Consider the following 53,828-nt stretch of genomic DNA (forward strand, 5'->3'; position numbering starts at 1 on the left):
GGAGTAGGCGGGACGGGGATCAAGGGCGATGTCGGTCATGCCCGCCAGTCAATCCGCCCCAGATGCCAGTTCCTGACCTCAATACGCCGCGACGTCAGGCCGCGGGCCAGTGGTGGCCGTTCCAGTTGGCGAGCCGCTCGGTGGGGCCGGCGCCCTCGCGCGGCTCGACGACGGGGCCGAAGGGCACGTCGCCGCCGCGGTAGTCCGCGGGGAGCACGCTCGTGACGACCGCGAGCACGCCCTCCGGCAGCGCCGGCTCGGGGAACTCGGCGGCCTGGCCGGTGGCGACCGCGAGGTCCCAGCCGTGCACGAGGGTCTCGTTGACGTACATGCCGAGCGCCGCGAAGCCCGGCACGACGCCCCAGGGGACGGTGACCTCGCGCTCGAGCGGGGCGACGTCCCACGCCGCGAGCGCCTTCTCGCGGATCGCGCCGTACGTGGCGGCGTCGTGCTCGTCGGCGCGGAAGGGCTGCCCCTCGACCGTGGCGACGGTCGCCAGCGCCTCGGCGCGCATCACGACGGCGATGAGGTGTTCGCCGAGGGCGCGGACGTCGAACTCGTCGCACGGCGTCGGCAGCGCGAGCTGCTCCTCGGTGACAGTGGCGAGCAGGGACTGCACCCAGGCGGTGGCGGCGGCGTAGGAGGGGCGGGGATCAGTGGCTGTGTTGGTCATGGGAGCGATTGAACCGGCCTAACATGACACCTTCTGTCATGTTCTCCTGGCATTCTGAGATCCATGCGCGCCGACCGCCTCCTGTCCGTCCTCATGCTGCTGCGGCACCGCGGCACCATGACGGCCGCGCAGATCGCCGCGGAGCTCGAGGTCTCCACCCGCACCGTGCTGCGCGACGTCGAGGCGCTCGGGGTCGCGGGCGTCCCCGTCTACACCGATCGCGGGCGCGGCGGCGGCATCCGCCTGCTCCCCGGCTACCGCACCGACCTCACGGGCCTCACCCTCGACGAGGCGAAAGCCCTGCTCGCCGGGGCGCCCGACTCCCCCGCCTTCGCGGGCGCCATGCGGAAGGTGGCGGCGGCGCTGCCGGAGGCGCACCGTCGGGAAGCGGCGGCGGCCGCGCAGCGGATCCACGTGCGCCCCGACGGTTTCGCCCGCGCGCCCGAGCCCGACCCGCACCTCGGCGAGCTGCAGCGCGCCGTCATCGACGGGCTGCGGGTGCGGGCGACGTACCGGCCGCGCGGGGGCGACGCCGCCGAGCGGACGCTCGACCCCGTCGGGCTGATCCACGCGGGTCAGGCCTGGTACCTGATGGCCCTGCGGAACGGCGAGCGGCGCACCTACCGCACCTCGCGGTTCTGCGCGGTGGCGGTGCTCGACGAGGCCGCGCACCGCCCGGAGACGGTGGACCTCGCGGCCGAGTTCGAGGACTCGCGCGCGTCCTTCCGCTCCGGGCACGACGCGGTGGTCGTCGAGGTGCGCGCCGACGAGTACGGCTGGACCAAGCTGTCCGGGTTCGGGACGGTGGTCACGCCGCCCGGGCCCGACGGTGCCGGCACGCTCGGCTTCAGCGACTTCGGGCGCGCGGTGTGGACGCTCTGGGGCGCGCTGCCGCACATCGAGGTGACGGGCCCGCCCGCGGTCCGCGCCGCGCTGGCGTCCCGGCTCGCCGAGGCGGCCGCGGCGCTCGGAACCGGCTAGGACGCGTCGTCGGCCATCGCCCGCCGGATCCAGCCCTCGACGCCCGCGATGTGCACCGTCGCGCACGCGCAGGCGACGTCGGCCTGCCCGGCGACCAGGGCCTCGTAGATCTGCCGGTGCTCCGCGATGGTGCGGGCGCGCGCGTCCTCCTGCTCGGTGCCGCGCCAGATCCGGGCGCGCAGGGTGGGCGCCGAGAGACCCGCGATGAGCGCCCGCAGCACGGGATTCCCGGACGCCTCCGCGATGGTCTGGTGGAACAGGATGTCCTGCTGCACCAGCGTTTCCACGGAGGCGTCGGGCCCGCCGAGCGACAGCGTCTCCTCCAGGATCGCGAGCCCCTCGGGGGTGATGCGGTGCGTCGCCATCGCGGTGGCCGCCGGCTCGAGGATGCGGCGCACCTCGAAGAAGTGCAGCACCGAATCCTCCTGCTGGAAGTCGACGACGAAGCCCATCGTGTCGAGCAGCAGGGTGGGTTCGAGGCTCGTGACGTAGGTGCCGTCGCCCTGGCGGACGTCGAGGATCCGCAGCATCGCGAGCGCGCGGATCGCCTCGCGGAGGGAGTTGCGGGAGAGCCCGAGTCGCGCCGCGAGGTCGACCTCGCGCGGCAGCCGGCTCCCGGCGGGCAGCTCCCCGTCGGTGATCATCGCCTTGAGCTTGAGGATCGCGTCGTCCGTCCGCGAGATCCGCCCGGCACCCTCGTTGGTCGGCATCGGTCAATCCTAGCGGCGGGACGGTTCGGACGGCCTCACAACGCGGCCTCGAGATCGGGCCACAGCGCATCGGGGGGCGGGGCCGCCAGCAGCGCGAGGTCGGCGCGGACCTCGTCGGCGGACCGCATCCCCAGGAGCACCGTCCGCACAGCGGGGTGGCGCAGCGGGAAGTGCACCGCGGCGTGCGGCAGCGTGGTGCCGTGGGCCCGGCAGACCGCCGCGAGCCGGCGCGCCCGGTCGAGCACCGCGAGCGTGGCCGGCGCGTAGTCGTAGGTGGCCCCGGGCCGCGGATCCGCGGAGACCGTGATGCCCGAGTTGAAGACGCCGCCCGCGGCGACGGAGACATCGCGTTCCAGGCACGCCGGCAGCAGATCGTCGGCGGCGCTGCGGTCGAGCACCGTGTAGCGGCCGGCGACGAGCACCACGTCGAGATCGGTCTCCCGGACGAACCGGGTCAGCATCGCCGACCGGTTCATCCCGGCGCCGTACGACGCGATGACGCCCTGTCGGCGCAGCTCGTCCAACGCCGGGAAGGCGCCGTCCATCGCCTCCGCGAAGTGATCGTCGGGGTCGTGCACGTAGACGACGTCCACGCGGTCCCGGCCCAGCCGCTCCAGGCTCGATTCGATCGAGCGCAGCACGCCGTCGCGGCTGAAGTCCCAGACGCGCTCCACGTCGGCGGACACGGCGAAACCCTCCGCGTCGGCGCCCTCGGTGTCGACGGGCGCACCGCTGTCCGCCTTCGGCCGGTCGGAGGCGGGGCGGAGGAGGCGGCCCACTTTGGTCGAGAGCACCACGCCGGTGCGGTCGCCCAGTGCCGCACCGAGCCTGCGCTCGGAGAGGCCCAGCCCGTAGTGCGGGGCGGTGTCGAAGTAGTCGACGCCCGCGGCGGCCGCGGTACGCACGGCGGCCGTCGCCTCCGCGTCGTCGACCGCGGTGAACAGGTTCCCGATCGCCGCGGCGCCGAAGGACAATGGCGCCACCTTCAAGCCCCCGCGCCCGAACGGTCGGGCGGGAGCGAGGGACGCGTCGTCGCCGGACACGGTCACCGCCGGGGCGGTAGTCGGAGGCCGCTCATCCCGCCGTCGACGGCGAGCGAGGTGCCCGTGGTGGCGGAGGCCGCGGGGCTGAGCAGGTAGCAGATCGCGCCCGCCACTTCGGCATCCGTCACCAGACGGCCGGTGGGCTGCCGCTGCCGCAGCTGTTCGGCCTCGGCCTCCGGATCCGCGGCCGCGTCCAGCAGGCGTCGCACCCACGGGGTGTCGACGGTGCCGGGATTGACGCAGTTGAACCGGATGCCCTCGCGCACATGGTCGGCCGCCATGGCACGCGTCATCGCCTCGACCGCTCCCTTCGAGGCGCTGTAGAGCGCCCGGCCCGGCAGGCCGGCGGTAGCGGCGATCGAGCACGTGTTGACCACGGCGGGATTCGTCGAGCCGCGCAGGTGGGGCAGCGCCGCGCGGGTGACCCGCACCGTGCCGAGGACGTTGACGTCGAGAACCTTCCGCCAGTCGTCGAGCGCCCCCGCCTCGACGGTGCCCTGGGCGCCGATCCCCGCGTTGTTCACCAGGCCGTCGATCCCGCCCAGGTACTCGGCCGCGGTGGCGACGGCGGCGGCCACCGAATCGTCGTCGGCGACGTCGCACGCGATGCCGAGCGAGTCGGGCGGCGCCTCGTCGGGCTGCAGGTCGAGCACGGCGACGACCGCTCCGCGCACCATGAGTTCCTCCGTCGTCCGGCGGCCGATCCCCGAAGCGCCGCCCGTCACGATGGCTCGGAATCCGGCGAATGCGTCTGCATTGCTCATTGTGCTCCCTTCCATGCCTCCCCGTCGGGGAAGCCGAACCGCACGAGCGTCTCCGGCCGGATCTGCGCCGAGAAGCCGGGCTTCGCGGGGGCCGCGTACGCCCCGTTCACGATGCGCACCGGGTCGAGGAAGTGCTCGTGGAGATGATCGACGTACTCGATGTTCCGGTCCGCGAGGGTTCCCGAGACCGCAACGAAATCGAACATGGCGAGATGCTGCACCAGTTCGCACAGGCCGACCCCACCCGCGTGCGGGCACACGGGGATGCCGAACTTGGCCGCCAGCAACAGGATCGCGATGTTCTCGTTGACGCCGGCGACGCGGGTGGAGTCCAGCTGGACGACGTCGATCGCCTCCGCCTGGAGGAACTGCTTGACCAGCACCCGGCTGTGGGCGTGCTCGCCGGTGGCGATGCGCACCGGCGACACCCGGCGCCGGATGGCGGCGTGGGCGAGGACGTCGTCGGGGGCGGTGGGTTCCTCGACCCACCACGGATCGAACTCGCGCAGCCGCTCGATCGCCGCGACCGCGTCATCGACGTCCCACCGCTGGTTCGCATCGACGGCGATCCGCACCTCGTCGCCCACCACCGCGCGGGCGAGGGCGAACCGCCGGACGTCGTCGTCGACATCCGCGCCGACCTTGAGCTTGATCTGCGTGAAGCCCTCGGCCACCGCCTCTTTCGCGAGCCGCGTCATCTTCTCGTCCGAGTAGCCGAGCCAACCGGGCGAGGTCGTGTAGGCGGGGTAGCCGTTCGCGCGCAGCGCCACGGCGCGTTCCGCCCGGCCCGGCTCCGCCGCCGTGAGCAGGGCGAGGGCATCGTCGGGCGTGAGAGCGTCTGTGAGGTAACGGAAGTCGACGAGGTCGACGATCTCCCGTGGGCTCAGCTCGGCGAGCAGCTGCCACAGGGGCAGGCCGGCGCGCTTGGCGCGCAGGTCCCACAGCGCGTTCACCACGGCACCGATCGCCATGTGCATGACGCCCTTCTCGGGGCCGAGCCACCGCAGCTGGGCGTCGTAGACCAGTTCGCGGTAGACGCCGCCGAGGTCGCCGAGGACGGCGTCGACCCCGCGTCCGAGCACGTACGGCGTGAGGGCTTCGATCGCGGCGCGCTGGACGTCGTTGCCGCGGCCGATGGTGAAGACGAAGCCGTGCCCCTCGAGGCCGTCGCCGGCGTCGGTGCCGAGGATCAAGTAAGCGGCCGAGTAGTCGGGGTCGACGTTCATCGCGTCGGAACCGTCGAGCTCGGCCGAGGTCGGGAATCGCACGTCGAGCGTGCGGAACTCCGTGAACACACCGGACATCTCAGGCCTCCCCGAGGACGGAGCGATGACCGCCGAGCAGATCGATGTGCGTCTCGATCACGTCGCCGCGGCGCAGGTAGGGCTTGGGGTCCGGATAGCCGAAGGCCACGCCCGCGGGCGTTCCGGTGTTCACCACGTCGCCGGGCTCGAGGACCATGAAATGACTGAGGTAGCGGATGATCTCACCGACCCCGAAGATCATCTGCGCCGTGTTGGCCTCCTGGCGGACCTCGCCGTTGACGGTGAGCCGGATGTCGAGGCGCTGCGGGTCGGGTACCTCGTCGGCGGTGACCAGCTCCGGGCCGAGCGGGTTGAAGGTCTCGCAGTTCTTGCCCTTGTCCCAGGTGCCGCCGCGGTTCATCTGGAAGTCGCGTTCGGAGACGTCGTCGGAGACGGTGTAGCCGGCGACGCACGCGAGGCCCTGAGCGGCATCATCGAGATACCTTGCGGTGCTTCCGATCACGACGGCGAGCTCCACCTCGTAATCCGTCGCGACCGAGCCGCGCGGGATCAGCACCTCGTCGTGCGGGCCGACGATCGCGCCCGAGGTCTTGAGGAACATCACCGGCTCCGCGGGCTCCTCGTGCTGCGTCTCCTGCGCGTGGGCGAGGTAGTTCACGCCGATGCAGACGACCTTGCCCGGCCGGGCGACCGGCGCGCCGACCCGGAGCCCCGTGGGGTCGAACTCCGGCAGCCGGCCCGCCCCGAGGGCGTCCGCGAGCAGCCGCTGCGCGTCGCCCAGCGTGCCCGGGTGGTAGTCGGCGACGACCGACGATGCGTCGTACCACCGCCCGTCGCCCGTGGACACGATCGGACGCTCGGCGCCCGCCTCCCCGACTCGCCGCAGTCTCATCGGCTTCCTTCCGCATTCATAGCGATGGGTCCGACCGGTGTCGAACACTTCCCACGACCGCGCCGGGGCGCTGTGTCGCGAGTCACAGCTATCGACTGTAAACATCGGAGGTCTTGCGGTCAACTAGTCGCATCGTGGCCCACCGTGACCTAGACTGACCGAAGGTTCCCGAGTAGTGATCGGAGGAATGGTGCCGGAGATCATCGCCCTGCACACGCGCCTCAAGGCGGGCGCCGAGGAGGAGTACGACCGGGTGCACGCCGCGATACCCGCCGAGCTGGACGGCGCGCTCCGCGACGCCGGCGTACGCACATGGCGGATCTGGCGCGACAGGCGAGAGCTCTTCCACCTCGTCGAGGTCGACGACTACCGCGCCATGCGACAACGACTGGCCGAGCACCCGGCGAACGTGCCCTGGCAGGCGCGAATGGCGGAACTGCTGGACGTACCCGACGACTACTCCGGTGACGACCGCGGCATCCCGCTGGTGTGGGCGCTCCCCCTCGGGCCGGCATGATCGTCGACGCCCACCACCACCTGTGGGACCGCGCGCGGCACGACCACCGCTGGCTGGACACGCCCGGGTTGGAGGCGATCCGGCGGGACTTCACTGCCACCGACCTCGCCGCGGCCGGCGCGGGCGAGGTGCGAACCACGGTCGCCGTGCAGGCCCTGAACTCGTCGGCGGAGACCTACGACCTGCTCGCCGCCGCCGCACCGGTGGGCGCAGTCGTCGGATGGGTGGACCTGATCTCGTCGCGGTGCGGTACGCGCCTGGATGAGCTCGCCGCCGCCCCCGGCGGCAGCCGGCTGCGCGGCCTCCGGCATCTCGTGCAGGACGAGCCCGACCCGGGGTGGCTCGTCCGCCCGTCCGTGCTCCGCGGGCTCGCCGCCGCCGCCCCCCGTCGGATCGCCGTCGACCTCCTGGTCCGCAGCCCGCAGCGCGCCGCGGCACTCGAGGCGGCCCGCCGGCTGCCCGACGCGTCGTTCGTGATCGACCACGCGGGGAAGCCGAACATCGGTGCGGGCGAATGGGAGCCGTGGGCGGCCTGGATCACCGCCATGGCGGCGCTCCCCAACGTCGTGTGCAAGCTGTCGGGGCTGGTGACCGAGTGTCCTCCTCGGCCGTGGAGCCGTTCGCTCATCGAGCCCTACGCGCGGCACGTACTCGCTTCCTTCGGCGCGGACCGGGTGATGTTCGGCTCCGACTGGCCGGTCTGCCTGCTGCAGGCCTCGTACGCCGAGGTGCTGGGGCTCACCGTCGAACTGCTCGACGGTGCGTCGCCCGCCGAGCGCGAGGCGGTGCTCGGCGGGACCGCGCGGCGGGTGTACCGGCTGGCGTGAGCCGGCCCGTCAGGCCAGGGCGACTCGGACGACGGTGCCCTTCTCCCCACTGGTGGCGACGGCACGGCCGGTGCGGTCACCGTCGGGGAAGTGGAGCGTGAGGTCGGCGCCCTCGCCGAGGAAGTTGCGCCACCACTGCTTCTGCTCCGGCATGGCGACGCCGATGACGACCTCGTCGCCCTTGCGCTGGTACGCGACCGGCAGCGAGAAGGGCTTGCCGGACTTGCGGCCGGTGTAGCTGATGGTGACCATCGACTTGCCCAGCGCGGGCCCGACGACCGGCAGGGACAGCAGCGGCGTGAAAGCGGTGTTGAACAGCTTGGCTCCGCGTTGGAAGAGGTTCATGACACCACGGTAGCCGCGTCGGCATACTGGGGTGGTGAAGCTGATCCTCAACATCATCTGGCTGGTGCTCTGCGGGTTCTGGATGGCCGTCGGGTACGCCGTCGCCGGGATCATCTGCTGCCTTCTCATCGTGACGATCCCGTTCGGGCTGGCGTCGTTCCGCATCGCCAACTACGCGCTGTGGCCGTTCGGGCGGACCGTCGTCGATCGCCCCGGCGCCGGCGCGGCGTCGCTGGTGGGGAACATCATCTGGCTGCTCGTCGCGGGCATCTGGCTCGCGATCGGGCACATCCTGACCGGAATCGCACTGTGCCTGACCATCATCGGCATCCCGCTGGCCGTCGCGAACTTCAAGATGATCCGGCTGTCGCTGCTTCCCCTGGGCTCGGAGATCGTGCCGACCTCGTAGCCCCGGAGGCCGCGGTCAGCGGCCGAGGATCGCGCGACGCAGGTCGGGGCGGCGGAGGATCATCGCGAGCCAGATCAGCAGACCCACGTAGACGCCGGAGAGAACGAAGCCCGCGATCGGCTGCTCCGCACGCAGGTTGATCGCGACGGCGCCGCCGAGGTAGCCGGTGAGATAGATCGCGCCGATCACCGCGGTGCGCGGGATCGTCCACAGGACGACGCCTACGAGCAGGACCAGCCCGATGACCAGGATGTGCTTCTCCTGGAAGCCGAGCTTCAGCGTGCCGTCGATGACGGCCTGCGGCTTCGTCAGCTTGCCGACGACGTCGAAGACGAGGAAGGCCCAGACCAGCACGGTGATCACCATGCCCGCGATCCAGGACTTCGAGCGGCCCTGCGCGGCGGAATCTGCGGTTGCGGGTGCGACGTCGGCGGTCATGAGAGGCTCCTCGGTTCGGTGTTCACGGCGTGAACATCAACAATGTTCACACCGTACACACAACCGATCGGTTGCGTCAATAGGTCGGCGGTGCGGTGTGCGGTGTGGGAATCGGCGTCCGGTGTGGGAGAGCCGGCTCCTCGTGGGGGAATCGGCGTTCCGTTTGGGAGAGCCGGCTCCTCATGGGGGAATGGGCGCCGCGAGGGGGACGACGCCTCCCCCACCGCACGAACGGCGCCTCATGGGGGACGGAACGCAGGGGCCGCGGATCGGCGCGGAGCGGGGGACGGAATGCGGCGCGGGGGACGAACACGCCGCGCGGGGGACGACGCCTCCCCCATGGGAAGCCGGCCGTCTCATGGGGGACCGACTCTCCCCCACGCCCCGTCGACGCCGCGCGGGGGACGACGCCGCCGACACCGCTTCCCAGCGGGTTCGGCGGACGATTCGCAGGTCGCCGCCACCGAGACCGCCAACAATCGCGCCGAATTTGCGCACGCCGGAGGCACTCACTGCCGATACTCGCGAACGCTGCCGACTACCGGCAGCGCCGGCGGTCATGGGCAGCGCCGACGGTCAATCGGCGGTGTCGGGCGCCGACTGCCCAGGAGGGATGGGGTGGGAGGGGGCTGCGAACGATTCTGCAGCCCCCGAAGCGCTAGCGAAGTGGGGCGAAGCCCAGTGAGCAGCGGCCTCCCACCCCAGCCCGGCCCTGAGCAGCGACGCCCCGCCCGGCCCGGCCACCAGTCACCGTCGGACCAACGAAAACGGCCCCCGACCGCAATGGTCGGGGGCCGGATTCGGCTAGCTACTCAGTTCACCGGTAGCCGTCGGAGAAGCCGTAATCGTCGAGCGGCACCGCGGCGCCGGACGGGGCGCCGAACGCACCCTCCGGTCCGTAGTACTGGTCGTCGAAGGTCGGCACCGAGTACGCGGCCGCGCGGGCCTCCTCGGTGGGCTGCACCTGGATGTTCCGGTACTTGTTGATGCCCGTACCGGCCGGGATGAGCTTACCGATGATGACGTTCTCCTTGAGGCCCACCAGCTTGTCGGAGCGGGTGTTGATCGCGGCGTCCGTGAGCACGCGGGTGGTCTCCTGGAAGGAGGCCGCCGACAGCCACGAATCGGTCGCGAGCGAGGCCTTCGTGATGCCCATGAGCACCGGACGGCCGGCCGCGGGCTCGCCGCCCTCGGCGACGACGCGACGGTTCGCGGCCTCGAACTCGGCGCGCTCGGTGAGCGAGCCGGGCAGGAACTCCGTCGAACCCGAATCGATGATCGTCACGCGACGCAGCATCTGCCGCACGATGGTCTCGATGTGCTTGTCGTGGATGGACACACCCTGCGACCGGTACACCTCCTGGACCTCGTTGACCAGGTGCACCTGCACCTGACGCGGGCCCATGACGCGCAGTACCTCGTGCGGGTCGGCAGCGCCCTCGAGGAGCTGCTGGCCCACCTGCACGTGGTCACCGTCGGCCAGCAGGCGCTCGGAGCCGTCCTCGTGCTTGAACACGCGGAGACGCTGGCGCTTGCTGATCTTGTCGTACACGACCTCTTCGCTGCCGTCGTCCGGCGTGATGGTGATCGTGTAGAACCGGTCGTCGTCCTCCAGGCGGATGCGGCCGGAGGTCTCGGCGATCGGGGCCTTGCCCTTGGGGACACGGGCCTCGAACAGCTCGGTGACTCGCGGCAGACCGCCGGTGATGTCGTCACCGACGCCACCCTGGTGGAAGGTACGCATCGTCAGCTGGGTACCGGGCTCACCGATCGACTGCGCGGCGACGATACCGACGGCCTCGCCGATGTCGACGAGCTTGCCGGTCGCCATCGAGCGGCCGTAGCAGGTGGCGCAGACACCGGTGCCGGTGGTGCAGGTGAGCACGGAGCGCACCTTCACCTCCGCGATGCCGGCCTCGAGCAGCGCCTCGATCTGGGGGTCGCCCAGGTCGTGGCCGCGCTCGACGACGACGGTGCCGTCCTTGGCGACCGCGTCCTCGGCGAGCGTGCGGGCGTACGCCGAGGTCTCGACGTGCGCGTCGCGGATCAGCGAGCCGTCGGCCTGGACCTCCGCCAGCGGGACGACGATGCCGCGGCTGGTGCCGCAGTCGGTCTCGCGGACGATGACGTCCTGCGAGACGTCGACCAGACGACGGGTCAGGTAGCCCGAGTCGGCGGTACGCAGAGCGGTATCGGCCAGACCCTTACGAGCGCCGTGGGTGTTGATGAAGTACTCCAGCACCGTCAGGCCCTCACGGAAGGAGGACTTGATGGGACGCGGGATGAACTCACCCTTCGGGTTCGTCACCAGGCCCTTCATGCCCGCCAGGTTCCGCACCTGGGTCATGTTGCCGGTGGCGCCCGACTTCGGGATCATCGTGATCGGGTTGTCTTCGGGGTAGAAGTCATCGATCGCCTTACCGACCTCGTCGGTGGCCTGCTTCCAGATCTCCACCAGCGCGTCGCGACGCTCACCCGAGGTGAGGGCACCGCGGGCGTACTTGCGCTCGATGCCGTCGGCCCGCTCCTCGTAGCGGTCGAGGATGTCCTTCTTGCTCGGGGGAACGAGCACGTCGGACATCGAGACCGTCACGCCCGAACGCGTGGCCCAGTAGAAGCCGGCGTCCTTGAGCTTGTCGACGGTCTGCGCGACCACGATCATCGGGTACCGCTCGGCCAGGTCGTTGATGATCACGGCCTGACGCTTCTTCGGCATCTGCTCGTCGATGAACGGGTAGTTCGCCGGGAGCAGCTCGTTGAACAGCACGCGCCCCAGGGTGGTCTCGGCCGTCCAGGCCTGACCGCGGGTCCACGCACCGTCGAACAGCTCCGCCTCGACGTCGGCCGCCGGGCGCTGCTGCGTGAGCCGCACCTTGATCGGCGCCTGGATCGACAGCTCTCCCAGGTCGACGGCCATGATGGCCTCGGCCGGGGACGAGTACACGCCGGTCTCGGGCTGGTCCTTGGCGGCGGCCGTGTAGTGGCCCTTCGCCTCGGGCTTCTCCGTGGTCAGGTGGTACAGACCGGTCACCATGTCCAGACGGGGCATGGCGAGCGGGCGACCCGACGCCGGCGACAGGATGTTGTTCGAGGACAGCATCAGGATGCGGGCCTCGGCCTGCGCCTCCGCGGACAGCGGGAGGTGCACGGCCATCTGGTCACCGTCGAAGTCGGCGTTGAAGGCCTCACAGACGAGCGGGTGCAGCTGGATGGCCTTGCCCTCGACGAGCTGCGGCTCGAAGGCCTGGATACCCAGGCGGTGCAGCGTGGGGGCACGGTTGAGCAGCACGGGGTGCTCGGCGATGACCTCTTCGAGGACGTCCCACACCTGCGGGCGCTGCCGCTCGACCATCCGCTTGGCCGACTTGATGTTCTGCGCGTGGTTGAGATCCACCAGGCGCTTCATCACGAAGGGCTTGAACAGCTCGAGCGCCATCAGCTTCGGCAGACCGCACTGGTGCAGCTTGAGCTGCGGGCCCACGACGATGACCGAACGGCCCGAGTAGTCCACGCGCTTGCCGAGCAGGTTCTGGCGGAACCGGCCCTGCTTGCCCTTGAGCAGATCGGACAGCGACTTGAGCGGGCGGTTGCCCGGTCCGGTGACCGGACGGCCGCGGCGGCCGTTGTCGAACAGCGCGTCGACGGACTCCTGCAGCATCCGCTTCTCGTTGTTGACGATGATCTCGGGCGCGCCGAGGTCGATCAGTCGCTTGAGGCGGTTGTTGCGGTTGATCACGCGACGGTAGAGGTCGTTCAGGTCGGACGTGGCGAACCGGCCACCGTCGAGCTGGACCATCGGGCGCAGCTCCGGCGGGATCACCGGCACCGCGTCGAGGACCATGCCCAGCGGCGAGTTGCCCGACATCTGGAACGCCGCGACGACCTTGAGCCGCTTGAGGGCGCGGAGCTTCTTCTGCCCCTTGCCCGAGCGGATGGTCTCGCGCAGCGACTCGGCCTCGGCGTCGATGTCGAAGTTCTCGATGAGCTTCTTGATCGCCTCGGCACCCATGGCGCCCTTGAAGTACTCGCCGTAGCGGTCCTGCAGCTCACGGTAGAGCTTCTCGTCGACGATCATGTCCTTCGGCGCGAGCTTGACGAAGGTCGTCCAGATCTCGTCGAGCTCGTCGATGGCACGGCCGGCACGATCGCGGATCTGCCGCATCTCGCGCTCGCCGCCGTCCTTCACCTTGCGGCGCTGGTCGGCCTTGGCACCCTCGGCCTCGAGGACGGCCAGGTCGTCCTCCAGCTTCTTGGCGCGGTTCTCGAGATCCACGTCGCGCTGATCCGCGAGCACCTTCTTCTCGGAGGTGATCTCGGCCTCGAGCGTGGACTGCTCGTTGTGGCGCTGCTCCTCGTCGACCTCGGTGATCACGTAGGCCGCGAAGTAGATGATCTTCTCGAGATCCTTCGGCGCCAGGTCCAGCAGGTAGCCCAAGCGCGACGGGACGCCCTTGAAGTACCAGATGTGGGTGACGGGCGCGGCGAGCTCGATGTGGCCCATCCGCTCACGACGCACCTTGGCGCGAGTGACCTCGACGCCGCAGCGCTCGCAGATGATGCCCTTGAAGCGGACGCGCTTGTACTTGCCGCAGTAGCACTCCCAGTCGCGAGTCGGGCCGAAGATCTTCTCGCAGAAGAGTCCGTCCTTCTCGGGCTTGAGCGTGCGGTAGTTGATGGTCTCGGGCTTCTTGACCTCGCCGTAGCTCCAGTTACGGATGTCATCGGCGGTCGCCAGACCGATCTTCAGTTCGTCGAAGAAGTTAACGTCGAGCACTTCTCTCCTAATTCGTCCGGTTGGCGGGGGCTAGTTCGCGAGGTCTTCGGCGGAGGCGTTCTCGTTGCGCGAGAGGTTGATGCCGAGGTTGGCAGCAGCGCGCTCGAGGTCCTCGTCGTCGCCGTCGGCCATCTCGATGGCGGCACCGTCGGACGACAGCACCTCCACGTTCAGGCAGAGCGACTGGAGCTCCTTGAGGAGCACCTTGAACGACTCGGGGATGCCGGGCTCGGGGATGTTCTCGCCCTTGACGATCGCCTCGTACACCTTCACGCGGCCGACCACGTCGTCCGACTTGATGGTGAGCAGCTCCTGCAAGGTGTAGGCGGCGCCGTACGCCTGCATCGCCCAGCACTCCATCTCGCCGAAGCGCTGTCCACCGAACTGCGCCTTACCACCCAGCGGCTGCTGCGTGATCATCGAGTACGGGCCGGTGGAGCGGGCGTGGATCTTCTCGTCCACCAGGTGGTGCAGCTTCAGGATGTACATGTAGCCGATGGCCACCGGGTACGGGAAGGGCTCGCCCGAGCGGCCGTCGAACAGCGTCGCCTTGCCGTCGGCGCCGACCATGACGTCGCCGTCGCGGTTGGCCAGGGTCGAGCCCAGCAGGCCCGCCAGCTCCTCGTCGCGGGCACCGTCGAACACCGGCGTCGCGGTGTTGGTGTCCTTGGGCTGGCTGTACATCTCCTCGGGGAGCGCGGACGCCCAGTCGGGGATGTTCCCGTTCTCGTCGCGCACGTCCCAGCCGGTCTTGGCGACCCACCCGAGGTGCGTCTCCAGGATCTGGCCGATGTTCATACGACGGGGCACGCCGTGCGTGTTCAGGATGATGTCGACCGGGGTGCCGTCGGGCAGGAAGGGCATGTCCTCGGCGGGGAGGATCTTGCCGATGACGCCCTTGTTGCCGTGGCGGCCGGCCAGCTTGTCGCCGTCCTGGACCTTGCGCTTCTGGGCCACGTACACGCGGACCAGCTCGTTCACGCCGGGGGCCAGCTCGTCGTCGTCGTCGCGCGAGAACACGCGGACGCCGATGACCTTGCCGGTCTCGCCGTGGGGCACCTTGAGCGAGGTGTCGCGGACCTCGCGCGCCTTCTCACCGAAGATCGCGCGGAGCAGCCGCTCCTCCGGGGTCAGCTCGGTCTCGCCCTTCGGGGTGACCTTGCCGACCAGGATGTCGCCGTCGCGGACCTCGGCGCCGATGCGGATGATGCCGCGCTCGTCGAGATCGGCCAGCACCTCATCGGAGACGTTCGGGATGTCCCGGGTGATCTCCTCGGCGCCCAGCTTCGTGTCGCGGGCATCGATCTCGTGCTCCTCGATGTGGATGGACGTGAGCACGTCCTCCTCCACCAGGCGCTGCGAGAGGATGATCGCGTCCTCGTAGTTGTGGCCCTCCCACGGCATGATCGCCACGAGCAGGTTCTTGCCGAGCGCCATCTCACCGTTGTCGGTGCAGGGGCCGTCGGCCAGGACCTGGCCGGCCTCGACGTGCTGGCCGGCGTTGACGATCGGACGCTGGTTGGCGCAGGTGCCCTGGTTCGACCGCGCGAACTTGCGCAGCTTGTAGGTCTTGCGCGTGCCCTCGTCGGCCATGACGGTGATGAAGTCGGCGGAGACCTCCTCCACGACGCCCGGCTTCTCGGTGATGACGACGTCGCCGGCGTCGACCGCGGCGCGCAGCTCCATACCGGTGCCGACCAGCGGCGACTCGGAACGGACCAGCGGCACGGCCTGACGCTGCATGTTCGCACCCATGAGGGCACGGTTGGCGTCGTCGTGCTCGAGGAACGGGATCATCGCGGTCGCGACCGAGACCATCTGGCGCGGCGAGATGTCCATGTACTCCACGGCGGAGACGGGGACGAACTCGACCTCGGAGCCGCGCTTACGCACGAGCACCTTGTCGTCGGTCAGGCGACCGTCGGCGTCGGTGGTCGCGTTCGCCTGCGCGATGTAGTAGCGATCCTCCTCGTCGGCCGTCATGTAGACGATCTCGTCGGTGGTCTTGCCCTCCGTGACCTTGCGGTACGGGGTCTCGATGAAGCCGAACGGGTTGACCCGCGCGTACACCGACAGCGAACCGATCAGGCCGATGTTCGGGCCCTCAGGGGTCTCGATCGGGCACATGCGGCCGTAGTGCGACGGGTGGACGTCGCGGACCTCGAGGCCGGCGCGCTCACGCGACAGACCACCGGGGCCGAGCGCCGACAGGCGGCGCTTGTGGGTCAGGCCCGACAGCGGGTTGTTCTGATCCATGAACTGCGAGAGCTGCGAGGTGCCGAAGAACTCCTTGATCGCCGCCGAGACCGGGCGGATGTTGATCAGGGTCTGCGGGGTGATCGCCTCGACGTCCTGCGTGGTCATGCGCTCGCGGACGACGCGCTCCATGCGGGACAGGCCCACGCGGAGCTGGTTCTGGATCAGCTCGCCGACGGTGCGCAGGCGACGGTTGCCGAAGTGGTCGATGTCGTCGACCTCGACGGGGACCTCGACGCCGTCCGGCACGGTCATGTAGGTGAGCTGCTCCGACGGTGCCTCGTGCAGGCGCACGAGGTACTCGATCGTCGCGACGATGTCCTCCTCGGTGAGCACCAGCGGCTGCGTGCCGTCGGAGTTCGCCGGGAGACCGAGCTTCTTGTTGAGCTTGTACCGGCCGACGCGGGCCAGGTCGTAGCGCTTCTCCTTGAAGAACAGGTTCTCCAGCAGGGTCTGCGCCGACTCCTTCGTGGGCGGCTCGCCCGGGCGCAGCTTGCGGTAGATGTCGAGCAGCGCCTCATCGGTGCCGGCCGTGTTGTCCTTCTCGAGGGTGGACCGCATGATCTCCGAGAAGCCGAAGCGCTCGAGGATCTGCTCCGTGGTCCAGCCGAGCGCCTTGAGCAGCACGGTGACGGGCTGGCGGCGCTTGCGGTCGATGCGGACACCGACGGTGTCCCGCTTGTCGACGTCGAACTCGAGCCACGCACCGCGGGCCGGGATGACCTTGACGCTGTGCAGCGGCTTCTCGGTCGACTTGTCGATGTTCTCGTCGAAGTACACGCCCGGGCTACGGACGAGCTGCGAGACGACGACGCGCTCGGTGCCGTTGATGATGAACGTGCCCTTGTCCGTCATCATGGGGAAATCGCCCATGAAGACGGTCTGCGACTTGATCTCGCCGGTGTTGTTGTTGATGAACTCGGCGGTGACGAACAGCGGCGCCGCGTACGTCATGTCCTTGTCCTTGCACTCCTCGATCGAGGCCTTGACCTCGTCGAAGCGCGGATCGGAGAAGGAGAGAGACATCGAGCCCGAGAAGTCCTCGATCGGCGACAGCTCAGCGAGGATGTCCTCCAGACCGCCGGTGGGCTGTGCCTCGCCGCGCGCAGCGGCCTTCTCCCGCCAAGCGGGCGTACCGACGAGCCAGTCGAACGAGTCGATCTGCAGGTCGAGCAGGCCCGGTACGGGAAGCGGCTCGGAGATCTTCGCGAACGACACGCGCTTGGGCGCTCCGGGCACCACGGCGTCGTTCTGATCGTTCTGAGTCTGGCTGGAGACGGAGACTGCCAAGATGCGTCCTCTGCTGTGACTAGTAACGTTGCCAAAATTGTGCTGACGGCAACCCGCAGAGTACGGCCCCAATCGAGGGCGAATATTCAGATGGGCAGGAGGCAGCCAGCGCAACGTCCAACATTAACAGAGGAATGACCACCCCGCAAGGGGCAGTCCAGACTAAGCCCCGAGGGGCTTGGGCGCAAGCATGACGCGCGCCGTTCTTCGAACACCGGCATCGTCGGTCGGCTGCGCCGTCGGCCCCGGCCGCGGGCTGGCTGCCGTGCGGGCCGGAGGCACCCGAGAGATGCTCTCACGTGGACACGAGCACATCGCGTCCTGCCGATAACTGTGACCCGAATCCGCGCGGACGTCAAGCGAAACCGCCGATTTCCTTCGAATATCGGGGCCGACCCCACCCCGGAGACGCCGACACCGGCCCGGGAAGCGTTCCCGGGCCGGTGTCGGCGGTTGCTACGACGGTGCGGTCAGCGCCCGTCCTCGACCTTCGGCAGGTGGTCGGTGGGGTTCTCGTCCGCCTGCGTCACCGGGTAGGCCGACGTCGGCGCCTCGTCGCCGGCGTACTCCTTCTGGATGGAGACGGGGGCCGTCTCGGGCGCCTGCTCGTACTGCTGGGCGGCGGCCACGGGGACCGTCGCGGCGTAATCGGCCGGGTCGTCGCCGAGGTCCTTGCGGATGGCGATCTGCGCCTTCTCCGGCAGGGTCGGCAGGATCTGGCGGACGCGGGCCCGGCGGCGGGCGTCGCCCTTGCGGGGCGGCATGCCCGGCGTGGGCTGCATCTGCGGGGCGATCTCGTCCGGAACGTCGACGCCACCGTCGGAGTGGCCGCCGGCGACGCGGGCCATCTCGGCCTCCATCTGCGCCGAGTCTTTCTCCTCCGACATGCCGATCGGGCCGATCATCGAGCCGGAGAGGAACTGCTTGACCACCGGCTCCTCGGAGGTGAGCAGCACCTCACGGGGGCCGAACATCACCAGGTGCTTGAGGAAGAGCATGCCCATGTTGTCCGGCACGGTGCGGGCGATGTTGATGTTGTGCGAGACGATCAGCGTCGTGCAGTCGATCTGCGCGTTGATGTCGATCAGCAGCTGGCTGGTGTAGGTGGTACGCACCGGGTCGAGGCCGGAGTCCGGCTCGTCGACGAGCATGATCTTCGGGTCCATCACCAGCGCGCGGGCCAGGCCGGCGCGCTTACGCATACCACCCGAGATCTCACCCGGGAGCTTGTCCTCGGCGCCGATCAGACCGACCATCTCGAGCTTCTCCATCGTGATCTGACGGATCTCGCTCTCCTTCTTCTTCGTGTGCTCACGAAGCGGGAAGGCCGTGTTGTCGTACAGGTTCATCGAGCCGAACAGCGCGCCGTCCTGGAACAGCACGCCGAACATCTTGCGGATCTCGTACAGCTCCGACGACGTACAGGTGAGGATGTCCGTGCCGTCGATGATGATCTCGCCCTCCTCGGGGCGCAGCAGACCGATCAGGGACTTCAGGAACACCGACTTACCGGTACCCGACGGGCCGAGCAGAACCGAGACCTCGCCCGCGGGCAGGGTCAACGAAACGTCGGACCAGATGTTCTGGGACCCGAACGACTTCGTCAGGTTCTTGGTAGTTACTTCGACACCCACTGTCGAGACCTTTCGTCGCTTCCAGGTGTGGCTCGCGCCACAGACCGCTGGGAGCACAGTACCCCAGTACCCGCTGGTGGCGGTACCGGACCTGTTCTATTCGGACGGGGCGGCACCGTCGGAAAACGAGAACCGCCCCGTCGCACTGGGCGACGGGGCGGTTGCAGCACTGACGTGCGGTTCGGTTATTACTTGACCGAAACCGACGCGCCGGCCTCCTCGAGCTTGGCCTTGGCAGCCTCGGCGGCGTCCTTGTCGACCTTCTCCAGGATCGCCTTGGGGGCGCCCTCGACGAGGTCCTTGGCCTCCTTCAGGCCGAGGCCCGAAACCAGCTCGCGGACGACCTTGATGACCTGGATCTTCTTGTCGCCGGCGCCATCGAGGATGACGTCGAACTCGTCCTGCTCGGCAGCGGCGTCGGCGCCGCCGGCGGCGGGGGCCGCACCGGCAGCCGCGACGGCGACCGGAGCAGCGGCGGTGACCTCGAAGGTCTCCTCGAAAGCCTTCACGAACTCGGAGAGCTCGAGCAGGGTGAGCTCCTTGAACTGGTCGAGCAGCTCGTCGGTGGTGAGCTTCGCCATGGTGGCGTCCTTCCGTTAAGTCTTGCTCGCTGATCCGCGAGGCAAGGGTGGTGGTTCTCGGGTGCGGAGCACCCGAAGGGGGTTCGCTGGATCAGCGGTATTACGCGGCAGCCTCTTCGGCAGCCTTCTTCTCCTGCAGCGCGGCGGCCAGGCGGGCCACCTGCGAAGCGGGAGCGTTGAACAGGCCTGCGGCCTTCGCCAAGTTGCCCTTCATGGCACCGGCGAGCTTGGCCAGGAGCACCTCGCGCGACTCGAGATCGGCGATGCGCTCGACCTCGGCCACGGACAGCGCCTTGCCGTCCATGTAGCCGCCCTTGATGACCAGGGCCTTGTTGTCCTTGGCGAACTTCTTGATCGCCTTGGCGGCCTCGACCGGCTCACCCTCGATGAAGGCGATAGCGGTCGGACCCACGAACAGCTCGTCCAGTCCCTCGACGCCGGCGTCCTTGGCGGCGAGCTTGACCAGGGTGTTCTTGGCGACGGAGTAGGTAGCACCTTCTCCGAGCGAACGACGCAGCTCGGTGATGGAACCGACCGACAGCCCGCGGTACTCGGTGACCACGGTGGCCGTGGACTTGGAGAACTGCTCAGCGATCTCAGCGACTGCTGCGACCTTCTCGGCGTTTGCCATACTTCGCCTCCTCTCTACGTGTCATCCGTCTTTGGAGGCCTTGCCCTGAAACGACGAGAACCCCGGCGCAGGGCGCACGGGGTTCATGATGAATCCTCGTCCTCCTGCGTGGGTCGCCGGCTCGGGGCCGGACCTTCGATCAGGCTTGCGCCTGACGACCGACGGTCTTCGGTGGAACGGTCCGGTTGTCACCGGATTCCAAGGGACCAGAGTACCGACGGTGCGCGGGTTCGCCAAATCGTGGTTCGACGGTGCGCTGCGCCCGGGCCGGGTCGGTCGTCCCCCGCGCGGCGCCGAATCCCCTGCAGCCGGGACTCGGCCGCGGCGTACGCCGCCGTGTCGAATCCCCCGCTCAACGTTCCATCCCTCACCAGACACCCAATCCCCACCCCAGGATTCGGTCCCCCACCGGGCGCCGTGCGTGTGGCGGGGGCTCGGTCGTCCCCCGCGCCGCGTTCGCTCCCCCACCAGACGCCAACTCTCCCCCACTGGACGCCGTGCGTTTCGTGAGGGGTCGGTCGTCCCCCGCGCGGCGCCGAATCCCCCATGAGGCGCCGCCTCAGCCGACGGCGACGCCGGATTCGGTGTAGACGATGCGCAGCGCCAGGCCTGCTTCCGGGCCCATGACCTGGGCGGCGAGGTCGACGAAGGCGGCGGTGAACGACGGGCCGTGGGCGGCGCCGTCGGCGCCCGAGGACGCGACGACGTGGTGCGCGAGCTCGTGCAGGACGACCAGCTCGCGGAGGGCCCAGGCACCGTCGCGCCCGGCGGGGACGGCGACGACCGGGCCGGCGGGACCGCTCTCGTAGTGCGCGCCGGCGGCGCCCGCGCGGGCCCGCACCCGGACCGCGCCGGGGCCGAGGACCCGATCCACGTACGCCTGCACCGAGTCGACGGAGGCGAAGCGGGCCTCGGGCGGCAGCGTCAGCGGCACTCCCAGCACGTCAACGGTGCGCCCCGCCCCCGCGTGCTCGAACAGGCCGCGGACCAGCTCCTCCGCGCGGTAGACCGCGGCCCGCTGCGCGTCCCTAGCCAGCGGGGCTACACATCCTTGGCGACCTTGAGCTGCTCGATGATCGCCTTGCCCGTCGCGGCCATGTCGTCGCGACCGATCGGGATGACGAGCATGGCGTAGGTCTGCGGCGCGGAGGCGATCACGATGACCGTGACGTCGTCGCCCGCGACGGTGAGCTTGTCGCCCGTGACCAGGATCTTGCCGGTGACCTTCGCGGCGGGCACGCCGTCGACGGTGATCGACTCCGCCGCCGACTGCTCGACCCGCTTGGAGGTCACGCTGTTGTAGCCGGCGCCGTCCGCGATGCACTGGATCATCCGCGAGGCGGCGTCCTTCGGATCCAGCTTCGAGTTGAAGTTGGTCTGGCCGACCTCCGCACCGGCCTGCCAGGGCTGGCCGTCGCCCATCGACTTCTGCAGGCCCGCGGCGGCGATGCTCTGCGCGTACACGGTGTAGCTCTCCTGCTCCCAGCCCGGCGCGGCGGCGACGGGGAAGGACAGCGGGCCCGAGGCGACGCGGTCGGTGATCGGCGAGGCCAGCCCGGTGCCGGGCACGCCGCAGTCGCCGCCCGTGCTGGGCGTGACGGAGGTGGGGCCCGCGCTCGGCGCGGCGGTCCGGTCGCCCTCGTCGGAGCCCGAGTTCACGACCAACAGGACGGCGGCGATCGCGACCGCGATCACCAGCACCACCGCGATGCCGATCGCGGCGTACAGGCCGGTGCGGTTCGGCTTCTGCGGCGGCTGGCCCTGCCCGGGGTACTGCTGGCCGGGGTACTGGTAGCCCTGCTGCGGGTATCCCTGCTGCTGGTAGGGCTGCTGCTGCCCGTACGGATTCGTCTGCTGCCCGTATCCGTACTGGTAGCCGCCCTGCGCGTACGGGTCGGGCTGCGCGTACGGATCGGGCTGCTGTCCGTTCGGATCCTGCGGGTTGCTCATACGTCCCTCGCCACCTTGAGCTGCTCGAAGACCTGCTGGGCCACCGCCGCGAGGGCGGTGTCCCCGATCGGGGTGTCCGACTCGAAGTATGCCTGGGGCGCCGAGTCGATGACCACAACAGTAACCACGTCGCCCGGGAACGGGAGGCCGTCCCGGCCGACGAGGAGGCGTCCCGAAACCCGGACGGCCGGCACGCCGTCGACGAGGAGCGGCTCGGGGTCGGTGAGCCCCTCGAACCGCGGGCTGTAGGGGGTGTACGCGCTCTCGTCGGCCAGGCACGCCAGGATCCGCCGCGCGGCCGCCGCAGTCTCGAGCTTCGGCGCGAACGCCGTGAGCCCGACCTCGACATGGGCCTCCCAGGTCTGCGGCACCACCTCCGTCGCGAGCCCCACCACCTCCGCCCCGTGGGAGAAGGCCTGCGCCTGCTGCGGTCTCCACCCCGGGGCCGCGGCCACCGGGAAGGACACGGGCCCCGCGGTCACCCGATCGGTGATCGGCGTCGACGCCGACCGCCCCGGAATCCCGCAGTACCTGTCGGACTCCACCGCCGACGGCGACGCCCGGGCCTCGCGGGACGCGATGCTGCGCGAGAACAGCCCGGCCACCACGACCGCACCCACGCCGATCACGACCACCGTGATAGCCACGATCCACCCGTACGCGTGCCACCACCGGCGCAGGGCGCTCATACTTCCCTCGCGACCTTGAGCTGCTCGAAGACCCGCTGCGCCACCCCGGCGAGGGCGGTGTCACCGATCGGGGTGTCGGACTCGAAATAGGACTGGGGCGCCGAGCCGATGACCACCACCGTCACGACGTCGCCCGGAATCGCGAGGCCCTCGCGACTGACGAGGATGCGGCCGACGACCCGCGCGGCGGGCACCCCGTCGACGGTGATCGCCTCCGGCTCGGTCAGGCCCTCGAGCCGCGGCCGGTAGGAGTCGTACCGGCTACTCGCGACGATGCACGGAATGATCCGGCGCGCGGCCTCCGCGACCGGCACCTTGGGTGCGAAGGTGGTGAGCCCCACCTCGACGTGCGCATCCCACTTGTGCCCGGTCACCGTGGTGCGCAGCCCCGCGGCCTGTGCGCCGGGCGCGAAGAGTTGGTAGACCTGCCGAGTCCACCCCGGCGCCGCCGCCACCGGGAACGACACCGGGCCCGAGACCACGCGGTCGGTGTTCGGCGTGGTCGAGCTGGAACCCGGGAGCCCGCAGGCGCTCGCCTTCCCCGAGGCCGCCGGCGTGGAGCCCGCCGTCGTCGACGAGCCGCCGGCGCCCCGCACCATCAGCACCGCCGCGAGCGCGACGATCAGCACGACGACGACCACCACGCCCCCGATCGCCCACCACAGCCCAGCGTTCCCGCGCGACGGTGGCGGCGGTGGCGGGGCCGGCGGTGGCGGCGGGTACGGGTTCACGACCGGCCCTGCTCCAGCGCGCCGCGGCCCCCGCTCAACTCAGAGTGGGCCCCCAGGCGCGCGGACCGGCCCGCCCGATCACCCGCGCGGCGGGCACCGTCGGAGTAGCCGGCCGACGCGGAAGACCCGCGCCACCGGCCCCGCGCCGTGGACTCGCCCTGGTAGAACGAGGCGAGTTCGACCTCCTTGTCGCGCAACGCGACCGCGGTGCCCGGCTCACCCCGCTCCGTGGCCTGCGCGGTGGCCTCGGCCCGGGCCTCCGCGAGGCGCGCCCCGATCCGGGCGGCGAAGGCCGACTGGAAGTTGATCCGGGCGGTGACCCCCGAGACCGGCTTGGTCTCTACCCAGCGGCGACGGGTGCGCCGGTCCTCGTAGAGCTGCTGCACCGTCTCCGACTTGTGGGCGCCCGAGCGGAGGTAGGCGTCCGACGCGCGGACCATCTGGATCACCAGCGAGGCGTACAGCGCCTCGCACGCGTCGACGTCCTCCGCGAAGCCGTAGGCGAAGACGAAGGTGGAGTTGGAGGCCACGTCGCACCGCACGTCGTTCGACTGGGCGATCGCGACGAAGAGCTCGACGAAGGTCCGCAGGCCGCGCCGGCCCGCCTCCCCGATCCGGACGGTGCGCTGCTCGGGGACCGCGCGAGCCCGCTCCGCCCCGCGCTGGTGCGCGCGGGCGACGGCGAGGTCGATCGACGCGGCCGTGGCGAGCCGCTGCGCGGCCTCGGTGAACGTGGCGGCCTCGTGCTCGTTGTCGGTGCCCTCCGCCTGCCGCAGCAGCGCCCCGATGCGGGCGAGCAGCCTGTCGTCGTCCATGCGCGCGACGATACCGGCGCGCACCGACACGTTCCCGCGCCCGCCGCCACGAGCCGCCCGTACGTGGTTCCCGCGGGAGCCAAGCGAGCGACAAGGGACCACCATGCCCCGATGAATACCGTCGACGTCAGTCGCCCGGATCCCCGTCGAAGAGGAGACGTCAGTGTCGGTTCACCCTCCCGCACCTGGTCGGTACCAGCGGTACCCGCACTACCCGCAGTACGGTCGGGCGTTCGCCCAGCCCGGAGGGTTCCCCCAGCAGTCCTACGGCCGGCCGTACGCCCCGATCCCGCCCCAGGTGCGCCCCGCCGGCGATCCGGGCCTGATCCCCGCGGTCGTCGGCCTGGTGCTGTTCTTCGTCGTCGCGCTGCCGATCGTGGTGATCGGCATGGCGATCGACCTGAATCCCACGTTCTACCTGCCGGCGACGATGGCGACGGTGTTCCTCTCGACCCACGCGTTCTGCGTATCGAAGCGTCACGGGCACACCAACGTGATCGCCGTGATCACCATCTCCCTGTGCCTGCTGCTCCTGCTGTCCGGGCTCGCGTCCGCCCTCATCCGGCTCCTGCTCATCCTCTGAGCCCGGTCCGCCGCACGCCGTCCTTCCATGCGCTCGACTACGCTCGACGCACACCGATATCCGCAGCGACAAGGGGAGCGTTCACGATGTCGACGCCCAACGATCCGTACGGTCACGACCCGTACGGGCAGCCACCGTCGTACCCCGCCCAGCCCTACCCTGCCTACCAGCCCTACCCCGGCTACCCGCCGCCGCAGGGCCTTCAGGATCCGGACCAGGCGATGGGCATCGTCGGGCTGGTCCTGACGGTGTTCGGCTGCTACCCCGTGGGCCTGCTGGTCAGCTGGATCGCGCACCGGCAGTCGCGGGACCGCGGCTACAAGAACACGCTCGCCACGGTCGGCATGGTCATCGGCGGCGCCCTCACCGCACTGACGCTGCTCGCGCTCCTGGCCTACGGCGCCGTCTTCCTGCTTTTCTTCCTGGTCGCGAGCTCCGGCAACGCGCTGCTCTGACCCGGATACGACGAAGCCCCCGACCGCTCGAGGAGCGATCGGGGGCTTACGTCAGACCCGATGAGGTCTAGAGGCTCAGGCCTCGTCCTCGGTGAGGTTGCTCACACGACTCGGATCCACCTGGATGCCCGGTCCGGTGGTCGTCGAGACGGTGACCTTCTTCAGGTACCGACCCTTGGCCGCCGACGGCTTCGCGCGCAGGATCTCGTCCAGCGCGGCGCCGTAGTTCTCCACCAGCTGCTTGGCGTCGAAGGACGCCTTGCCGATCACGAAGTGCAGGTTCGACGCCTTGTCGACGCGGAACGTGATCTTGCCGCCCTTGATGTCGCCCACGGCCTTGGTCACGTCGGGGGTGACGGTGCCGGTCTTCGGGTTCGGCATGAGGCCACGGGGGCCGAGCACGCGAGCGATGCGACCGACCTTGGCCATCTGGTCCGGGGTGGCGATCGCGGCGTCGAACTCGAGCCAGCCGCCCTGGATCTTCTCGATCAGGTCCTCGGCGCCCACCTCGTCGGCACCCGCGGCCTTGGCCTCCTCGGCCTTGTCGCCGACGGCGAAGACGATCACGCGGGCCGTCTTACCGGTGCCGTTCGGCAGGTTGACGGTGCCGCGCACCATCTGGTCGGCCTTGCGGGGGTCGACACCGAGGCGCATCGCGACCTCGACGGTGGCGTCCTGCTTGGTGGAGGAGGTCTCCTTGGCCAGCGTGACAGCATCCAGCGGGCTGTACAGCTTGTCCTTGTCGACCTTCTCGGCAGCGGCCTTGTAGGCCTTGCTGTTCTTGCTCATGAAAACTCTTTCGTTTCTTGCCCGGCTAGTGGGCAGTGAGTGGTTCTGCGGGCCGAGCGGGCCCTCCCACGGGACGCACGAGGCGTCCCGGCGACTTACTCGACGGTGATGCCCATCGAGCGAGCAGTACCGGCGATGATCTTCGCGGCCTGATCGATGTCGTTCGCGTTCAGATCTTCCTTCTTGGTCTCAGCGATCTCGCGCACCTGATCCCAGGTCACCTTGGCGACCTTGGTCTTGTGCGGCTCGCCCGAGCCCTTCTGCACGCCGGCTGCCTTGAGCAGCAGCTTGGCGGCCGGAGGAGTCTTCAGCTTGAAGTCGAAAGAACGGTCCTCGTAGACCGTGATCTCGACGGGGATGACGTTGCCACGCTGCGACTCGGTCGCGGCGTTGTACGCCTTGCAGAACTCCATGATGTTGACGCCGTGCTGACCAAGCGCGGGACCCACGGGCGGAGCAGGGTTGGCCTGCCCGGCCTGGATCTGCAGCTTGATGAGCCCGGCGACCTTCTTCTTCTTCGGGGGCATCCTCAGTTTCCTTTTTCATCACCCCACGCCCTTGCAGCGGGCGCGGGAAGTCTTCACGCGGCGAACCGCGTCAGCTGATCTTCTCGACCTGGTTGAAGGCGAGCTCGACGGGCGTCTCACGCCCGAAGATCGACACCAGCACCTTGAGCTTGCGCTGCTCGGCGTTGATCTCGCTGATGGACGCGGGCAGGGTCGCGAACGGGCCGTCCATGACGGTGACCGACTCTCCGACCTCGAAGTCGACCTCGACCGCGGGGCCCTGCGAGGCCGCGCCACCGGAACCGGCGGCACCGTCGGACGCGGCACCGGCCTTGTCCTTGGCGGGCTTGGTGCGCGCGCTCTCGGGGAGCAGGAACTTCACGACCTCGTTCATCGTGAGCGGCGAGGGCTTGCTGGTCAGGCCGACGAAGCCGGTGACGCCGGGGGTGTTGCGCACCGCGCCCCAGGACTCGTCGTTGAGGTCCATGCGCACCAGGATGTAGCCCGGCAGCACCTTGCGGTTGACCCGCTTCTGCTGACCGTTCTTGATCTCGGTGACCTCTTCGGTGGGGACCTCCACCTGGAAGATGTAGTCGCCGACGTCGAGGTTCTGGACACGGGTCTCGAGGTTGGCCTTGACCTTGTTCTCGTAACCCGCGTAGGTGTGGATCACGTACCAGTCGCCGGGGGCCGTGCGCAGCTGCGCCTTGAGCTCCTCGACCGGGTCGATCTCCTCGGGCTCCTCCTCGGCGACGATCTCAGCGCCGTCGCCGGGCTCGTCCTCGCCGAGGACGCTCTCCTCGACCTCGATCAGGGCCTCGTCGTCGGCCTGCTCGGCGGCGTCCTCGGCCTGCTCGGCGGCGTCCTCGGCCTGCTCGACCTCGGTCGCCGCGGCAGCGTCGTCGACCAGGACGTCCTCAACGGCGTCCAGTTCTGCCTCGTTGTGCTCCGGGGTGCTCACAGCGCCGAAGTTCCTTCCGTCTCGTCTACTCGTGTGGTCCGGCTACTTGCCGAACGCCCACAACATCAGCTTCGCGAAGCCGAGGTCGAGGAGGCTGATCATCGCGGTGAGGACCACCACGAAGACCAGCACGATGATCGTGTAGTTGATCATCTGGGACCGGGTCGGCCAGATGACCTTCCGCAGCTCCGCGACGACCTGGCGGATGAACAGCCAGATGGCGGCGAGCGGATTGCGCGACTTCTTCTCGGCCGCGGACTTCTTCGCGGCGCCGGACTCGACCGCCGAACCGGGCTCCGGCGCCTCGGCCAGCGCCGTGCGGCCGCCACGGCCGCTCGAGCGCTTACCGGAAGGGCGGGCCTGCTGGGCGTCTTCGGCGGCGCTGTCGCCGGCGGCTTCGCCGGTGGTCGCGTCGTCCTTCTCGTCGCTCACGCACTTCCCTCCGCTGGATTTTCAGCGGGCGTCGGCCCGCCGATGTCGACAGCCGGGCCGGGGCCCGCGCTATGCAGGGGCGACAGGACTCGAACCTGCGACCTGCGGTTTTGGAGACCGCTGCTCTACCAACTGAGCTACACCCCTTTGCGGAGCCTTCCGGCCCCGCACCCGCACCGTTCGAAGGGCGCGCTTTCGCACGCCCGCCGTTTTGTGCGGACAGTTCAGTGTACGGCACATCGGTGCCGCACCTCAAAACGCACCGGTCATGCGGCCCGAGCGGGCCGCGGACCGTCAGGCGAACTGGACGGTGGCGACCGGCTTGCCGAAGATCTTGCGCTCGCCCTGCTTGACCGTCAGGAAGACGACGCCCGTCTTGGTCTCCTCGTCGAGCGACTTGATCTTGCCCGAGTAGAGGAGCTCCGCCTTCTGGTCGGCCGGGACGAACACCGGCGCGGTGAAGCGCACGCTGTACTCCTTGAGCGCGCCCGGATCGCCCAGCCACTCGGTGATGTAGTTCGAGCCCAGGCTCATGGTGAGCATGCCCTGCGCGACGACGTCCTCCATGCCGGCCAGCTTCACGATGTGATCGGACCAGTGGATGGGGTTCGGGTCGCCGGTGACGCCGGCGTAGTTCACCAGGTCGCCGCGGGTCAGCTCGAAGGTGCGCTCCGGGAGCTCCTCGCCCACCGTCACGTCCGCGAAGTTACGAAGCGCCATACATCATCACCTTTTCCATTGCACCGACGAATTCGGCGTCCTCGTCCTCGCCCGACCGGCCGGCCAGGGTGGTCCAGGACGTGACGAGGGGGTTGCCGTCCTGGTCGGAGATCTCGTTGCGGGTCACGATCAGATCGGCGCCCGCGGCCTGCCGGAAGGCGTCGAAGTGCACGTGGGTCGTGAGCGTCATCCCCGCGACGATCGGCGCGTGGAACTTGACCTCCTGCGCCGACTGCACGACGGGACGACGGCCGTAACCGACGATCGCGTTCTCGAACAGCGGGCGGTGGGCGATGATGCCGATCAGGGAGAACATGATCGGGGGCGCCACGATGTCGGCGTACCCGGCCGCGCGCGCGGCCTCCACGTCGTGATGAACGGGATCGGTCAGCTGGGACGCGTTCGCGAACTCGCGGACCTTCTCGCGGCTGACGTAGTACTTCTCGTCGTACTCGTAGTTGTAACCGACTGCGGCGCGCGTGCGCTCCGCGACTTCTTCGGGGCTGAGCTGCTCGGTGACCGGTCCACCCGGCACATCGATGTCCTTGCTCACGTGACGAACCTACCTATCGTGAATGGGCTGAAGGGCAGTATGCCAAAAGGGAGGGCATCCGCTGTGGATGCCCTCCCCCTTGTCGACGTCTACGTCAGCGCGACTCTCGGTGCGCCTGGTGCGATCCGCAGTTCGGGCAGAACTTCTTCAGCTCGAGGCGATCGGGATCGTTGCGACGGTTCTTCTTGGTGATGTAGTTGCGGTGCTTGCACACCTCGCACGCCAAGGTGATCTTGGGGCGGACATCTGTCGATGAAGCCACGACGGTCCCTCTTTCGCAAATCTCTTGTCAGTTGTAGCGGTGGGGAGGCTCGATCTCCCGACCTCACGATTATGAGTCGTGCGCTCTAACCAGCTGAGCTACACCGCCCTGAGCTATCAGCACATTGCACTGGTCTAGCGAGCCCCCTAACGGAATCGAACCGTTGACCTTTTCCTTACCATGGAAACGCTCTACCGACTGAGCTAAGGGGGCGAGTCCTCGAGGCACCGTCTCCGGCGCTCCAAGAGCCTCAACGAGATTACACACTGCGGCCGAGATCATCCAAATCCGCAGGTCAACTCGTTATCACTGCGGCCTCCGACGTCTGAGACGCCGAAGGCCGCAGCTGGTGGCACGTGTAGGATTCGAACCTACGTAGGCTAAGCCGACGGATTTACAGTCCGCTCCCATTGGCCGCTCGGGCAACGTGCCTTGCACCGCCTGTGAAGGCAGCGGAGAGAAGACTACATCGCCCCCGTGGGGGGCACGCAAACCCGCAGGTCAACATCATAGGAGTGCAACAGAAGATGGCCGATTCGTCGTTCGACGTCGTGAGCAAGATCGATCGCCAGGAGGTCGCCAACGCCCTCAACCAGGCCTCGAAGGAGCTCAGCCAGAGGTACGACTTCCGCGGCACGAACACCACCGTCGAGTTCTCCGGCGAGGACAAGGTGGTGCTCACCTCCGACGCCGAGGAGCGCGTCAAGGCCGGCCTCGAGGTCTTCCAGGAGAAGCTCATCAAGCGCGGACTGTCGCTCAAGGCCTTCGACGCCGGCGACCCCGTCGCCTCCGGCAAGACGTACAAGATCACCGGCACCCTCATCGAGGGCATCACCAGTGAGAACGCCAAGAAGATCAGCAAGCTCATCCGCGACGAGGGCCCCAAGTCGGTCAAGGCACAGATCCAAGGCGAGGAGCTGCGCGTCTCCAGCAAGTCGCGCGACGACCTGCAGTCCGTCCAGTCGCTGCTCAAGAACGCCGACCTCGACATCGCGCTCCAGTTCGTCAACTACCGCTAGGTCTCCTGGTCCGACGGTGCACCGTCGCGCCGGGTGGTGCGACGGTGCGCTCGCGGCCGGGCCTCCTCCGCGCCCGGCCGCCCATGATCCTCATCACGCCGACGTCCCCCACGCCGCGTCAACGCCGCGTGGGGGACGTTTGGTCCCCCGCTAAACGCCGTCCCTCCGATGGGGGACGTGATCTCCCCCACGCCTCGTCGACGCCGCGTGAGGGACGAAATGTTGGGGATACTCACCAGTAGCCTGTGGAGGAAGCGGCTCGCAGCGCAGCTGGGCGGCAAACGCGGCGGTTCAATGCCTCCATGGGGGAACTACTCACACGCGCGTATCTACTCGCCACCGGCCGCAGCAGCCCGGACATCAGCCGTGCAGTCGCGGAGGGGGAACTGATCCGGCTGGCCAGCGGCGTCTACACGACGCCGGGCGACCGTCCAGCGCACGCGGTGTATCGCCTGAAAGTCCTCGCGACGGCGATGACCTGCAGGAACGCGGTCAGCTTCGAGAGCGCGGCCGCGTTGCACGACATTCCCTTCCTCCGTCCGAGCCGTACCGACGTGCACTTCACCGTCGATCGAGTCCACGGCGGAGGGAGGCGGCCGGGTGTCCACGTGCACCCGCGTCCACTCACCGACGCCGAGATCACCCACGTCGACGGTGCCCTGGTGACGACTCGGGCCCGCACCGCGATCGATGTCGCGATGACCGGCGACCTGATCCGCGCCGTCGCCGCGATCGACAGCGTCCGCCTGATCCGCCGTTTTCCGTCGGCGAACGATCCGGCGCCCGTCGGGGTCGAGGAATTGTCCGCGACCCTCGACCGCCTCGGCCGGCGCCGCGGATCCGCAACGGCGCGACGCGCCCTGGAACTCTCCGTGGACTGCGCCGAATCGGCAGGCGAGTCCTGGTCACGGATGCTGATGATGGCGTGGGGCATGCCGATGCCCCGGTTGCAGACCTCCTACCGCTTCGGCGGGCGGGAACACTTCGTCGACTTCGAGTGGGGGTCGCTCGTCGGCGAGTTCGACGGATCGGGCAAATACGGCGACCGCGACGCCGAACGGGCCGCCTCCCTGGAGGCGGAGAAGGAACGCCAGGCGCTGTTCAGCACTCACGGCATGGAAGTGGTCCGATGGGGCTGGTCGAACCTCACGAACGACGCGCTCCTCCGCCGCAAACTGAGCAGCGCGTTCGCCCGGCACGGCATCGAGTGGGCGGCATGACCGGGACATCGTCCCCCACGCGTCGTCGACCACGCGTGGGGGACGGCATCTCCCCCACCCCGCGACCGACTTCTCATGGGGGACCGGCCGTCCCCCGCGCGGCGTCGACGTCCCCCACGCGGCGTTGAACTACGATGCGGCGGACCGTCGGGCTACGACGTGAGGGCCTGCAGGCGCTCGACGCGGCGGTCGACGGGCGGTTGCGTGCGGAAGATGCGGCCCATGCGGTCGCTGTCGAGGAACGGGCAGACCAGCATGGTGTTGGCGTGCACGGCGATCTCGGGCTCGGGCGGCAGGGGTGCGCGGGCGGCACCGTCGGACACCTTCTCCAGGGCGCTGACCAGCGTGGACGGCGACCCGGTCAGCAGCGCACCGGTGTGGTCGGCGCGGTAGTCGACGGTCCGCGAGACGCCGAGGCGGATCAGCGCGCCGGCGATGGGCGCGAGCACCGACAGCATGGCGTCGACGACCCGGCTGCGCCGCGCGCCGCCGTCGCCGAAGCCGAGGAGGTAGCCGAAGCCGGCGAAACCGCAGATCACGGCGCCGAGCGCCCCGGCGACGGAGGCGGTCAGCGTGTCGCGGGAGCCGATCCGGGCGAGCTGGTGCGCCAGGACGGCCCGCAGCTCGTCCTCCGAGAGCAACTCCAGCAGCCCGATGGTCACGCACACCGCGGAGTGCGTCGGGCCGTGGCCGGTCGCGAAGGCGGTGGGCGCCGCGGTGGGCGAGACGTAGATCGCGGGCATGGGCAGCCGCGCGGAGGTCGAGAGTTCCCGGACCAGCCGGAACAGCGCGGGTTGCTGCAGTTCGGAGACGCTGCGCGCATGCATGGCGCGCAGCGGCAGCGACGGCCCGCTGACGTACAGGTAGGCGCACACGCCGGCGGCGAGCACGATCGAGAGCACGAAGGCCGTCTGCCCGAAGACCGCGCCGGTGGCCATGAGGAAGCCCGCGACCAGCGCCAGGAGCAGCGCGGTGCGGATCTGATTGCCGGTCCTACTCCCCAGGCCCTGCACTTCGGGGGTCCTCAGCCCAGGCGGGCGACCGTGAAGGTGACCAGGGACTCGAGGGAGGAGCGGGGCTCGGACTCGGGCAGCTCGGCCAGCTCGGCGCGGGCCTCGTCGGCGTAGCGGGCCAGCGTGGCCTGCGCCTCCTTCATGCCCGCGGAGCGGCCGAGGAGCTCGATGGCCTCGTCGACCAGCGCGTCGTCGGTGACCGGGCCCACGAGGATCTCGCGCAGGCGGTCGGCCTCGGGGCCCTCGTCACGCAGCGCGTAGAGCACCGGCAGGGTGAAAACGCCCTCGCGCAGGTCGGTGCCGGGCGTCTTGCCGGAGTCCTGGGCGATCGAGCTGATGTCGATGATGTCGTCGCTGATCTGGAACGCCATGCCGATGGCGGCACCGATGCGGTACATCCGCTGCGCCGTCGCCTCGTCGGCGCCGCCGTGCAGCGCGCCGAGCAGGCCGCAGGTGGCGATGAGGCTGCCGGTCTTGCCCCAGATGGTGTCGAGGTAGTGCTGCACCGGGTCGCCGTCGCCGGCGCCCTTGAGCTCGAGCATCTGGCCCGTGACCAGCTCACCGAAGCACTTCGCGATGACGCCGACGGCGCGGGGGCCGAGATCGGCGCCGTACGCGGAGGCGCGGGCGAAGAGGAAGTCGCCGGCGAGGATCGCGATCGAGTTCCCCCACCGCGCGTTGGCCGACGGTGCGCCGCGGCGCGTGTCCGCCTCGTCCATCACGTCGTCGTGGTACAGCGTCGCGAGGTGGGTCAGCTCCATCGCCGCGGCGGCGGTGATGACCTGGTCGGACGGGGCTCCGCCGATCCGGCCGGAGAGCACCGTGAACATGGGCCGGAAGCGCTTGCCGCCGGCCTGGAAGAGGTGCAGGGCCTCCTCGATCACGCACCCGTCGGCCTCGGCGATGCCGTCGGCGATGACCTGCTCGACGCGGGCGAGGTCCGCGCGGATCCCCGCCGCGAACTCGTCGGATCCCAGCGAGACCCCGGCTACCGTCTTCTCCACGTGTTCAGCCTAGCGGGCGGGTCGCGGTGTGCAGCGCGACGATGCCGCCGGTCAGGTTCGTCCAGGCCACGTCGCCCCAGCCCGCCTCGCGGAGGAGGTCCGCGAGCTCGGCCTGCGCCGGCCAGTTCCGGATCGACTCGGCGAGGTAGGTGTAGGCCTCCGGGTTCGACGATCCCTTCGCCACCACCTGGATGGCCTCCAGCGCGACCTTCTCGTAGAGGGTGCGGAAGGCGCCGTTGGTCGGGGTGGAGAACTCGCACACCACGAGGCGGCCGCCGGGCCGCACGACGCGCGCCATCTCGCGCAGCCCCGCGACGGTGTCCTGCACGTTGCGCAGGCCGAAGGAGATGGTGGCGGCGTCGAAGGAGTCGTCCGCGAGCGGCAGCGCCATCGCGTCGCCCGCGACCATCGGCACCCGGCGGAAGGCGCCGGCCTGGAGCATCCCCGTCGAGAAGTCGCAGGCCGCGACCCAGGCGCCGGAACGGGCCAGGTCGACGGTCGAGACGCCGGTACCGGCGGCGAGGTCGAGCACGCGGTCCCCGGGCTTGAGGTCGAGCGCGCGCCGGGTGCGGGCGCGCCAGTACCGGTCCAGCCCGCCCGTCATGAGCGTGTTGGTCCGGTCGTACCGGCGCGCGACACCGTCGAACATCGACGCGACGTCGCCCGGTTTCTTGTCCAGAGAGGCCCTTGCCATGCCCCGAAAGCTACACGACGGCGCGGACCGAGCGGCCCGCCGCAGGTCCGGCGATCACGCTCTCGTAGTGCCCGAACAGCTGGTCGCAGAGGGCCGGCCAGGTGCGGGCCAGAACGGACTTCCGGGCGGCCTCGCCGAACCGGGCGCGCAGCGCGGGATCGGCCAGGGTGTCGATGACGCCGGGCAGCAGCTCGGCGAACTCGGCGGTCGGCAGCAGGTAGCCGTTGCGGCAGTGCGCGACGAGGTCGCGCGGGCCGCCCTGGTCGGGCGCGATCGACGGGACGCCCGAGGCGAGCGCCTCCTGCACGGCCTGGCAGAAGGTCTCGTGCTCGCCGGCGTGCACGAAGACGTCGAGCGAGGCGTACGCGGCGCCGAGGTCCTCTCCGCCGAGCTGCCCGGTGAAGACCGCGTGCGGTAGGAGCTTCTCCAGTCGGGCGCGCTCCGGGCCGTCGCCGACGATGACGAGCTGCACGTCGTCGCGGTGCGCGAGCCCGGCGAGCCGCTCGACGTGCTTCTCCGCGGCGAGCCGCCCGACGAAGCCGACCACCAGCCGGTCGGGGCGGTCCCCCAGCCAATCGGCGCGCAGCGCGGCGGAGCGGTGCGACGGGGCGAAGCGCTCCGCGTCGACGCCGCGCGCCCAGGTCTTGACCCGCGGGATGCGGTGCGCCTCGAGGTCGGCGACGGACGCCGACGACGGGGCGAGGGTCAGGTCGCACTGCTTGTGCATCTGCCGGGTCCACCACCAGGCTGCGCGCTCGAGCGGGCCGAGCCCGTAGGAGCCGGCGAACCCGGCGACGTCGGTCTGGAAGATCGCGACGACGGGGATGCCGAGCCGCTTCGCCGCGGCGAGGCCGCCCGCGCCCAGGAAGTAGGGCGAGGCGAGGTGCACCACGTCGGGGCGGAAGTCGCGCAGCACGTCGACGATGAGCATGTTCGGCTGCCCGATCGGCAGCGACGAGATCTTCGGCAGCATCCGCGCGGGCACCCGGTGCACGGGGAACCCGAGGTGCTGCGTCGGCGCCGGCTCCTCGCCCGCGACGGCATCGGGCGCGATGACGATCGCCTCGGCGCCCGTGCGGCGGCAGTGCTCGAGGACGCGGAGCACCGAGTTGGTGACTCCGTTGACGTTCGGCAGGAAGGACTCGGCCACGATCGCGATACGCACGTCAGCAGTGTCGCCCGGGGCGGTGACCGTGAGGTTCCCTACCGGTCGACGGTGCGCGGAACGTCAGGTGAACTCTCACCCCGGTGATAGCCGGCGGCGATGAGCAGCATGATCGCCCCCACCACCAGCCACGTCCCCGCGGCGACGGAAGCGGCGGGCAGGATCGCGACGACCGCGGACCGTCCGGCGACGCGCACCAGCTCCGGATCCGAGCGGCTGTACTCGACCTGGATGCGGTCGCCGACGTTGAGCTCGCTCGGGTACAGGACGCCCAGCGGAGGATTGTGGTTGACGCCGTCGGTCGTGTAGAAGCTGATCGTCGAGCGGCGGGGCCCGGCGGAGAGCACCTCTGCGGTCGCGGTGCCGCGGTCGGCGTCGATGGTCCGGTCGTCGCGCACGGCGGCCGCGACGAGCACGACGCACAGCCCGGTGATGAGGATGGCCGCGCCCAGCAGGACGATCTGCACGCGGCGCAGCGCCGTGCGGCTCATCCGCGGTCCTCCGAGCCCGACGGTCCGCCCGAGGCCGCGCCCGGCACCGCGGCGCTGATCCGCGCCCGCATGCCGGCGTGCAGCGCGCGCAGGCCGGTGCGCTCGGTGCGCACCTCCACCACGCGCAGTCCGTCGGCGCGGGTCGCGTCGGCGAGGTCGTCGAGCTCGGCACGCACGTACTCGACGCCGTAGGCGGCGCAGAGGGAGCCGATGTCGGTGCCGTGCGGCGTGCCGAAGACGCGGGCGGCGGCACCGTCGTACTCCGCCCCGGAGTACCGCTCCTCCCCCTGCTCGAGCAGGTTGAAGATGCCGCCCCCGTTGTCGTTGGCGACGACGATGGTGAGGTTAGCGGGCCTGGGCTCCTCGGGGCCGATGAGCAGGCCGGAGGCGTCGTGGACGAAGGTCAGGTCGCCCATCAGCGCGACGGTGCGCCGGTCCGGGTGGGCGAGCGCGGCGCCGACGGCGGTGCTGACGGTGCCGTCGATGCCCGCGACGCCGCGGTTGGACAGCACGCGGACGCCGGACGGGACGTCGCCGGCGAGGGCGACGTCGCGAACCGGGTTGGACGCCCCGACCACCAGCTGGTCGCCGGTGCGCAGGGCCGCGCAGACGGCGCGGGCCACGTGCAGGCCGGTGACGGGCTCGGCGTCGAGTCCCTCGGCCACGGCCTCCCGCGCGGCGGCGTCGGCGTCGGCGCAGCGCTGCAGCCAGGCCCCGTCGGGCTCGCCGACGGGCAGCACCCGCGTTCCCGTGGCGGCGACGTTGCCGGAGACGTCGGGCCAGCGCGGCCCCGTCGTCACGGCGTAGACGGTGACCTCGGGATCGGCGAGCAGGGCGCTCACCTCGCGGTGCAGGGTCGGGCGGCCGCAGATGATGGCCTGCCGCGGCTTGAGCGCGGGCAGGGCCCACGGGTGCAGCGCGTTCTCGGGGTGCGGGGCCGTCGGCTCGGCGACGGTGGGCAGTCCGGCGAGCGCTGGGTTCTCGCCCGCCCCGTGCCCGGAGATGACGACGGTGTCGGGGGTCAGGTCGATCGGCAGCGGCACGTCGAGGGTGGCGACGGGCGCGACGGTCCACGGCCCGCCGTCGGGCCGGCCGTGCGCGAACTCGGGCGACGGGTCGTCGGGGACGAGCGGCTCGCGCAGCGGGATGTCGAACTGGACGGGGCCGGCGTTGCCGGTGCGGGCGCCGCGGGCGGCGGATAGCGCGCGGCAGACGGCGCTGCGCCACTGCGAATTGCGGTCGAGGCCGGGCTCGGCGAGGCCGAGGGACAGCGACGCGCGGACCTGGGTGCCGAAGATGCCGAACTGCTCGACGGTCTGGTTGGCGCCGGAGCCGAGCAGCTCGTAGGGCCGGTTCGCGCTGACGACCAGCAGCGGGACGCGGGCGTAGTTGGCCTCGTAGACGGCGGGCGCGAGGTTCGCGACGGCGGTGCCGGAGGTCATGATGATCGCGACGGGGCGGCGGGCGGCCGCGGCGAGGCCGACGGCGAGGAAGCCGGCGGTGCGTTCGTCGATGCGCACGTGCAGCCGCAGCTCACCGCGCGCGTCCGCCGCGTGGACGGCGAAGGCGAGCGGCGCGTTGCGCGAGCCGGGGCACAGCACCACGTCGGTGACGCCGCCGCGGACCAGCTCGTCCACGATCACGCGCGCCTGGAGCGTGGACGGGTTCGGCGGCTTCTGCATGCGGACCACCTTACGACCGCATCACCCGTCGGCCAGCTTCGCCAGGACCGGACCGGCCAGGAGCAGGAGGTCCCGTTCGAGGTCGGTGAGCCGTTCGGCCATGGCCGCCTCGAGCCAGGCGTTGCGGATCCCCCGGTCCTCCTCGATGACGGCGCGGCCCGCCGCGGTCAGTTCGACGTACTGCCGCCGACGGTCCGCCTCGTCCCGGCGCCGGCGCACCAGGCCGGCATCGGCGAGGGCGTTGAGCGCGGGAGTGAGGGTCTGCGCGCGGACGTGGTGCGCCTCCCCCAACTCGGCCGGCGTGGCAGGTCCGCCGCGGTCGAGGCTGCCCAGGATCAGGTACTGGGTCTCGGTGAGCGCGCCGGGGCGACGGTGGGCGCGGATCTCCCGGCTGAGGGAGTGCACGCCGTAGCGGAGGTCGCTGACATCGGACATAACAAGAGTTTACTTCATACTTTTGCACATTTCGCGAGTTGCACGCCGTGTTCCACAAGCAGATACTTGTAGTCATGCGAAGTGAGCTGACGAGATGGACCGGCCTGATCGTCGCCTCCTGCGCCCTCTCCGCCGCACTGATCGCGGTCGGCGTGCCGAGCGCACCGCTGTTCGCGGCCCTCGCGTGCGCGGTGGTGGCGGCACTCGCGGGCCGGGCGCCGGGGCCGATCCCGCGGCCGGTCCAGCTGGCTGCGCAGGGCGTCCTCGGCGCGTACATCGGCACGCTCATGCAGGCGCACACGGTCGCGGCGCTGGGCTCGCGGTGGCCGGCGGCGCTGCTCGTCGGGTTCGCGACATTGCTGCTCTCCGTCGGCGCCGGGGCGCTGCTGGGCCGGCACCGCGACACGGATTCGATCACCGGCTCGCTCGCGCTCGTCGCGGGCGGCGCGTCGGGGCTGGTCGCGATCGCGCGCGAACTCGGCGGCGACGAGAAGGTGGTCGCGGTCGTCCAGTACCTGCGCGTCGGGCTGGTGACGGTCTCGCTGCCGCTGGTCGCGGCGTTGTACCCGCACACGCCGGGCTCCTCGTCCGCGGACTCGGGCCCCGCGCGCCCCTGGTGGTTCGACCTGGGTTTCACCGCGCTGTGCGTCGGTGGCGGCCTGGCCGTCGGGCTCGCGACGCGGCTGCCCGCGGGCGGCCTCCTCGGCCCGCTCGTCGCTTCCGCCGCGCTGCCGCTGTCGGGCGTGGCAGCCGGGGCGACGGTGCCCGTGGCACTCGTCTTCGCCGGCTACCTCGTGATCGGCTGGCAGGCGGGCGTCGGGTTCACCCGCGAGTCCCTCACGGCGATGGCGCGGTTGCTCCCCTGGGCGACGCTGCTCATCGTCGGCGTCGGGATCGGCTGCGCCGGCCTGGGCTTCGCGCTGTCCGCGATGACCGGCGTCTCCGCGCTCGACGGCTACCTCGCGACGACTCCCGGCGGGATCTACGCGGTGCTCGCCGTGGCCGCCTCCTCGAACGTCGACATCACCTTCGTCGTCGCCGCGCAGCTCATCCGCGTGCTGCTCATGCTCTTCCTCGCCCCTGTCGCAGCGCGCGGCTTCCAGAAGTGGCGAGCAACGCGCGAGCGCGACCGTGCGAACACTGCTAACATCGCGGCATGACTGCGGGTACCAGGGAATTCGACCTCATCGTCTTCGGCGCGACCGGCTTCGTCGGCGTGCTGACGGCGCGCCACCTCGCGAAGCACGCGCCCGACGGTGTGCGCATCGCGCTGGCCGGCCGCACGCAGGCGAAGCTGGAGAAGGTCCGCGCCGAGCTCGGCGAGCGGGCGAAGGACTGGGGCGTCGTCGTCGCCGACGTCGACAAGCCCTCCACCCTCGACGCGATGGTCGCGCGCACGACGGTCCTGTGCAGCACCGTCGGTCCCTACGCCCTCTACGGCGAGACGGTCGTGGGCGCGTGCGTCAACGCCGGCACGCACTACACCGATCTCACGGGCGAGGTGCTCTTCGCGCGGCGCTCGATCGACAAGTTCCACGAGCAGGCCGTCGCCAACGGCACCAAGATCGTGCACTCCTGCGGATTCGACTCCATCCCGTCCGACCTCGGCACGTTCCTCGTCTACGAGAAGGCGCAGGCTGACGGTGCCGGCACGCTCGGCTCCACGACCCTGGTGATCCGCTCGATCCGCGGCGGCGCGAGCGGCGGCACCATCGCCTCCGCGATCGGCCTCGCCGACGAGGTCAGCGCCGACCGGGACGCCCGCCGCGTCGCCGGCCGCCCGCACTCGCTCAGCGTCGACCACACCCGCGAGACCCCGAAGCAGCCCGGCGACCTGTCCGTCGTCGACGCGAAGACCGTCGACCCCTCGCTGACCGGCAAGCTCGCGCCGTTCTTCATGGCCAGCTACAACACCCGCGTCGTGCGCCGCTCCAACGGTCTCCTCGACTTCGCCTACGGCCCCGACTTCACGTACCGGGAGACGATGGCCGTGCCCGGCCCGCCCGTCGTCTCGACGGTGGCCGCGCACGCCGTGCAGGGCGCGCTCGCGGTGGGCATGGCGGCGCTCGCGATCAAGCCGCTGCGGCCGGTGCTCGACAAGATCCTGCCCTCGCCCGGTGAGGGCCCGAGCGAGTCCTCGCAGGCGAAGGGCTCGTTCATCGCCGACGTCTACACCCGCACGACCAGCGGCCGCCGCTACCTGTCGACCATCGGCGCCAAGCTCGACCCCGGCTACAGCGGCACCGCCGTCATGCTCGGCGAGTCCAGCCTCGCGCTGGCGCTCGACGGCGACACAGCCCGCGGCGGCGCGACGCTCCCCGACCGCGCGGGCGTCCTCACGCCGGCCGTCGCGCTCGGCGACGTGCTCGCGGATCGCCTGCGCGCGCAGGACTTCACCGTCACCGTGGAGGAATTGACCTAGCGTTTCACGCGAGGGCGAGGAAGAGCTTCTCCAGCTTCTTCTGGTCGACGTTCTCGGGACCCTCGGTCGCGATGCAGTGCTGCAGGCCGGTGGCGACGAGGGCGTAACCGCTGCGGCCGAGCGCCTTGTTCACGGCGGCGAGCTGGGTGAGCACGTCCTCGCACTCCTCCCCGTCCTCGAGCATGCGGATCACGGTCGCGAGGTGGCCGTGGGCCCGCTTGAGTCGGGTCACGATGGGCTTCGCGCCCTCCTCCGGGAGCTTCATGCGCGGAGCCCGTCGAGCATGCCGGCCAGTCGCTCCCGCGCGTCGGCGGCGACGCCGGACAGCGCTGCGGTGCCGGTGAATTCGGGCATCACGTCCGGGTCCATCACCTCGACGAGCGCGCCCGCGCCGTCCGCCGAGACCACGACGTTGCACGGCAGCAGCGCGGCGACGCGCGGGTCGATGCCCAGCGCCTCGTGGGCCAGCTGCGGCCGGCAGGCGCCGAGGATCACCTTCGGCGGCACCTCGACGCCGAGCTTCGCCTTGAGCGTGGCCGTGAGGTCGATCTCCGTCAGCACGCCGAAGCCGGCGTCCGCGAGGCCCGCGCGCACCCGCGCCACCGCCTCGTCGTAGGGCGCGTCGATCGCTGCGCTCATCGTGAATTCCGCCATGGGTCCGTTCCTTCCGTCGCCGACGCGACCCTCGATGTCGCCGTCCCACCCATGGTTACACATCCCCCCAGGGGGATGCTAGGTTCGTGACGAACATCCCCCCAGGGGGTTACCGGAAGGACGACGATGAGCACCCACGACCACCCCACCGACGGCGCCGCGACGCTGCGCGCGCTCCAGCCCCAGCACCGCGACCTGCGTCGCGCGATCCCCGACGTCTACGCCGGCTTCGGGGCGCTGAGCAGCGCCGCCTTCGCCGACGGCGCGCTCGAGAGGAAGACCAAGGAGCTCATCGCCTTCGCCATCGGCGTGGTCGAGGGCTGCGACGGCTGCATCGCCTCCCACGGGCAGGCCGCGGCGCGCGCGGGCGCCACCGAGCAGGAGGCCGCCGAGGCCATCGGCGTCACGTTCCTCATGCACGGCGGCCCCGCCACGATCCACGGCGCGCGGGCCTTCGAGACCTTCCGCGGCTTCGTCGCCGGCGCGGACGCGTAAGGTCCGGCCCATGTGCAGTGCGATCACCTGCCGCGTGTGCGGCAAGACCACCTGGACCGGCTGCGGCTCCCACGTCGACGCCGTCCGCGCCACCGTCCGCCCCGAGGACTGGTGCGACGGTCACGCCGCGCCCGCCGAACAACCCGCCAAGCGCGGCTGGTTCCGCCGCTAGCCGATCACTACCCGTCGATGCGCGCGAAGGGGCGCAGCTCCTCCACCTCGTAGGCGAGCTCGAGCAGCGCGGCCTCGGTGCCCGCGGGCCCCGCGAACTGGGCGCCCAGCGGGAGCCCGGCACCGTCGAACCCGCACGGCACGGAGATGGCCGGACCGCCCGAGACGTTGTTGAGCGGCGTGATGCCCACCATCGCGATGGTGCGGGACATGAACTTGTCGAAGGGCAACGCCGGGTCGAGGTGGCCGATCCGCGGGGTGGTGTTCGTCATCGTCGGCGAGAGCATCGCGTCGACGCCGCGCTCGACGAACATCCGCTCGTAGTTCCCGGTCACGGCCCGCAGCCGAGCGATCGCCCCCGGGATCGACGGTGCGCCGAACAGCCCCGACCGCAGCAGGCTGCGGGTCACGGGGTCGAGTGCGCCGAACCGCCCCGGCGTCACCGCCCCGGTGACGGCGACCTCGAGCCCCGCGAGCAGGCCCCAGTAGTGCAGGAAGTCGTCGACGAAGCCGCCGTCCACGCGGAGGTCGGCCATCGAGAGCTCGACGATCTCGTGCCCCTGATCCGTCAGCTCGTCGGCGAGCGAACGCACCGGCGCGAGGCACTCGGCCGCGATGCCGAACTCGGTGACCGACTCGGTGACCAGCCCGATCCGGCGGCGCCGGCCCGGCCCGCGCACGTGCCCGACGGGCGGCAGCGCGGGGTTCCGGCGGTGCCGTTCGGCCGCAGCGAAGTACCGCGCGGTATCGCGGACGGTGCGCGTGAGCACGCCCTCGCACACCACGTTCACCGGCAGCACCGCGAGGGCGGGCAGCTCGGCGAGCCGGCCGCGCGTGCCCTTGAGCCCGACGAGGCCGTTGAGCGCCGCGGGGATCCGGATCGAGCCGCCGCCGTCGTTCCCGTGCGCGATCGGCAGTGCGCCGGAAGCGACGAGCCCCGCGGAGCCCGACGACGAGCCGCCCACGGTGTAGTCGGTGTTCCAGGGGTTGCGGGCGGGCGCGCGGTCGGCGAACTCGGCGCTCGCGGTCATGCCGAACTCCGGCATCACGGTCGAGGCCAGCACGTTCACGCCGGTCGCGGCGAACTGCTCGCCGACCGGCCCGGAGCGCTTGACCGGCGTCGCGGGCAGGGCCGCCGAGCCCATCGTGGTGGGCAGGCCCGCGAAGGCGGTGTTCTCCTTGATCGCCGACGGGACGCCGTAGAACGCCGCGTCCGCCGGGGCCTGCGGCCCGGTCCCGCCCTCGGGCAGCCACCAGCGCACCGCCCGGGTCGCCGGGTCGACGGTGCGGATCCGCTCCGTCGCCGCCGCGGCGGCCTCGGCGACGCCGAGCGTCCCGGCGGCGATCGCCTCGGCGACGCCGGTGGCGTCGAGGGTGCCGAGGGCGTCGTCGGTGAAGGCGTTCGCCCGCGTGCCGGCGTGGGTGATCTCCGTGGTCATGGCTGCTCCTCCGGCGCGCACGCCGAGTTTGTACAAACTTACAGAAATGGACGATAGCCCGAGTCTGGAACTTTGTACAGACTTTGCTCGCGGCCTAGACTGCGGAGCGTGGAGGAGCGCAAACACCGGCAGAGCACGCTGGAGCGCAAGCGCGCGCTCATCGACGCCGCTGTCGAGATCGTGGGCGAGTCGGGGTACGCGTCCGTCACGCACCGCGCGGTCACCGCGCGGGCGGGCCTGCCCACCACGTCGATCGGCTACTTCTACTCGTCGATCGACGAGCTGACCCACGAGGCGATGCGGACGCTCGTCGCCGAGGAGTTCGAGCGGCTCGGCGTCCTCGCCGGCGTCCTCGACGACATCGACGCGACTCCCGACCAGGTGATCGCGGCGTTCGCCGAATCCTCGCAGGTGCGGCGGCCGGACTCACTCGCGCTCATCGAGGCGTACCTCCGCGCCGCGCGCGACGAATCCGCGCGCCCGGTGGTCGAGGAGTACGTGGCGGCGGCCGACCGCCTCGCCTCCGCGGCGGCGGGACTCGCGGGGGTCCGGGCGGAGCCCGACCTGGTGCGGGGCGTGGTCGCGCTCTTCAATGGGTTCACCATGATCGAGTCAGCCCTGCCCGATTCCGCGGACGTCGCGATCAAGAAGCGCGCGCTGCGCACGCTGCTGATCGGCGCGCTGTTCGAGCAGGGCCACGAGGACGCCGCCCGCGCGCTGCGCGACCGGACCGACCCCCCGGGCCCGGTCGGCTAACTGGGCCCGGTCCAGGTCGGCTAGCTGGGCTCGGGCGCGAGCGTGCCCGCGCTGTCGCCCGCGGCGATCCGGGCGGCCATCCGCTCCTGCGCCTCGCGGATCCCGCTGGCGTAGGCGGGATCGATCGCGGAGTCCAGCGCGAAGTCGAACTCCCGGCTGGTCTGCAGCCGGTCCGCCGCGTCGGCGAAACGGCCCTGACGGCGGTAGCCCTCGGCCAGGTTGAGGTGCAGCGACGGCATGAACCCGGCCACGCTGAGCGACGGGTGGATGGCCTGCAGTTCCGCGTCCGAGACGTGCGCGGACTCCGCGAGCGCTACCTCGTCCCACTCCACCTCGGCGTCCAGCTCCTCCTGCACGTCCGCGATGTAGTGCGCGGCGATGCACCGCGCCGGATGATCGCCCGGCGCGATCCGCGCCCACGTGGCCTCGAGCTTCTGCTTCCGCTCGGCCGGCTCCCCCGTCATCGCGGCGCCGAGCTCCGTCATCAGATTCTCCATGGCCCGCACCCTAGCGCCCGCCACCGACAGGAAACTCCCAGCGGACTCCCGCCGCGAAATCCCCCGGTGGCGGCATGCGTAGGACTACAAAGAAACGATGAGACGCACACTGGTGGCCGTCCTGTCCGCGCTGCTGCTCGCGCTGGTGGGCGCGCCGCCGGCGCAGGCCGCCGACGTCGAGGCCGCGATCGCGCGCGGGATGACGCTCGTGGGCACCGATACCTTCGGCGAGTACGGCTGCGAGGACTTCGTCGACTTCGCCTACGGCAAGACCACCGCCACCGGCATCCCGCGCGATCACGCCCGCTCCTTCTACGAGGCCCTGGAGGCCAAGGGGCTCGGCCACGCGAAACTCCCCGCGCCGCGCGGCGCGCTCGTCTTCTCCCAGAGCGACTACGGCTATCACGTGGACATCTCCCTCGGGAACGGGAAGTACCTCAGCGGCGGCGTCCAGGGGCTGTCCAACGGCTGGGGCGACGGCTCGCAGATCCAGATCATCCCGGAGCCCGACATCGCACCCAACTCCAGGCTGCTGGGCTGGGCCTACGCCCCCTGGAAGTAGCTACCGCAGCAGCGCGTGGCACCGTCGGAGGCGGTCCAGCCACCAGTCCCGCCGCTCCCCCGCCACCTCGACCGCCGCCAGTCGCGCCTCGGTCGGCACGACGGTCCGTACCCGCAGCGCGCCGTCGACGAGGGGATGCTCGCCGAGGTCCGCGGTGAAGAAGCCGCCGGTGCCGAGGCCCGCGGCGTTGCCGTCGGGGATGCACGCCGCGGCGGCGATACCGGCCGACAGCCCGACCGCGGTGTCCAGCGCGGACGAGACCGTCACCCGCACGCCCGCAGCCGCTTTCAGCGCGGCGGCCACGTCCAGCACCGCCCGGATCCCGCCCAGTGGGGCCACCTTCACCACCGCGACGTCCGCGGCGCCGAGCTCGGCGACCCGCATCGGATCGTCGGCGCGGCGGATGGATTCGTCGGCGGCGATGTCGCAGGCGCCGCCCAGCCGGCGACGCACCTCGGCGAGCTCTTCGACGGTGGCGCAGGGCTGTTCGGCGTAGTCGAGCGGGCCGCCCTCGAGCAGCCGGGCGATCGCACGCTCGGCCTGGTCGACCGTCCAGCCGCCGTTCGCATCGACGCGGATCGCCCCGTCGGGCATCGCCTCCCGCACGGCCGCCACGCGGGCCAGGTCCTGCGCGAGCGTCTGCCCCGTCTCGGCCACCTTCACCTTCGCGACCCGGCAACCGGGGAACCGGGCGAGCACCTCGGGGACCCGGCTCGCGGCCACAGCGGGGACGGTCGCGTTCACCGGCACCACGGTGCGCAGCGGCGCCGGGAAGCCCTCGTGCGCGGCCTCGATCCCGGCCCGCAGCCACTGCGCCGCCTCGGCGTCGTCGTACTCGGGAAAGGGACCGAACTCGCCCCAACCGGCCGGCCCCTCGAAGACCACGGCCTCGCGGGCCGTGATCCCGCGGAAGCGCACCCGCATCGGCAGGCGCACCACGCGCGCTGCGGCCACCAGTTCGTCGACGTCCACCACGACCCCAACAGTAGAGTCGGCTGCGTGACTTTCAACCCCGAGCTGTGGCAGCCGGTCCCCGGATTCGAGGACCTGACCGACATCACGTACCACCGGCACATCACGCAGGGCACCGTCCGCGTGGCCTTCGACCGGCCGGAGGTGCGCAACGCCTTCCGCCCGCACACCGTCGACGAGCTGTACCGCGCGCTGGACCACGCACGGTGCACCCCCGACGTGGGCGCGGTGCTGCTCACCGGCAACGGCCCGGCGCCGAAGGACGGCGTGTGGTCGTTCTGCTCGGGCGGGGATCAGCGCATCCGCGGGCGCTCCGGCTACCAGTACGCCACCAGCCACGACTCCGACGTCGAGGCCGCGACCGCGGACGGCGTCGACGAGGCGCGGGTCAAGGCCGAGGGCGGCCGCCTGCACATCCTGGAGGTGCAGCGCCTGATCCGGTTCATGCCGAAGGTCGTGATCGCGCTCGTCAACGGCTGGGCCGCGGGCGGCGGGCACTCACTGCACGTCACCTGCGACCTCACGCTCGCGAGCCGCGAGCACGCCAAGTTCAAGCAGACCGATGCCGACGTGGGCAGCTTCGACGCCGGCTACGGCAGCGCGTACCTCGCCAAGCAGGTGGGCAACAAGTTCGCGCGCGAGATCTTCTTCCTGGGCGACGTCTACAGCGCCGAGGACATGCACCGCATGGGCGCCGTGAACCGCGTCGTGGACCACGACGAGCTCGAGAACGTCGCGCTCGAGTGGTCCGCGAAGATCCTCGGCAAGAGCCCGCAGGCGCAGCGGATGCTCAAGTACGCCTTCAACCTCCCCGACGACGGTCTCGTCGGGCAGCAACTGTTCGCCGGCGAGGCGACCCGCCTGGCGTACATGACCGACGAGGCCGTCGAGGGCCGCGACTCCTTCCTGGAGAAGCGCGCCCCCGACTGGTCCCCCTTCCCCTACTACTACTGACCGCACGTCGGACGCTGCGGGGTCACCGCCGAGTCATGGTCGAGGCGTAGCCCCCGCCGCCCGGGTACACCCAGGCCCCGTCGAGAACGCTGTCGCCGTCGGTGAACACCCCGCGGAAGTACGCCGGACTTCCGGCCGGGCCGGCCCAGATGGTGAGGGTGTCGCCGTCGAGCTCGTACGTGTAGTCGAGGGTGTTGCCCAGCGAGTCGTAGAAGCGGGACGAGAGTTCCGCGCCGGCGGGCTCGCCGAACGGCTTGAGGTGGCCGATCACTTCGAGTCCGGTGATCTGCTCGCCGAACTGTTCGAGCTCGACGTGCTGGAGCAGGAAGTGCCGGCCGGGCATCCATTCGTAGCGCACGATCCCCTCGGCGCCGCCGGTCACGGCCCACTCCCCGACGAGCCGGTCGAGTGCGGCGACGGCCGCGCTGGGCCCGGGGTTCTGTCCGTCGACGGTGCCGTCCGTGTCGCCCGACGGTGCCGGGAGCGCGCGGACGAAGGCGCGGAGCTGCTCGGCGACCGGTTCGGGTGCGATCCAGAAGGCGGAGTGGTCCTGGCCCTCGAGGGTGAGGACGGTGACGTTCGGCAGGAGCGCGGCGAGGGCGGCGGCGCCGCGACGGATGAACTCCTCGCCGTTGCCGCCGACCGCGACGGCGATCGGGGCGTCGATGTGCCAGCGATCGGCCGGTAGCGGCGTCCCGTCCTGCAGGCCGGCGAGGATGCGGCCGTCGTAGGCGTAGGTGTGGGCGTAGCGCACCATCTCCTGCCACGACGGGTCCTCCTTCATCATCGGCAGGTACTCGGCGGGCACGCGGATCATCTCGGTCATGAAGTAATCGACCGCTTCGTCCCGGCGGCCGGCGGCCACGAGTGCCTCCTGGTGCGCGAGGTAGTCGGCCGGTGCGGGTTCGCGGGAATCGTCGACGATGAAGGGCGGCTCGTAGAGGTAGATCCCCGAGACGCGGTTGCCGAGCGCGCTCGCTGCGTCGAGGGCCAGGCCGCATCCGCCGGATCCGCTCGCGAGGTAGGCGGGCCCGCCCACCGTGTCGAGAAGCGCGGCGAGGTCGTCGATCTCGCGCGCGGGATCGTAGGGCTGCGGGTCGCCGCTGGCGCCACGGCCCCGGCGGTCGTAGGTGATCACCGAGAAGTCCGCGGCGAGGGCGGCGGCGATGCCGGCGACGCCGGTGCGGTCCTCGGCGACGTTGCTGACGATGACGATCGCGGGGCCGGACCCGGTGCGCTCGTAGGCGATGACGGTCCCGTCGGCGGAGGTGACGGTCGAGGTGACGGTGGTGCTGATGGCGTCCATGGCGTGCTCCTTGGTGGTGTCCGGCCGCCCCTGCGGCGGCCTTCATACGACACCTCGGAGCCGGCTCGGCGTTCTTGACATCACCGCCCGAGAAACTTCGGCGGAGCTGGGACCGCTGGTCAGGAAGTGTGGTCGTCGGCCTTGCCGTGCAGGTAGCGGGCCTCGACGTCGTTCGCGGTGAGGTCGGCGGCGGCGAGGAACTCGGCCCGCGCCTCGCCTCCAGCGCCCGACCGGGCCAGGAGGTGTGCCCGGACGGCGCGGGCCCGATGCGCGGTGAGCGGGTGCTCCAGCAGCCCGTGCGCCCGGTCGAGGGTGTCGAGGAGGTCCAGGGCCGGCTGCGCACCGTAGGCATGCGCGACGGCGACGACGCGCGCCAACATCACTGGTCCGCCCGGCTCGAGGTGTTCCAGTGCCAGGTACAGGGCCGCGATCTGCGGCCAGTCCGTCGCCGCGTCCGACGGCGCCTCCGCGTGGACCGCGGCGATGGCCGCCTGCAGCCGGTACGCGCCGACGGGGCCCTGCGGCCACGCCGCTTCGATCAGCGCGGCGCCCTCGTCGATCATCTGCCGGTCCCAGCTGGTTCGGTCCTGCTCGGCCAGGGGGACGAGCGCACCGTCGGTGTCGACGCGGGCAGCACGACGGGCGTGCGTGAGGAGCATCAACGCGAGCAGGCCGGTGGACTCCGGGTCGTCCGGGACCTGACGGTGCAGCAGCCGCGCGAGCCGGATCGCCTCGGCGGCGAGATCCGTGCGCACGAGCTCCGCCCCGGCGGACGCGGTGTAGCCCTCGTTGAAGACGAGGTAGAGCACCTTGCGCACCGTCTGCACGCGGGCGGCCAGGTCGTCGCCGGCGGCGAACTCGAACCGGGCCCCGGTCTTGCGGAGCTGCTGTTTCGCGCGGCTGATCCGCACCGCCATCGTCTGCTCGGTCACACCGTGGGCGTGCGCGATCTCGGCCGTCGTGAGGCCGCCGACGGCGCGCAGCGTCAGGGCGACCCGCGACGTCGCCGACAGCGCGGGATGGCAACACAGGAGCAGGACGTGCAGGCTGTCGTCGACGGCGAGCGCGGGACCGGCTTCGTGCCCGGATGCGGTGTACTCCTCCGCGCGTCGACGGTCCGCCGCCTGCGCGCGGATCAGGTCGACCATGCGGCGGTAGCCGACGCGGATGAGCCAGGAACGCGGATCGTCGGGGATGCCGTCGTCCGGCCAGTGCCGGGCTGCGGCGATCATCGCCTCCTGCGCCGCGTCCTCCGCCGCGTCGAACCGGCCGAAGCGGCGCGCCAGCGCGCCGACGACGTTCGGGGCCTCGGCGCGCAGGATCGCCTCCATCGCGGCGCCGCGCTGTGCTGAGGTCCTCACGTCAGGCGAAGTCGTCGCCCATGATCGGGCGGATCTCCATCGGCTCGCCGAGCACGTCGACCATCCGCGCGACGATGTCCTTCGCCCGGTCGAGGCTCGAGACGTCGATGATCGCGAAGGACGCGAGCACCTCCTTGAGCTCCGCGTACGGGCCGTCGGTGACGACGACCTTCCCGTCCGCCTTCTGGACCGTCGTCGACATCACCGGGTGACCGAGTCCCTCGGCGCTGACGAACTCCCCCGTCGCGCGAAGCTCGGCCTCGAACTTCTGGTACTCCGCGAACGCCGCCAGGGCGTCCTCCGACGGCACGTCCGCCGTCGCACCGTCCCACGCCTCCGCCGGGGTGTACCCCAGGAGCAGGAATTTCATGTCTCGCTCTCCGTCCCACGACGCCTGCGGGGCGTCTCGCCCGTGGCCTCAACCTACCGGTTCACTCGGCACCTTGATCGGCCGATTAGAATTCTGATCATGAAATCAGGAAAGGTGGCGCCGAGCTTCATCGAGCTGGCGCGGCGACGTCAGCTCGTGGAAGCCGCCATCGAGACGATCGCGGAGGTGGGCCTCGCCAAGGCGTCGAACGCCGCGATCGCCGCCCGCGCACAGGTGAGCCCGGCGCTGATCAACTACCACTTCGGATCCCGGCAGGGGCTGATCAGTCAGACGCTGGCGACGATCCAGCAGCGCGTCGACGAGGCGATGGAGCCCGTCGGGGTGGACGAGTGCTACGTCTCCGCACTGAACGGGATGCTGCAACGATTCGCTGCGTACTGCCTGGACAACCTGCCGGCCATGCTCGTGCTGACTCAGGTCGAGCGCCGCGACAGGTCCGACCGGACAGCTGCGGACGCCGAGCGGGACAAGGGCCTGGAGGAACTGCGCTCGTTCGTCACGGAGGGGCAGACGGCCGGTCAATTCCGCCTCGTCGACGCCGGGCTCGTCGCCTCAGTCCTGATGAACGCGATGACCGACCTGCCGCGGGAGATCCGTGATCGCGCGGACGCCGATCGCACGGTGTTCGAGCAGGACTGGCCGCTCCTCCTCGTCAACACCATCGCGGTCGCCGCGGCGCCCGAAGGCGATCATGGCGACGAGTGAGGGCGGCCCCGTCGAGCGGGGCGGCGATCCACCCGGACCGGTTCGGCCGGCCGTGGGCGCACAGACGACAGCCGGCCCCGTCCTGACCCTGTTCGTGCTCTCACCACTGATCGGCGAAATCGTGGGGGCGGCATTTCGTTTCAGCTACTTCACCCAGCCGCTGCGAGTGATCGCCATCGTCTGCTTCTACGGCGCGGGAGCGGTGCTGGTCCGGGAAGTGGTGCAGCGCCGTGGCCTCGGCGGCTGGGGACTGTTGGCGCTCGCGCTCGCCTTCGGCCTGCTCGAGGAGGGTCTCGGACTCCAGACCGTCTTCAATCCGCAAGGAATGGACGGAGAGACGGTCTACGGACGAGCGTTCGGAGTCAATTGGCTCTGGGCGGTCGTGGTCACCGGCTACCACGCCGTCTGGAGCATCGTCCTCCCGATCGTGCTGACACACCTGATCTTTCCGGAGCGGCGACACCGCCCATGGCTCTCGCGCAGCATGGTGGGCGTCTTCGCGGGGATCTTCACCCTCGGCTTCGCCGTCTTCGTCGTCATCTCGCTGGTGCGATCCGATTTCCGTCTGTCGGCAACTCAGATCATCGGCGGGATCGCCACGGTCGCCGTCCTGACCTGGTCGGCCGACAGATGTCGCGGCCCGTGGCACACCACGTCGACGAAACCGTGCCCCCGGCCTGCCATCGTCGGAGCCGCGGGATTCGGCGCCGGCCTGGCGTGGTTGACGCTCTACCTGGTCGCCTTCATCGGCACCCCTGTGTCGTTCGTGGCGTGGACGGTCGCCGCGCTCGCCTTCGCGGCCACCGTCGCAGGGGTCGTGCGCCACTGGGTCGGACGGCCGAACTGGAGCCGGCGGCATCAGCTCAACGGCAGTCTCGGCGCGGTGCTGGCGCTGTGGCTGTTCGGGCTGTTCCTCGTCGCGAACGGCGGACGGATCGACGACATCGTGTTCCAGTTCGCCGTTCTCCTCCTCATCGTCGTCGGGTACGCGTGGTTGCGCCGGCGCACGCGCCAGCGGTAGCCGACAGGGGCCGCCGTTCGGCATCCACGCCCACGACGTTCTAACCTGGCCCCATGCGTCGACACGACCTTCACCGGCTCCTGCACACGTCCGATCCCCAGTCCCCGTACCGCCACTGAGCACCGATGGCACAGTGCGTGTTCTGCGCGATCGTCGCGGGTGAGGCGCCCGCGGCGGTCGTCACCGAGTCGGACGAGGTGATCGCCTTCCTCGACGTCCGGCCCATGAGCGAGGGCCACACCCTGGTCGTCCCCAAGCGGCACGCGGCCCGCCTCGCCGACCTCCCCGCCGACGACGGCGCGCGGATGTTCGCGCTCGGGCACCGTCTGGCCCGGGCCGCGCGCGACGGCGGGCTCCGGGCCGACGGCGTGAACCTCGTCGTCAACGACGGCCGCGCCGCCTTCCAGACCGTCGATCACGTACACCTGCACGTGATCCCGCGATTCGCGGGCGACAAGCGCGCCATGCTCGGCCGGGTCCTCCGCCGCAAGCCGCGCACGTCCGACGGCGCCGCCGCCATCCTCCGCGACGCCCTGCCGGACTGACACCGGGCGCCGCCGCACGTATCGTGCTCGCATGGACGTCGACGTGGTGGTCGAGCGCGTGATTCCCGTTGCGCGCGAGCGGGTCGCGGAGTTCGCGGGCGATCCGTCGAACGCCCCGCTCTGGTACGCGAACATCCGCTCCGTCGCGTGGCGGACGGAGCCGCCGGTTCGGCTCGGTTCGCGGATGGACTTCGAGGCGCGGTTCCTGGGGCGCCCGCTGGCGTACACGTACGAAGTGACGGAACTCGTCGCGGGCGAGCGGATGGTGATGTGCACCGCCGACGGCCCCTTCCCGATGGAGACCACGTACACGTGGGAGACGGTGCCCGGCGGCACCCTCATGCGGCTGCGGAACCGCGGAACTCCCAGCGGTTTCGCGCGGGTCGCCGCGCCGGTCATGGCGCGGGCGATGCGGTCCGCGATGACGAAGGACCTCGACCTCCTGAGCCGGCTCCTCGTCGACGACGGTCCGCGCACCTGACGTGTGCGATTGTGACCGCTGAGCGGGCACAATCGCACACACCTCAGTCCGGACGGGGGCGCGCTCGGCGGCCAGGCCACGCCGTGCGTCGACAATCCCGGCACCCGCGCGCAGATCGCGACGCGCACACTGAGCTGGTGGAACGACGGCAAGCGGTACGGCGGCGAGGTCACGGCGCGGCCCGACGGCTCCTTCACCACGCTGATCGGCGAGAAGAAGGTCACCTTCACCGTCGGCGGGGAGGGCACCGTCGGCAAGGCGGTCGGGCGCTACTCCGCCTGACTCCTTCCCGCACGCGCGCGCACCGGGTAGCGTCGGAATCATGGGAATCATTTCCATTAGCACCGAGCTGCCACTGCCCGCCGCCCGCGCCCGGACGATGGCCTCGACGCCCGAGGTGATGCTCTTCGTCCTCGCGCCCGTGCTGTCCTTCGATATGGCCGGGGCCCCGCCCGCGGGCGTTCCCGTCGAGGTGGGCTTCTCGGCGCGCGGCCGAGTGCGCTGGCTCGGCGTGATTCCCACCTGGACCCACGAGATCACCGTGCGGCGGCTCGACGAGCTCGAGATCTACACCAACGAGCACGGCGGCCCGATTCGCGTGTGGAACCACCGCCTGACCTTCGAGCCGCTCGGGCCGGACCGGTGCCGCTACACCGACGAGATCGAGACCGAGGACGGCCTCCAGGGTCTGTTCACGGGTCTGTTCGTGCGCGCGATGTTCCGCCACCGGCATCGACGATGGCGCGTCCTGGCCGCCACCGTCGCGGCGATCGACGCCTCCTAGCGGAAGGGAGTCAGCCGTGCGCGCGCTGGCGCCCCTGCTGGTACAGCCCGATCGCGCCGCCACCCGGCAGCGTCAGCGACGTCAGCAGCCCCCAGCCCTGATCGGTGACCGGC

At 70.7% G+C, this 53,828-nt stretch carries 61 protein-coding genes, 4 tRNA genes and 1 pseudogene (2 of these 66 cut by a window edge); 20 read left to right on the forward strand and 46 right to left on the reverse strand.

Annotated features, from left to right (window positions below; translation table 11 throughout):
* Nucleotides 1–39, reverse strand: partial view of a TIGR03086 family metal-binding protein gene (locus ACLQ3K_RS11805; RefSeq protein WP_425999484.1) — the 5' end (the start) only. The gene continues 549 nt to the left of window position 1, outside the view; only the first 39 of its 588 coding nucleotides appear in the window; it begins with the start codon at nucleotides 37–39; its stop codon lies off the left edge, out of view.
* Nucleotides 40–94: 55 nt separating this feature from the next.
* On the reverse strand, nucleotides 95–673 hold the full coding sequence (locus tag ACLQ3K_RS11810) for a TIGR03086 family metal-binding protein (RefSeq protein ID WP_425999486.1): 579 nt from the start codon (nucleotides 671–673) through the stop codon (nucleotides 95–97).
* A gap of 63 nt (nucleotides 674–736) precedes the next feature.
* Between ACLQ3K_RS11810 and ACLQ3K_RS11815 the strand changes: the two genes are divergently transcribed.
* Nucleotides 737–1,654, forward strand: coding sequence for a helix-turn-helix transcriptional regulator (locus tag ACLQ3K_RS11815; RefSeq protein ID WP_425999488.1), 918 nt, complete (start codon nucleotides 737–739; stop codon nucleotides 1,652–1,654).
* On the opposite strand, the gene ACLQ3K_RS11820 is transcribed toward ACLQ3K_RS11815, so the two are convergent.
* From ACLQ3K_RS11820 to ACLQ3K_RS11840, 5 genes are all read right to left on the reverse strand, one after another.
* Nucleotides 1,651–2,364 carry a FadR/GntR family transcriptional regulator gene (locus ACLQ3K_RS11820; RefSeq protein WP_224646835.1) on the reverse strand — a complete coding sequence of 238 codons (714 nt, stop codon included), beginning with the start codon at nucleotides 2,362–2,364 and terminating at the stop codon, nucleotides 1,651–1,653. The genes ACLQ3K_RS11815 and ACLQ3K_RS11820 overlap by 4 nt on opposite strands.
* Nucleotides 2,365–2,399: 35 nt before the next feature.
* The gene (locus ACLQ3K_RS11825; protein ID WP_425999490.1) at nucleotides 2,400–3,347 is read right to left on the reverse strand and encodes an aldo/keto reductase; all 948 of its coding nucleotides are present in this window, start codon (nucleotides 3,345–3,347) and stop codon (nucleotides 2,400–2,402) included.
* A 62-nt stretch (nucleotides 3,348–3,409) separates the two neighbouring features.
* Nucleotides 3,410–4,171: an SDR family NAD(P)-dependent oxidoreductase gene (locus tag ACLQ3K_RS11830; protein ID WP_425999492.1), complete on the reverse strand. Its 762-nt coding sequence runs from the start codon at nucleotides 4,169–4,171 to the stop codon at nucleotides 3,410–3,412.
* Nucleotides 4,168–5,475, reverse strand: a complete 1,308-nt coding sequence (locus tag ACLQ3K_RS11835; RefSeq protein ID WP_224646832.1) for an enolase C-terminal domain-like protein — start codon at nucleotides 5,473–5,475, stop codon at nucleotides 4,168–4,170. Before ACLQ3K_RS11835 ends, ACLQ3K_RS11830 begins: the two co-directional genes overlap by 4 nt.
* 1 nt (nucleotide 5,476) lies before the next feature.
* A complete protein-coding gene (locus tag ACLQ3K_RS11840; protein ID WP_425999495.1) occupies nucleotides 5,477–6,328 on the reverse strand; it encodes a fumarylacetoacetate hydrolase family protein in 852 nt (283 codons plus the stop codon).
* A gap of 175 nt (nucleotides 6,329–6,503) precedes the next feature.
* Here ACLQ3K_RS11840 and ACLQ3K_RS11845 point away from each other — a divergent pair, with 175 nt between their 5' ends.
* Together ACLQ3K_RS11845 and ACLQ3K_RS11850 are read left to right on the forward strand one after the other, a co-directional pair.
* Entirely contained in the window at nucleotides 6,504–6,845 is a 342-nt protein-coding gene (locus ACLQ3K_RS11845; RefSeq protein ID WP_425999497.1) for an L-rhamnose mutarotase, read from the forward strand.
* Nucleotides 6,818–7,672 (forward strand): amidohydrolase family protein, encoded by an 855-nt coding sequence (locus tag ACLQ3K_RS11850; RefSeq protein WP_425999499.1) that lies wholly within the window; start codon nucleotides 6,818–6,820, stop codon nucleotides 7,670–7,672. The genes ACLQ3K_RS11845 and ACLQ3K_RS11850 overlap by 28 nt, the downstream gene beginning before the upstream one ends.
* A 9-nt stretch (nucleotides 7,673–7,681) precedes the next feature.
* Here ACLQ3K_RS11850 and ACLQ3K_RS11855 read toward each other — a convergent pair whose 3' ends face one another.
* Nucleotides 7,682–8,017, reverse strand: coding sequence for a hypothetical protein (locus ACLQ3K_RS11855; protein WP_425999501.1), 336 nt, complete (start codon nucleotides 8,015–8,017; stop codon nucleotides 7,682–7,684).
* A 34-nt stretch (nucleotides 8,018–8,051) separates the two neighbouring features.
* Here ACLQ3K_RS11855 and ACLQ3K_RS11860 point away from each other — a divergent pair, with 34 nt between their 5' ends.
* Nucleotides 8,052–8,426, forward strand: coding sequence for a YccF domain-containing protein (locus ACLQ3K_RS11860; RefSeq protein WP_224646827.1), 375 nt, complete (start codon nucleotides 8,052–8,054; stop codon nucleotides 8,424–8,426).
* Nucleotides 8,427–8,441: 15 nt separating this feature from the next.
* On the opposite strand, the gene ACLQ3K_RS11865 is transcribed toward ACLQ3K_RS11860, so the two are convergent.
* The 11 genes and pseudogenes from ACLQ3K_RS11865 to ACLQ3K_RS11915 all read right to left on the reverse strand — a co-directional run bounded on the left by ACLQ3K_RS11865 (nucleotide 8,442) and on the right by ACLQ3K_RS11915 (nucleotide 24,215).
* The gene (locus ACLQ3K_RS11865) at nucleotides 8,442–8,864 is read right to left on the reverse strand and encodes a DoxX family protein (protein WP_224646826.1); all 423 of its coding nucleotides are present in this window, start codon (nucleotides 8,862–8,864) and stop codon (nucleotides 8,442–8,444) included.
* Between the two features lie 817 nt (nucleotides 8,865–9,681).
* A complete protein-coding gene (locus tag ACLQ3K_RS11870) occupies nucleotides 9,682–13,638 on the reverse strand; it encodes a DNA-directed RNA polymerase subunit beta' (protein WP_425999503.1) in 3,957 nt (1,318 codons plus the stop codon).
* A 30-nt stretch (nucleotides 13,639–13,668) separates the two neighbouring features.
* Nucleotides 13,669–17,219, reverse strand: a pseudogene (rpoB, locus tag ACLQ3K_RS11875) (DNA-directed RNA polymerase subunit beta).
* A 435-nt stretch (nucleotides 17,220–17,654) separates the two neighbouring features.
* Nucleotides 17,655–18,818, reverse strand: a complete 1,164-nt coding sequence (locus ACLQ3K_RS11880; RefSeq protein WP_224651962.1) for an ABC transporter ATP-binding protein — start codon at nucleotides 18,816–18,818, stop codon at nucleotides 17,655–17,657.
* Between the two features lie 188 nt (nucleotides 18,819–19,006).
* The gene (gene rplL, locus ACLQ3K_RS11885) at nucleotides 19,007–19,399 is read right to left on the reverse strand and encodes a 50S ribosomal protein L7/L12 (RefSeq protein ID WP_224651964.1); all 393 of its coding nucleotides are present in this window, start codon (nucleotides 19,397–19,399) and stop codon (nucleotides 19,007–19,009) included.
* 100 nt (nucleotides 19,400–19,499) lie between these two features.
* Nucleotides 19,500–20,030 carry a 50S ribosomal protein L10 gene (gene rplJ, locus ACLQ3K_RS11890; protein ID WP_224651966.1) on the reverse strand — a complete coding sequence of 177 codons (531 nt, stop codon included), beginning with the start codon at nucleotides 20,028–20,030 and terminating at the stop codon, nucleotides 19,500–19,502.
* Between the two features lie 559 nt (nucleotides 20,031–20,589).
* Nucleotides 20,590–21,066, reverse strand: a complete 477-nt coding sequence (locus tag ACLQ3K_RS11895) for a TIGR04338 family metallohydrolase (RefSeq protein ID WP_425999817.1) — start codon at nucleotides 21,064–21,066, stop codon at nucleotides 20,590–20,592.
* Nucleotides 21,067–21,071: 5 nt separating this feature from the next.
* Entirely contained in the window at nucleotides 21,072–21,980 is a 909-nt protein-coding gene (locus ACLQ3K_RS11900; RefSeq protein ID WP_224651968.1) for a hypothetical protein, read from the reverse strand.
* Nucleotides 21,977–22,627 carry a hypothetical protein gene (locus tag ACLQ3K_RS11905; protein WP_425999506.1) on the reverse strand — a complete coding sequence of 217 codons (651 nt, stop codon included), beginning with the start codon at nucleotides 22,625–22,627 and terminating at the stop codon, nucleotides 21,977–21,979. Before ACLQ3K_RS11905 ends, ACLQ3K_RS11900 begins: the two co-directional genes overlap by 4 nt.
* 38 nt (nucleotides 22,628–22,665) lie before the next feature.
* Complete coding sequence (locus ACLQ3K_RS11910) at nucleotides 22,666–23,313, reverse strand: hypothetical protein (RefSeq protein WP_425999508.1); 648 nt, start codon at nucleotides 23,311–23,313, stop codon at nucleotides 22,666–22,668.
* 83 nt (nucleotides 23,314–23,396) lie between these two features.
* Entirely contained in the window at nucleotides 23,397–24,215 is an 819-nt protein-coding gene (locus tag ACLQ3K_RS11915; protein ID WP_224652183.1) for a DUF2786 domain-containing protein, read from the reverse strand.
* Nucleotides 24,216–24,378: 163 nt separating this feature from the next.
* Here ACLQ3K_RS11915 and ACLQ3K_RS11920 point away from each other — a divergent pair, with 163 nt between their 5' ends.
* Together ACLQ3K_RS11920 and ACLQ3K_RS11925 are read left to right on the forward strand one after the other, a co-directional pair.
* Entirely contained in the window at nucleotides 24,379–24,798 is a 420-nt protein-coding gene (locus ACLQ3K_RS11920; RefSeq protein WP_425999510.1) for a hypothetical protein, read from the forward strand.
* A gap of 86 nt (nucleotides 24,799–24,884) precedes the next feature.
* Nucleotides 24,885–25,253, forward strand: a complete 369-nt coding sequence (locus ACLQ3K_RS11925; protein WP_425999512.1) for a hypothetical protein — start codon at nucleotides 24,885–24,887, stop codon at nucleotides 25,251–25,253.
* A gap of 75 nt (nucleotides 25,254–25,328) precedes the next feature.
* Here the strand turns inward: ACLQ3K_RS11925 and rplA are convergent, their stop codons facing one another.
* The 11 genes from rplA to ACLQ3K_RS11980 all read right to left on the reverse strand — a co-directional run bounded on the left by rplA (nucleotide 25,329) and on the right by ACLQ3K_RS11980 (nucleotide 29,908).
* Nucleotides 25,329–26,042: a 50S ribosomal protein L1 gene (rplA, locus tag ACLQ3K_RS11930; protein WP_425999514.1), complete on the reverse strand. Its 714-nt coding sequence runs from the start codon at nucleotides 26,040–26,042 to the stop codon at nucleotides 25,329–25,331.
* Between the two features lie 95 nt (nucleotides 26,043–26,137).
* Complete coding sequence (rplK, locus tag ACLQ3K_RS11935) at nucleotides 26,138–26,569, reverse strand: 50S ribosomal protein L11 (protein WP_068523954.1); 432 nt, start codon at nucleotides 26,567–26,569, stop codon at nucleotides 26,138–26,140.
* Nucleotides 26,570–26,639: 70 nt separating this feature from the next.
* Entirely contained in the window at nucleotides 26,640–27,509 is an 870-nt protein-coding gene (gene nusG, locus ACLQ3K_RS11940) for a transcription termination/antitermination protein NusG (protein ID WP_425999516.1), read from the reverse strand.
* A gap of 42 nt (nucleotides 27,510–27,551) precedes the next feature.
* Nucleotides 27,552–27,941 (reverse strand): preprotein translocase subunit SecE, encoded by a 390-nt coding sequence (gene secE / locus ACLQ3K_RS11945; RefSeq protein WP_425999518.1) that lies wholly within the window; start codon nucleotides 27,939–27,941, stop codon nucleotides 27,552–27,554.
* A 74-nt stretch (nucleotides 27,942–28,015) separates the two neighbouring features.
* Nucleotides 28,016–28,088, reverse strand: a tRNA-Trp gene (locus ACLQ3K_RS11950).
* A gap of 147 nt (nucleotides 28,089–28,235) precedes the next feature.
* A complete protein-coding gene (gene hadB, locus ACLQ3K_RS11955; protein ID WP_068523951.1) occupies nucleotides 28,236–28,661 on the reverse strand; it encodes a (3R)-hydroxyacyl-ACP dehydratase subunit HadB in 426 nt (141 codons plus the stop codon).
* Nucleotides 28,648–29,214: a (3R)-hydroxyacyl-ACP dehydratase subunit HadA gene (hadA, locus tag ACLQ3K_RS11960; RefSeq protein ID WP_068523949.1), complete on the reverse strand. Its 567-nt coding sequence runs from the start codon at nucleotides 29,212–29,214 to the stop codon at nucleotides 28,648–28,650. Before hadA ends, hadB begins: the two co-directional genes overlap by 14 nt.
* 94 nt (nucleotides 29,215–29,308) lie before the next feature.
* Nucleotides 29,309–29,476, reverse strand: a complete 168-nt coding sequence (gene rpmG / locus ACLQ3K_RS11965; RefSeq protein ID WP_013125415.1) for a 50S ribosomal protein L33 — start codon at nucleotides 29,474–29,476, stop codon at nucleotides 29,309–29,311.
* Nucleotides 29,477–29,510: 34 nt separating this feature from the next.
* Nucleotides 29,511–29,584, reverse strand: a tRNA-Met gene (locus tag ACLQ3K_RS11970).
* A 32-nt stretch (nucleotides 29,585–29,616) separates the two neighbouring features.
* Nucleotides 29,617–29,689, reverse strand: a tRNA-Thr gene (locus ACLQ3K_RS11975).
* A gap of 134 nt (nucleotides 29,690–29,823) precedes the next feature.
* A tRNA-Tyr gene (locus ACLQ3K_RS11980) sits at nucleotides 29,824–29,908 on the reverse strand.
* Nucleotides 29,909–30,003: 95 nt separating this feature from the next.
* Between ACLQ3K_RS11980 and ACLQ3K_RS11985 the strand changes: the two genes are divergently transcribed.
* Nucleotides 30,004–30,495 carry a YajQ family cyclic di-GMP-binding protein gene (locus ACLQ3K_RS11985; RefSeq protein ID WP_425999522.1) on the forward strand — a complete coding sequence of 164 codons (492 nt, stop codon included), beginning with the start codon at nucleotides 30,004–30,006 and terminating at the stop codon, nucleotides 30,493–30,495.
* Between the two features lie 245 nt (nucleotides 30,496–30,740).
* Nucleotides 30,741–31,715: a type IV toxin-antitoxin system AbiEi family antitoxin domain-containing protein gene (locus ACLQ3K_RS11990; RefSeq protein ID WP_425999524.1), complete on the forward strand. Its 975-nt coding sequence runs from the start codon at nucleotides 30,741–30,743 to the stop codon at nucleotides 31,713–31,715.
* A 152-nt stretch (nucleotides 31,716–31,867) separates the two neighbouring features.
* Here the strand turns inward: ACLQ3K_RS11990 and ACLQ3K_RS11995 are convergent, their stop codons facing one another.
* The 7 genes from ACLQ3K_RS11995 to ACLQ3K_RS12025 are packed head-to-tail and all read right to left on the reverse strand — an operon-like array spanning nucleotide 31,868 to nucleotide 38,199.
* On the reverse strand, nucleotides 31,868–32,728 hold the full coding sequence (locus ACLQ3K_RS11995; protein ID WP_425999526.1) for a M48 family metalloprotease: 861 nt from the start codon (nucleotides 32,726–32,728) through the stop codon (nucleotides 31,868–31,870).
* A gap of 11 nt (nucleotides 32,729–32,739) precedes the next feature.
* Nucleotides 32,740–33,732, reverse strand: coding sequence for a polyprenyl synthetase family protein (locus ACLQ3K_RS12000; RefSeq protein ID WP_224647603.1), 993 nt, complete (start codon nucleotides 33,730–33,732; stop codon nucleotides 32,740–32,742).
* Nucleotides 33,733–33,736: 4 nt separating this feature from the next.
* Nucleotides 33,737–34,426: a demethylmenaquinone methyltransferase gene (locus tag ACLQ3K_RS12005; RefSeq protein ID WP_425999529.1), complete on the reverse strand. Its 690-nt coding sequence runs from the start codon at nucleotides 34,424–34,426 to the stop codon at nucleotides 33,737–33,739.
* A gap of 10 nt (nucleotides 34,427–34,436) precedes the next feature.
* Nucleotides 34,437–35,591: a glycosyltransferase family 4 protein gene (locus ACLQ3K_RS12010; protein ID WP_425999531.1), complete on the reverse strand. Its 1,155-nt coding sequence runs from the start codon at nucleotides 35,589–35,591 to the stop codon at nucleotides 34,437–34,439.
* Nucleotides 35,592–35,629: 38 nt separating this feature from the next.
* A complete protein-coding gene (locus ACLQ3K_RS12015; protein WP_068523938.1) occupies nucleotides 35,630–36,082 on the reverse strand; it encodes a DUF3592 domain-containing protein in 453 nt (150 codons plus the stop codon).
* Nucleotides 36,079–37,764 carry a 2-succinyl-5-enolpyruvyl-6-hydroxy-3-cyclohexene-1-carboxylic-acid synthase gene (gene menD / locus ACLQ3K_RS12020; protein WP_425999533.1) on the reverse strand — a complete coding sequence of 562 codons (1,686 nt, stop codon included), beginning with the start codon at nucleotides 37,762–37,764 and terminating at the stop codon, nucleotides 36,079–36,081. Before menD ends, ACLQ3K_RS12015 begins: the two co-directional genes overlap by 4 nt.
* Before the next feature lie 21 nt (nucleotides 37,765–37,785).
* Entirely contained in the window at nucleotides 37,786–38,199 is a 414-nt protein-coding gene (locus ACLQ3K_RS12025; protein ID WP_425999535.1) for a MarR family transcriptional regulator, read from the reverse strand.
* Nucleotides 38,200–38,273: 74 nt separating this feature from the next.
* Between ACLQ3K_RS12025 and ACLQ3K_RS12030 the strand changes: the two genes are divergently transcribed.
* Entirely contained in the window at nucleotides 38,274–39,359 is a 1,086-nt protein-coding gene (locus tag ACLQ3K_RS12030; RefSeq protein ID WP_425999537.1) for an AbrB family transcriptional regulator, read from the forward strand.
* Nucleotides 39,356–40,621 (forward strand): saccharopine dehydrogenase family protein, encoded by a 1,266-nt coding sequence (locus tag ACLQ3K_RS12035; RefSeq protein WP_425999539.1) that lies wholly within the window; start codon nucleotides 39,356–39,358, stop codon nucleotides 40,619–40,621. The genes ACLQ3K_RS12030 and ACLQ3K_RS12035 overlap by 4 nt, the downstream gene beginning before the upstream one ends.
* A gap of 4 nt (nucleotides 40,622–40,625) precedes the next feature.
* Here the strand turns inward: ACLQ3K_RS12035 and ACLQ3K_RS12040 are convergent, their stop codons facing one another.
* Nucleotides 40,626–40,886 (reverse strand): metal-sensitive transcriptional regulator, encoded by a 261-nt coding sequence (locus ACLQ3K_RS12040; RefSeq protein WP_425999541.1) that lies wholly within the window; start codon nucleotides 40,884–40,886, stop codon nucleotides 40,626–40,628.
* Complete coding sequence (locus ACLQ3K_RS12045; RefSeq protein ID WP_425999543.1) at nucleotides 40,883–41,275, reverse strand: DUF302 domain-containing protein; 393 nt, start codon at nucleotides 41,273–41,275, stop codon at nucleotides 40,883–40,885. Before ACLQ3K_RS12045 ends, ACLQ3K_RS12040 begins: the two co-directional genes overlap by 4 nt.
* A gap of 126 nt (nucleotides 41,276–41,401) precedes the next feature.
* Here ACLQ3K_RS12045 and ACLQ3K_RS12050 point away from each other — a divergent pair, with 126 nt between their 5' ends.
* Complete coding sequence (locus tag ACLQ3K_RS12050) at nucleotides 41,402–41,770, forward strand: carboxymuconolactone decarboxylase family protein (RefSeq protein ID WP_425999545.1); 369 nt, start codon at nucleotides 41,402–41,404, stop codon at nucleotides 41,768–41,770.
* Between the two features lie 10 nt (nucleotides 41,771–41,780).
* Nucleotides 41,781–41,942: a hypothetical protein gene (locus ACLQ3K_RS12055; protein WP_166443497.1), complete on the forward strand. Its 162-nt coding sequence runs from the start codon at nucleotides 41,781–41,783 to the stop codon at nucleotides 41,940–41,942.
* Between the two features lie 7 nt (nucleotides 41,943–41,949).
* On the opposite strand, the gene ACLQ3K_RS12060 is transcribed toward ACLQ3K_RS12055, so the two are convergent.
* Nucleotides 41,950–43,380: an amidase gene (locus tag ACLQ3K_RS12060; protein ID WP_425999548.1), complete on the reverse strand. Its 1,431-nt coding sequence runs from the start codon at nucleotides 43,378–43,380 to the stop codon at nucleotides 41,950–41,952.
* A gap of 108 nt (nucleotides 43,381–43,488) precedes the next feature.
* Between ACLQ3K_RS12060 and ACLQ3K_RS12065 the strand changes: the two genes are divergently transcribed.
* Nucleotides 43,489–44,136, forward strand: coding sequence for a TetR/AcrR family transcriptional regulator (locus ACLQ3K_RS12065; protein ID WP_425999550.1), 648 nt, complete (start codon nucleotides 43,489–43,491; stop codon nucleotides 44,134–44,136).
* Nucleotides 44,137–44,156: 20 nt separating this feature from the next.
* Here ACLQ3K_RS12065 and ACLQ3K_RS12070 read toward each other — a convergent pair whose 3' ends face one another.
* A complete protein-coding gene (locus ACLQ3K_RS12070) occupies nucleotides 44,157–44,633 on the reverse strand; it encodes a hypothetical protein (RefSeq protein ID WP_425999552.1) in 477 nt (158 codons plus the stop codon).
* A gap of 97 nt (nucleotides 44,634–44,730) precedes the next feature.
* Here ACLQ3K_RS12070 and ACLQ3K_RS12075 point away from each other — a divergent pair, with 97 nt between their 5' ends.
* Nucleotides 44,731–45,195 (forward strand): hypothetical protein, encoded by a 465-nt coding sequence (locus ACLQ3K_RS12075; RefSeq protein WP_425999554.1) that lies wholly within the window; start codon nucleotides 44,731–44,733, stop codon nucleotides 45,193–45,195.
* Here the strand turns inward: ACLQ3K_RS12075 and ACLQ3K_RS12080 are convergent, their stop codons facing one another.
* A complete protein-coding gene (locus ACLQ3K_RS12080; RefSeq protein WP_425999556.1) occupies nucleotides 45,196–46,170 on the reverse strand; it encodes an o-succinylbenzoate synthase in 975 nt (324 codons plus the stop codon). It lies immediately after the preceding gene.
* A gap of 24 nt (nucleotides 46,171–46,194) precedes the next feature.
* Between ACLQ3K_RS12080 and ACLQ3K_RS12085 the strand changes: the two genes are divergently transcribed.
* A complete protein-coding gene (locus ACLQ3K_RS12085; protein WP_224647586.1) occupies nucleotides 46,195–47,121 on the forward strand; it encodes a 1,4-dihydroxy-2-naphthoyl-CoA synthase in 927 nt (308 codons plus the stop codon).
* A 22-nt stretch (nucleotides 47,122–47,143) separates the two neighbouring features.
* Here ACLQ3K_RS12085 and ACLQ3K_RS12090 read toward each other — a convergent pair whose 3' ends face one another.
* From ACLQ3K_RS12090 to ACLQ3K_RS12100, 3 genes are all read right to left on the reverse strand, one after another.
* A complete protein-coding gene (locus ACLQ3K_RS12090; RefSeq protein ID WP_425999558.1) occupies nucleotides 47,144–48,427 on the reverse strand; it encodes an alpha/beta fold hydrolase in 1,284 nt (427 codons plus the stop codon).
* Between the two features lie 119 nt (nucleotides 48,428–48,546).
* A complete protein-coding gene (locus ACLQ3K_RS12095) occupies nucleotides 48,547–49,788 on the reverse strand; it encodes an RNA polymerase sigma factor (RefSeq protein ID WP_425999560.1) in 1,242 nt (413 codons plus the stop codon).
* Nucleotide 49,789: 1 nt separating this feature from the next.
* Nucleotides 49,790–50,158, reverse strand: a complete 369-nt coding sequence (locus tag ACLQ3K_RS12100) for a YciI family protein (RefSeq protein WP_425999562.1) — start codon at nucleotides 50,156–50,158, stop codon at nucleotides 49,790–49,792.
* 99 nt (nucleotides 50,159–50,257) lie between these two features.
* Between ACLQ3K_RS12100 and ACLQ3K_RS12105 the strand changes: the two genes are divergently transcribed.
* The 5 genes from ACLQ3K_RS12105 (at nucleotide 50,258) to ACLQ3K_RS12125 (ending at nucleotide 53,715) form a co-directional block, all read left to right on the forward strand.
* Entirely contained in the window at nucleotides 50,258–50,884 is a 627-nt protein-coding gene (locus tag ACLQ3K_RS12105; RefSeq protein WP_425999564.1) for a TetR/AcrR family transcriptional regulator, read from the forward strand.
* A gap of 52 nt (nucleotides 50,885–50,936) precedes the next feature.
* Nucleotides 50,937–51,905: a hypothetical protein gene (locus ACLQ3K_RS12110; RefSeq protein WP_425999566.1), complete on the forward strand. Its 969-nt coding sequence runs from the start codon at nucleotides 50,937–50,939 to the stop codon at nucleotides 51,903–51,905.
* A gap of 125 nt (nucleotides 51,906–52,030) precedes the next feature.
* On the forward strand, nucleotides 52,031–52,450 hold the full coding sequence (locus tag ACLQ3K_RS12115) for an HIT family protein (protein ID WP_425999568.1): 420 nt from the start codon (nucleotides 52,031–52,033) through the stop codon (nucleotides 52,448–52,450).
* 31 nt (nucleotides 52,451–52,481) lie between these two features.
* The gene (locus ACLQ3K_RS12120; RefSeq protein WP_425999570.1) at nucleotides 52,482–52,931 is read left to right on the forward strand and encodes an SRPBCC family protein; all 450 of its coding nucleotides are present in this window, start codon (nucleotides 52,482–52,484) and stop codon (nucleotides 52,929–52,931) included.
* Between the two features lie 322 nt (nucleotides 52,932–53,253).
* Nucleotides 53,254–53,715: a hypothetical protein gene (locus ACLQ3K_RS12125; RefSeq protein ID WP_425999572.1), complete on the forward strand. Its 462-nt coding sequence runs from the start codon at nucleotides 53,254–53,256 to the stop codon at nucleotides 53,713–53,715.
* 10 nt (nucleotides 53,716–53,725) lie between these two features.
* Here the strand turns inward: ACLQ3K_RS12125 and ACLQ3K_RS12130 are convergent, their stop codons facing one another.
* Nucleotides 53,726–53,828: the final stretch of a VOC family protein gene (locus ACLQ3K_RS12130; RefSeq protein WP_425999574.1), read on the reverse strand. Its footprint extends 242 nt past the window's final position; 103 of the gene's 345 nt are visible here — the last part of the coding sequence; its start codon lies off the right edge, out of view; it ends in the stop codon at nucleotides 53,726–53,728.

This window comes from Tsukamurella sp. DT100 (assembly GCF_049844855.1).
Lineage (GTDB): Bacteria > Actinomycetota > Actinomycetes > Mycobacteriales > Mycobacteriaceae > Tsukamurella.

Excerpts from the sequence above, each read along its gene's own strand:
- rplJ (WP_224651966.1), bottom strand. The coding sequence starts at position 20,030 with ATGGCAAACGCCGAGAAGGTCGCAGCAGTCGCTGAGATCGCTGAGCAG.
- ACLQ3K_RS12075 (WP_425999554.1), top strand. The coding sequence starts at position 44,731 with ATGAGACGCACACTGGTGGCCGTCCTGTCCGCGCTGCTGCTCGCGCTG.
- ACLQ3K_RS12105 (WP_425999564.1), top strand. The coding sequence starts at position 50,258 with ATGAAATCAGGAAAGGTGGCGCCGAGCTTCATCGAGCTGGCGCGGCGA.
- ACLQ3K_RS11815 (WP_425999488.1), top strand. The coding sequence starts at position 737 with ATGCGCGCCGACCGCCTCCTGTCCGTCCTCATGCTGCTGCGGCACCGC.
- ACLQ3K_RS12030 (WP_425999537.1), top strand. The coding sequence starts at position 38,274 with ATGCGAAGTGAGCTGACGAGATGGACCGGCCTGATCGTCGCCTCCTGC.
- menD (WP_425999533.1), bottom strand. The coding sequence starts at position 37,764 with ATGCAGAAGCCGCCGAACCCGTCCACGCTCCAGGCGCGCGTGATCGTG.
- ACLQ3K_RS12040 (WP_425999541.1), bottom strand. The coding sequence starts at position 40,886 with ATGAAGCTCCCGGAGGAGGGCGCGAAGCCCATCGTGACCCGACTCAAG.
- ACLQ3K_RS12070 (WP_425999552.1), bottom strand. The coding sequence starts at position 44,633 with ATGGAGAATCTGATGACGGAGCTCGGCGCCGCGATGACGGGGGAGCCG.
- ACLQ3K_RS11985 (WP_425999522.1), top strand. The coding sequence starts at position 30,004 with ATGGCCGATTCGTCGTTCGACGTCGTGAGCAAGATCGATCGCCAGGAG.
- ACLQ3K_RS12035 (WP_425999539.1), top strand. The coding sequence starts at position 39,356 with ATGACTGCGGGTACCAGGGAATTCGACCTCATCGTCTTCGGCGCGACC.
- ACLQ3K_RS12090 (WP_425999558.1), bottom strand. The coding sequence starts at position 48,427 with ATGGACGCCATCAGCACCACCGTCACCTCGACCGTCACCTCCGCCGAC.
- ACLQ3K_RS12005 (WP_425999529.1), bottom strand. The coding sequence starts at position 34,426 with ATGGCAAGGGCCTCTCTGGACAAGAAACCGGGCGACGTCGCGTCGATG.
- ACLQ3K_RS12015 (WP_068523938.1), bottom strand. The coding sequence starts at position 36,082 with ATGAGCCGCACGGCGCTGCGCCGCGTGCAGATCGTCCTGCTGGGCGCG.
- rplK (WP_068523954.1), bottom strand. The coding sequence starts at position 26,569 with ATGCCCCCGAAGAAGAAGAAGGTCGCCGGGCTCATCAAGCTGCAGATC.
- ACLQ3K_RS12125 (WP_425999572.1), top strand. The coding sequence starts at position 53,254 with ATGGGAATCATTTCCATTAGCACCGAGCTGCCACTGCCCGCCGCCCGC.
- rplA (WP_425999514.1), bottom strand. The coding sequence starts at position 26,042 with ATGAGCAAGAACAGCAAGGCCTACAAGGCCGCTGCCGAGAAGGTCGAC.
- ACLQ3K_RS12045 (WP_425999543.1), bottom strand. The coding sequence starts at position 41,275 with ATGGCGGAATTCACGATGAGCGCAGCGATCGACGCGCCCTACGACGAG.
- ACLQ3K_RS11925 (WP_425999512.1), top strand. The coding sequence starts at position 24,885 with ATGTCGACGCCCAACGATCCGTACGGTCACGACCCGTACGGGCAGCCA.
- ACLQ3K_RS11835 (WP_224646832.1), bottom strand. The coding sequence starts at position 5,475 with ATGTCCGGTGTGTTCACGGAGTTCCGCACGCTCGACGTGCGATTCCCG.
- ACLQ3K_RS12055 (WP_166443497.1), top strand. The coding sequence starts at position 41,781 with ATGTGCAGTGCGATCACCTGCCGCGTGTGCGGCAAGACCACCTGGACC.
- ACLQ3K_RS11840 (WP_425999495.1), bottom strand. The coding sequence starts at position 6,328 with ATGAGACTGCGGCGAGTCGGGGAGGCGGGCGCCGAGCGTCCGATCGTG.
- rplL (WP_224651964.1), bottom strand. The coding sequence starts at position 19,399 with ATGGCGAAGCTCACCACCGACGAGCTGCTCGACCAGTTCAAGGAGCTC.
- ACLQ3K_RS12120 (WP_425999570.1), top strand. The coding sequence starts at position 52,482 with ATGGACGTCGACGTGGTGGTCGAGCGCGTGATTCCCGTTGCGCGCGAG.
- ACLQ3K_RS11865 (WP_224646826.1), bottom strand. The coding sequence starts at position 8,864 with ATGACCGCCGACGTCGCACCCGCAACCGCAGATTCCGCCGCGCAGGGC.
- ACLQ3K_RS11900 (WP_224651968.1), bottom strand. The coding sequence starts at position 21,980 with ATGAGCAACCCGCAGGATCCGAACGGACAGCAGCCCGATCCGTACGCG.
- ACLQ3K_RS11915 (WP_224652183.1), bottom strand. The coding sequence starts at position 24,215 with ATGGACGACGACAGGCTGCTCGCCCGCATCGGGGCGCTGCTGCGGCAG.
- hadB (WP_068523951.1), bottom strand. The coding sequence starts at position 28,661 with ATGGCGCTTCGTAACTTCGCGGACGTGACGGTGGGCGAGGAGCTCCCG.
- ACLQ3K_RS11830 (WP_425999492.1), bottom strand. The coding sequence starts at position 4,171 with ATGAGCAATGCAGACGCATTCGCCGGATTCCGAGCCATCGTGACGGGC.
- ACLQ3K_RS12100 (WP_425999562.1), bottom strand. The coding sequence starts at position 50,158 with ATGAAATTCCTGCTCCTGGGGTACACCCCGGCGGAGGCGTGGGACGGT.
- ACLQ3K_RS12060 (WP_425999548.1), bottom strand. The coding sequence starts at position 43,380 with ATGACCACGGAGATCACCCACGCCGGCACGCGGGCGAACGCCTTCACC.
- ACLQ3K_RS12025 (WP_425999535.1), bottom strand. The coding sequence starts at position 38,199 with ATGTCCGATGTCAGCGACCTCCGCTACGGCGTGCACTCCCTCAGCCGG.
- ACLQ3K_RS11820 (WP_224646835.1), bottom strand. The coding sequence starts at position 2,364 with ATGCCGACCAACGAGGGTGCCGGGCGGATCTCGCGGACGGACGACGCG.
- ACLQ3K_RS12115 (WP_425999568.1), top strand. The coding sequence starts at position 52,031 with ATGGCACAGTGCGTGTTCTGCGCGATCGTCGCGGGTGAGGCGCCCGCG.
- ACLQ3K_RS12050 (WP_425999545.1), top strand. The coding sequence starts at position 41,402 with ATGAGCACCCACGACCACCCCACCGACGGCGCCGCGACGCTGCGCGCG.
- ACLQ3K_RS11810 (WP_425999486.1), bottom strand. The coding sequence starts at position 673 with ATGACCAACACAGCCACTGATCCCCGCCCCTCCTACGCCGCCGCCACC.
- ACLQ3K_RS11855 (WP_425999501.1), bottom strand. The coding sequence starts at position 8,017 with ATGAACCTCTTCCAACGCGGAGCCAAGCTGTTCAACACCGCTTTCACG.